The sequence below is a fragment of the Enterovibrio norvegicus genome, assembly GCF_002876705.1.
GTDB classification, from domain to species: domain Bacteria; phylum Pseudomonadota; class Gammaproteobacteria; order Enterobacterales; family Vibrionaceae; genus Enterovibrio; species Enterovibrio norvegicus_B.
Genome location: NZ_MDAG01000020.1, coordinates 1 through 57671, shown reverse-complemented (window position 1 = coordinate 57671; position 57671 = coordinate 1). Strand labels below are relative to the sequence as shown.

Here is a 57671-nt window from a genome sequence, read left to right as displayed (position 1 = left end):
AAGACGAAGGCAAGCAGATTGCTACCTTTGAACGTGATTTGCTTGGTATTACTAAAGCATCTCTAGCAACTGAGTCATTTATCTCAGCGGCATCGTTCCAAGAGACGACTCGCGTTCTAACCGAAGCTGCGGTTTCTGGTAAGCGTGATGAGCTACGTGGTCTGAAAGAGAACGTTATCGTGGGTCGTTTGATCCCAGCGGGTACCGGTTTCGCATACCACAAAACACGTCAAGTTAAGCGTGTTGTAGCTGAAGAGCCTGTTGCACCTCAGATCGATGCTGAACAAGCATCACACGATCTGGCTGCATTGCTTAATGCTGGTCTAAGCGACGATTAATTAACGATACTTCGTTGATTTAAATGAAAGGCATCCTTCGGGGTGCCTTTTTTGTTTGTCTCGATGACGACTAAAACCATGAATCTGGTTTTCTTTTTATAGGGGCTATTAGGAGAAGAGTGAACAAGGTGGCAGAGAGTGCTTTCGTTGGCGGTGCTTTGAAAAGTAGTGCGAAATTAGCTGGCGTTGTTTGTTCGCAGCCGTTAGCCTCATCTTGAGAAGTGAGAAGTGAGAAGTGAGAAGTGAGAAGTGAGAAGCGAGAAAAACCCCGGTCGATACGTGGATCAACCGGAATCTAGAAGAATGTGCAATTTAATTATGCGCCTGGTGGTATCGCCAGACTGTCTGCGATGAGCTGAATGAGCATGTCTTCTTGCTCGAATCGCATTTCCATAATTTCACCCACGACAGAGATGTCGCTGTCGAAACCCGCAAAGTTGTCTTCATCGAGTACGAAGCTGCTGTACTTGTCGTTGAAGTTCAACAGTGGCTCTGTGGTTTCTACAATGCGCGCATACAGGGTGTCGATCTCCGCATTGGATGAAAAGCCTGTTGATTTCCAGCGTTCCATCACCATGTCATAGATCTTGAAATGCCCTGCAGAGATGTAATCCACCAAGGCACCACAGAATTGATTCAATTTCTCTTCTGTCGGTAAACATGTCTTACTGCCGCCTGACAATCCAGCCATCTTGGAATATTCAACAAGTAGCTCTTGTCTAAGGGTCAACCAGTAGTCGATTACGTCACTGTAACCGCCCCACTGTTGCTGTGCTTTTTCGAGTTTATTTAGCATGACCACGTTCCTCATGATCAGCGCTGCTGCGCGCCTATCGGATTAGAGCCATATCTTTCAGGCCATCAATTTACTAACATTTGGTTATTGAAAATTAGAGTGCCAGTAATCGTCACGCTTATCAAGGATCGAAGTATTGTTATGTCTAATCAGAATGATGTTGTGTATTTATGTTGTGTAACAGGAGGGAAGTTGTGGCAGCCTGATCACAGCTTGCCATTGATCTCAAAAAGAAAAATTGAAGAATTAGGACTTACAAGCTACGAGATCGGACGCTATAAAAGCCACGATGTACATGTTGTTTTTGGTGCTGATGTCTTTGATTCAAAAGACTATGAGACGTTACGCGCATTATTGAATATGCCAGAGGGATTGTTTGCCTTAGCGGGCAAAGCGGTTCAGCTTGAATACATGCAACAATCCCAACGCTTCTGTGCATTATGTGGCAATGAGAGCCACTTCGATGCGAGTCACCCTGCGATGGTATGCCGTTCGTGTCATACCGTGCATTATCCGAGGGTGTCGCCTTGCATCATAGTCGCAGTGACACGAGGCCAAGAAATCTTACTCGCACATCATCCTAGGCACAAAGATGGCATGTACACAGTACTTGCAGGTTTTGTTGAGGCGGGGGAAACCCTAGAGCAGTGCGTGGCACGTGAAGTGGAAGAGGAAACGGGAATAAAAGTTAAAAATATCCGTTACTTTGATAGCCAGCCTTGGGCTTTTCCTTCCAATTTAATGATGGGCTTTCTCGCCGAATATGAGAGTGGTGAGATTAACCCTGATTACGAAGAGTTGACGGATGCGCAGTGGTTCTTACCCGATGCGCTTCCGCTGGTGGCGCCAAAAGGCACCATTGCGAGACGATTGATTGAAGCGGTATGTCCTAGCGCTTAAATATGAAGGGAAGGCTGCTGGCAGCCTTCCCTTCATTGGTTGCGGCGAACAGCTATTGTGTGTGCGCTAAAATTGCTGCGTTGACCGCTGACGCCGCCTCCATTTGAACCATATGGCCGGCTGCACGCAAGACGTGAATGTTTGCCTTGGTCAGAGACGCAGCATGTTGACTCGGGATAACAAGATCTTGCTCTCCCCAGAGCGTTAAAATAGGGAGAGAGAGTTGATCAAGCTGTTCTGAGATGACAGAGCGTTGTTGCGTCTCCTTGAATAGGTTAGCCGATAGCGTGTCGAGCAGATGATGGATGCCATCTAACCGCTTGTACTTGAGGACATCATCAACCAGATTTCGTGTGACTAAGGCAGGGTCTGCAAATAAAAGCTGCAAAATCGGCTTCAGTTCTCGTCTATTTTGGGCGCTGACGAACCCATGAATGTAATGAGTGTTGATGTCTGTGCCCAATCCGGCACTTGCGATAAGGCTTAATGAATGGGCGATATCTGGGTGAGTGAGTGCCAAGTGACCACAGATAAGTCCTCCCATCGAATGCCCCACTAAGTGCGCTTTATGAATATCGTTGGCAGTCATCACATCCACAACTGATTGGCTGAGTAGCTCGATCGTCAGAGCCTCCGTCGAGGCTGTTGATTGGCCATGACCAGGCAGATCAAGCACGAGTACGGGGCCTTTTTCATTTAGCGTGTCTATGTTGAATAGCCAATTATCTAAATCGCCCCCAAAACCATGGATGAGAACAAAGGGCTTACCTTCGCCTTGTCGATAGCTGTATCGAATCTTGCCGGCATTCGTGTCCAAATATTGATAGGCAGTTTGCTTCTCGTCATCGTTGCCTTCATCCGTAGCGGGTTCTTGATAGCTGGCAATAAAGGAAGCGATGTCTTGGTCAGAAACATCATCGGGCGCGAGCACACCGAGTAAGGCTTGAACGCCATAAACGTCACCTTCTTGGCCGATACATCGGCGAAGAAGCCCAGCGTCTGGGGCTTCAACCTCGCTGGCAATCTTGTCGGTCTCGACATCCATGATAATTTGGCCCACCTCAATGGTATCGCCTTCTTTGACGTGCCATTCAGTGAGGGTTCCCTCTTTCATGGACAGTCCCCATTTGGGCATGACGACCGGAATTATTCTCTCATTCATGCATGTGCTCCTGCGACCGAATTAACCGCGTCGACAATGGCATCAACAGAGGGAATAAATGCGTCTTCAAGCGTTGGCGAAAAAGGAACAGGGGTATGCGGTGCGGTGACCATGCGAATAGGTGCGCGTAAGTGTTCAAATGCGGCATCTGCCACTTGGGCGGAAATATCGGCTGCGATTGAACAGCGAGGGTGTGCCTCATCGATGCAGATTAAGCGGCCTGTATTCTCGACGCTCTCTAGGACAGTATCTAAATCGAGTGGAGACAGCGTGCGAAGATCGATCACTTCACATTGAATGCCTTGTTTCGCGAGTTGGTTTGCCGCATCAAGTGCACGATGAACCATTTGACCATAGCTGACCAAGGTTACGTCTTTCCCTTCTCGAACAACGCTCGCCTCACCGAATGGAATGGCATAGGAAGATTCAGGCACTTCCGCCTCAGTGCCATAGAGGTTTTTATGTTCAAGGAAAATAACCGGGTCATTGTCTCGAATCGCTTGTATGAGTAACCCTTTGGTGTCGTAGGCATTGGATGGGCAAACCACTTTCAAGCCGGGAATATGAGTAAAAAGAGGGGTCAGCATTTGGCTGTGTTGTGCCGCTGCTCGAAAACCTGCGCCACACATGGCGCGGATCACGACGGGCGTTTCTGCTTTCCCGCCAAACATATACCGGAACTTGGCGGCTTGATTAAATATCTGATCAAAACAAACGCCCATGAAATCGATAAACATGAGCTCCGCAATGGGTCTAAGCCCGCAAGCGGCGGCACCGACGGCGGCACCCACATAGGCACTCTCTGACAGTGGGGTATCAATCAATTGATTGGGATGTTTCGCATACAGCCCCTTTGTGACGCCAAGTACACCGCCCCAAGCATCATCTTCCCCTGCAGCACCCGTGCCACCGACGATGTCTTCTCCCATCATAAAGACGGTTGGATTGCGACTCATTTCCTGATCGATGGCTTCATTGATGGCATCTTTCATTGATAGTTTTCTGGCCATAACGTGTTCCTCCTTGAATTAATATGTGATGTAAACATCAGCCAGCAAGGCTGACTTATCAGGTGTTGGGGCGGCGATGGCGGCCTGAACCGCATCGTCGATGAGGGCTTTAACATCGAGATCAATCTGGTCAAACTCATGTGTGGAAATAAGGCCGCTTTCTTCAACGCGCTGACGAAGTAGCTTTAAGCAATCTCGTTGATCTCGAATGTTCTCGATCTCGCCTTCTGCGCGGTAAGTTTGCGCATCGCCCTCAAAATGGCCGAAAAAGCGCACCATTTTGCATTCCAACAAAGAAGGGCCTCCGCCATTCCGCGCCCGTTTGATCACTTCACCGGCCGCTTCGTACACCGCAAAGAAATCGGTGCCGTCGACCGTGATGCCGGGCAACCCAAAGCCAGTAGCGCGATCCACGTAGGAATCGCAAGACACCGCCCACTCCGCTGCCGTGGACTCGGCATATCCATTGTTCTCGACCACAAAAATGACGGGGAGCTCCCACACAGCAGCAAGGTTTAAACTTTCTAAAAATGTGCCTTGGTTTGATGCGCCATCACCTGTAAAGCTGATTCCTACGCCAGAGTGCCCGAGCTGTTTCGCGGCTAAGGCTGCGCCGCACACCAAGGGGGAGCCCGCGCCCAAAATGCCGTTAGCGCCCATCATGCCTTTTGATAAATCAGCGATATGCATCGAACCACCTTTACCGCAGCAAGCGCCCGTTTGCTTGCCATAGATTTCCGCCATCATGGCGTGAACATCCACCCCTTTTGCGATGCAATGGCCGTGACCTCGATGGGTTGATGCAATACGGTCATTGTCATTGAGGTGCATCATGATGCCGACTGCCGTCGCTTCTTCACCGGCGTAAAGGTGCACGAAACCGGGAATGTCACCGCGCGCAAAATCAATGTGCAAACGTTCTTCAAAATCCCGAATGGTTTTCATCATTCGATAGGCATCGAGCAGTTGCTCGCGAGAAAGTGGAAAGGGATTGTCACTCATGGTGTTCTCCTTGTGAGGATGGCGCAGGCATCCGCCTGCGTGATTGAATAAACAGGCGATGTTGTGCCGCGAATGCCATGCAACGCTCGACATTGATCGTGTTGAAGGCATTGAGGCGCAACGTAATGCAGACGTTGTCAGAGGCGGAAAATGGCAATTCACGCTCACCATCTAGTGCAAGTGAGCCGCTTGTCGTTGCGGGTGTTATTCGCGTGTTGGGTTGAATGACAGAAGAAGATTGAATGGGTAATTCTGCCAACAAGCCAGGCGCCAAGGGGGCTGAAAGATATTGAGAGGTGGATGACGAACCATGGCCATCAAAAAGAACGTGTAATCCAACTGGGTCATCGCGACTTATCGGGTTCAACAACCCTGCAATAGAAGACAACCCGATACCGTCAGTGCGACCAAATGTGACGAACAGTTCACGCAAACTTTCGGCTTTCCACACAGCCAACGCCCCCGTGAATTGTTCGCGCACAATCGACACGTCGACAAGTGCGATATCGCGTTGATCATTGACGCGAACGTCTAAGCATTTATTGCTTCGAAAGGCCTCAGAGGACGGCACTTTTCCACGGATGGCCATTCCGGTTGCCAGCCCCGTGATAGTGGGTTCTAGTAGGGGAGGGAACGCATTGTTTGTGCCGCTGGAAACACCTGCGATTGGAATGTTTCCACATTCTCTCACCACCAAGCGATGTGTGCCGTCTCCCCCTAGCACGATGATGGCTGCCACGTTTTGGTCTTTCATCAATTGCGTGGCATGCACCGTGTCTTGTGCGGTGCCAGTGACCGGCATATCAAGCCAAGAGAAAGCGGGGAAACGTGCTTCGTCAGCCTGCTTGGCTTGTCTCAATCCACGCTGAATGTGAATACCGAGGCCCGCCCGCTCAGGCATCATGACCACGTTATTGATGCCTGTATGAGCAAGGCCCGCCAGAATGCGCAGCACCATATTGGCGCGATCGGTGATGTGTAAATTGGCGGCATGCGCAATGATTCGGCGGATATCGCGCGCTGAAACTGGGTTCGCAATAATGCCAACAGTGATGGCGCTCATCACAACGTCCTTTTAAAACATGATCCTTGAATGTCATAAACCAAGAAGCATGCCATTGTGCCTAAACCTTATTTAGTTGATGTATTTCATGTTGTTAGTGCTGTTTTTGGCTGGTGGGTGCTGTGGTTGAAGTGTGGCAACTGCAACAGGTGTGGCATGGCGAGTGGAAAAGCGTCGCGAAAGAGTTATCGCTGTCTCGGCGTCGCGAGTGGGATAAATGGATCGTGTTTATCGTTGTGGAAGAGGCGCCTAAACCTTGAGGGCGGTTCATACTTCAAGAAGTGAAAGGAGTCGTCCCATGGCAGTTGTAAATCGGGTCAGTGATCATATTCAGGAAGTTCAGCGTGTCGCGGAAGGCATCGCCAGTGAGAGAGATGCCGAGATTGCACAGTCATGGCAGCGGTGTGTGTCAGACTATCAGTTAGACCCTTTGGTGTTGCAAGAAGCGTATATTGTTCCTCACTCTGAATTAAAAGAGCATCAAGAACGGCTGGATAAGTTGTTAAACACGGCACGTTATGGGCTGAATACACTGTATCGGCAAATTGCCCAACATGGCTATGTCATCTTGTTGACGGATGCTGATGGCGTCACGGTTGATTTTCAAGGTGATCGCGCCACCACCTGGGAGCTTCGAAAATCAGGTTTGTTTCTTGGTGCAGAATGGTCAGAAGCGCGGGCGGGGACGTGTGGTGTCGGATCGTGTATCTACACGGGAGAAGCGATCACGGTACATCAAACCGATCATTTCGATGCCACGCACGCACCACTGTCTTGTACTGCGGCACCTATCTATGATGTTGATGGTTCACTTGCCGCTGTTCTCGACATTTCTGCTTTGCAAAGCCCTGAACCTAAATCAGGCCAAGCCCTTGCACTTAGTTTGGTGCAATCTTGTACTCGACGCATTGAAATGGCCGCACTCATGAATACGTTTCGCCGAGATTGGATCGTAAGACTGAGCCAATCTCCCGCCTTTCTTGATGTTGATCCCGAGTGTGCGATAGCGGTAAACAGCAGTGGAGAAATCATCGGAATGACACACAGTGCGCAACGCCTTTTGGCGCATATTCATCACACCGATTGGCGAAATCCGAGTGTCTTACTGGGGTCGCTATTGTCAGAATACTTTCATCTCCATATTAATGAATTACCGACGTTGAGCAGAGCGCTGCCCACGGAAGAGCGTTTGATCAGCACACGATCGGGGGAGCTTTGGTTTGCACATGCGCTTGCGCCGCAGCAACTTCCATTGGGGAGGAGAAAGAGACGCGTAAGCAGCGAAGCATTTGCCTGCTTGTACCAAGGGGATAGGGCGATGGAAAGATTGGCTCAACAAGCATCGCAACTTTCTCTGTCATCGTTGCCACTGCTACTTACGGGGGAAACGGGCAGTGGTAAGGAGTACCTCGCGAGGGCGATTCACCAAAGTAGCCCTCAAAAGAATGGGACGTTTGTCGCCATCAATTGCGCGGCGATTCCCGAATCACTGATTGAAAGTGAGCTGTTTGGGTATGCAGATGGCGCGTTTACCGGTGCAAGAGGAAAAGGGAAAAAAGGGCTGATCGAACAAGCGGACGGAGGCACACTGTTTCTGGATGAAATTGGCGATATGCCGTTGAGTTTGCAAGCTCGCTTGCTGAGAGTGCTAGCGGAAAGTGAAGTGCTTCCAGTGGGGGCAACGAAAGCCATTCCTGTTTCACTGAGGGTGTTGGCTGCAACCCATCAAGACCTTTCGCTGGGTGTACAAAACGGTCGTTTTCGGGAAGACCTTTTCTATCGCATCAGTGGTGCACGGCTTGCCATTCCACCTCTAAGAGCGCGTAAAGACATTGTCTGGCTCGCCACTAAGCTTGTTGAAAAATCCGCGTCGAAACCCATGGTGCTGAGTGCGTCGGTTCAACACTTATTTAATACCTATTCGTGGCCAGGGAATATTCGAGAACTCGACAACACAATACGTTTTGCGCTGGCATTCTGTTTGGGGAGTGAAATACTGCCGGAACATTTACCGGAAGATATTCAAGGTTGGCTCACAAGGGGGAGCGTAGCGGAAAATCGCTGCGACTCTGCCTGTGTTGCTGACGATATATTGTCGACATTGGAAACGTGTCATTGGAACATTTCTGAAACGGCGCGAGTGTTAGGGGTTGATCGCTCTACCGTTCATCGTCGGATCAAGAAAGCCGGGTTGTCTCGACACTATCGGCCTTCTTAAATGGAGCATGCAGCTATCCTCAGCAGACGATATGGTGAGGTTTTACCTCTATTAAGTACGTTGATGTCCTGTTTTGAAAAAGGTCAAAAAAAACCCGCCGTAGGGGGCGGGAGTAAGATGCGATTTTTTGGGTGTTGCCTGTCCGACAACTGTTATTAGAAGCAATTTTTTAACATGCTCGTAAACATCCATCAAACTCCCCGCAGCCTTAGAAGCTGTATTTATGATCGCGTCCACAAAGGGTGGCTTTTGTTGATAATATAGGGTGATACAATAGCGTTACTTAATTTGCAGGATGTAAACAATGACAGAACTAAAGAACGATCGCTATTTACGCGCTCTGTTAAAAGAGCCGGTTGATTACACGCCGGTATGGATGATGCGTCAGGCTGGCCGTTACTTGCCTGAATATAAGGCGACGCGAGCAGAAGCTGGCGACTTTATGTCATTGTGCAAAAACGCAGATCTGGCTTGTGAAGTCACTCTGCAACCTCTGCGTCGTTTCCCTCTTGATGCTGCGATTCTATTTTCAGACATCCTGACAATTCCTGATGCAATGGGGCTCGGCTTGTACTTTGAAACCGGTGAAGGTCCAAAGTTTGAGCGTCCTATTACTTGTAAAGCGGATGTGGAAAAGATCGGCCAGCCGGACCCTGAAGGTGAATTGCAGTACGTGATGAATGCAGTGCGTGCTTGCCGAAAAGGGTTGAACGGTGATGTGCCTTTGATTGGTTTCTCGGGTAGCCCTTGGACACTGGCTACCTATATGGTGGAAGGTGGCAGCTCGAAAGCCTTCACCAAGATCAAGAAAATGATGTACGCCGATCCTCAAACGCTGCACCTACTTCTTGATAAGCTTGCAGATAGCGTGATTGAGTATTTGAATGCGCAAATCAAAGCTGGCGCACAATCTGTGATGGTATTTGATACATGGGGCGGTGTATTGACGCCACGTGATTACAATGACTTCTCACTGCAATACATGCACAAAATCGTTGATGGCTTGATCCGTGAAAATGACGGTCGCCGCGTACCTGTGACCTTGTTCACCAAGAACGGTGGCATGTGGCTAGAGAAAATTGCAGCGACGGGCTGTGATGGTGTTGGCCTAGATTGGACCATTGACATTGGTGAAGCAAAACGCCGCATTGGTGACAAAGTGGCGCTTCAAGGCAACATGGATCCTTCCATGCTGTATGCATCACCTGAACGTATTCGCCAAGAAGTGGGTACCATTCTTGAAGGGTTTGGTAACAGCAATACTGGCCACGTATTCAATTTGGGCCACGGCATTCATTTGGATGTGCCACCTGAAAATGCGGGTGTGTTCGTTGATGCCGTGCATGAGCTTTCAAAGCCATACCACAAGTAAGTACATCCCTACGTAGTTTGAAAATGGTCAGCGTTTGCTGGCCATTTTTGTTTATAGGCCTCCACGCGAACACGCCGAGTGAGGTTCACTCGGAAAAACCCTCGAAAAGCTGTACATCTTTTTTATTTCAATATTATCAATGCAATAGATGGTGATGGCCATTGATGACTATTTTTCAGATCAAAAAAGCTGAAATTTCATCTAAAAGCTGATCAAGAGAGAGATGGCTGTTTCTGGGGTTGTTTAGAACAGAATTTAGCGGTGCAGGGTTCACTGGGAAAATTGCTAAGAAAGCTGTACGCAGTGTTTTAGATTTTTAATAACAATTACTTACGCACATTCACTGTTGATTTTTAATTTTTAGTACAGCAAAAAGCAGAACGGAGCTATAAAAGCTGACCAACCCTGTTTCGTAAGTAAGGAAGTACATCTTCCTCAAACCAAGGGTTCTTTCTCAACCAAATGTTGTTTCTCGGTGATGGGTGCGGCAACGCAATAAAATCTGGTGACCATTGTGCATTGGCTTTAACGGTCTCCGTGAGTGTTCGCGGCTTATCTTTTAAATAGTAGCGTTGAGCATAGTCGCCAATGAGCAAGGTTAACTCGATGTTTGGAAGATGCTGTTTAACTGACGCATGCCATATTGGTGCACATTCCGGGCGTGGCGGTAGATCGCCAGAGTTTCCTTTTCCGGGATAGCAGAACCCCATCGGCATGATCGCAATGATATTGGGATCGTAGAACCGTGTTTTATCAATCTGAAGCCACTCTCTAAGGCGGTCGCCGCTTGGGTCATTCCACGGAATGCCCGTTTCATGAACGCGTGTTCCTGGTGCTTGGCCAATGATCAGTATTTGCGCGGAAGATGCTGCTTGCACAACGGGACGGGGGCCCAGAGGCAAATGCTCTGCACAGATTTGGCACCGATTTATGTCCTCAAGAAGTGAAGGCAGGGTTTTGGGCATGCTCAGTAACCCGATTCAAAATTGACGACATATTGAAGGGGTTCCCCATTTACCCATCGCAGGTAATTCTCTTTAAAGAGCATCACGACTTGCTCGGGAACGCTGATAGCAGAAATGTGTGGTGTAACTGAAATGGCGGGGTGTGACCAAAATGGGTGGTCGTTGCCAAGAGGTTCGGTAGCAAATACATCCAAAAAAGCATGCCTGATGTTCTGTTTTTCAATGGCGCTTAACAGGCCTTGCTCTTCTAACACTGGCCCTCTACCGACATTAAACAGCAAAGCGTGATGGCAATGAGACAGTGAATCTGCATTTAGCAGGTGCTTGGTCTGAGGTGTTGAAGGCAGCGTCGACACAATTACATCTGCCGAAGACAGCGAATGGTGTAAATCGGTATTTGAGACGACATCGTCAAATGGGGTTATCGGTGTGCCGCTTCGGCTCACACCGGTCACTGTCATGCCAAAGTGTTTTGCGGTCATCGCCACGTGCGCACCAATGGACCCCGTTCCTAATATCACCATGTGCATACCTTGAAGGCTTCGGTAAGAGATGGGTGACCAACGACGTTCAGTTTGTTGTGCTTGGTATTCGTGTAAATGGCGAGTGAATGAAAGCAGTTGTCCAAAGACATATTCCGACATCAGCGGACCAAAGATACCGCGCACATTCGTGAGTTGGTAGTCCCGCTTAGGATTGGCAAGCAAGGCATCACAGCCGGCAAATGTAGACTGTAGCCAAACAAGTTGGTGGGCGTGCTCTAGCTGGTTTGCAAACACTGGTGGGTCGGCCAGAACCAGATTCGCCTCTTCTAAACGCGAGGTGAGAGTGAGGTCGGGCAGTCGCGCTTGAGAGAGCAAATCTGCATATTGGTCATGGTTTTCTGAGCAAATATAAAGTCGGTTCAACATCACTTCCTTTTTATTTTGAATCATCCTTGAAACGCCTATGAAGCATGTTTCTTGAGGTAGTTCGTGGTTATCAAGTAAACTTGCCTCACATTCCTTTCTGGCCAGCACATGCTGTGTCATAAGATAGACGGCAGACCATGTTACAAAATCCGATCCAGCTGCGACTCGAAAAACTTGAACCTTGGCAGCATATCACTTTTATGGCGGCGCTGGTGGAGCGCATGTACCCCAATTATGCAGCATTTTGCCAGCAGACGGACTTTGCTGAACCGCAGGCTTTTCGAAACCTGTTGGATGCAGTATGGGAAATTATGACGGTGAAAACGGCCAAAATTAACTTTGAAAACCAGCTTGAGAAGCTGGAAGAGTTGATTCCTAACACCGAAGACTACGACATCTATCTGATTTACCCAGCTGTCGATGCGTGTGTATCAATGTCGACGCTGATCCATACCTTACTTGATCGCGATCTGATGATGGAATCGGTGCTGAAAATCAGTCAGCAGTCGGTTGCCAGCGTGGCGCAATTGGAAGAAGCGCAGACAGGCGTTGAAGTGACCAATGACAACCAAAAAGAGAATGAAGCGGTGTGTGCTGAGTGGGATGTGCAGTGGGAAATCTTCCGCGCACTCAAAGACGCTGAGTCACGTGACATTGAATTGATCCGCGGTATTCGTAATGAGCTTCGCGAAGACGGTGTAAGTAACCTCGGTCTATCACTGTAAGTAACCGTGAACGTTGAGATGAAAAAAACGGGCTTTCGCCCGTTTTTTTATTTTGATGATTTTACATCTGCTTCACTGCCCGACGCTTCGGGTTTTTCTTTTGCATCGTCAGCATGTTTGTTTGCTGTGTCAGTCATGTTCGCATTAGAGGCTGCAGCTGCGTCAATCGCCGCTTTCTTTGCATCTTCTTCGTCATCATCTTTACTTTCGATCACGCCGTGGGTTTCTTTCCAGTCAGCCCAGCGCTCTTGAGCGAGCGTTTGCATGTTCATGGTTTTATCTGCTTCATCCACGATCTCTTTGCCCATCAGGTGCTCAAAGATGTCTTCCAGCGTGATGATGCCTTGAACATCTCCGTATTCGTCAACGATCAGCGCAAGCTGTGAACGTTGCGCCATCAAGCGATCAAATGCCTTTGGCACATGAGTTGAATCGTGAACAACAGGAATGGGACGCATTAAAGAACCCAACTTATCGTCACCACGGCCATGTTGGCGCGCTGAGAACAGTTCTAGACGGTGAACAAAGCCCATGATGTTGTCGCGTTGTTCTGTATAAACCAGAGGGCGAGAGAACGGCGTGTCATGGTGTTGGTCTAGAAATTCTTCAATGGTCATCTCTGCATCAACGCGGAATAGCACAGGGCGTGGCGTCATGAGTTTGGTGACTGACACATCGCGCAAGCTAAGCAGGTTGGTCAGCATGGTGGATTCGTCGTCTGCCAATTCACCGTTTTCTTTTGCTAGCAGCGCCATCGCAGAAATTTCGTCACGCAGCTTTGGTTGTTCTTTGCCACGAGACAAACGACGCGTCAGTTGTTCTGATGCCCAAACGATCGGGGTGAGGGCCCATACCATCCAACGAAGAACGGAGGCAGCACCTGGCGCCATTTGACGCCAGTAAGTCGCACCGATGGTTTTCGGTACAATTTCGGACAGTAGCAAAATAGCCAATGTTAGGAATGCAGAGAATACGCCTAGCCATGCATCACCAAATACTTTGGTTGCTTGCGCACCGGATGCTGCTGCACCGACAGTGTGAGCGATGGTGTTCAGCGTTAGGATAGAAGCCAGTGGGCGATCAATGTCATCTTTGAGTTCTTGCAAGCGTGCTGCGGCAGGGTGACCTTGTTGTCGCATTTGGGCCAAGTAACTGGGGGTGATACTCAAAAGAACCGCTTCGAGCACCGAGCAAATAAATGAAACACCGATAGACAGTGCAACAAACATGATGAGCAGAATCATTATATTCCAGCGTAATAGTAGTAATTGGGGGTAATAGTAGCGCCAAAGATCAGGTCTAAGCGCTGTAAATACAAGAGTTGGAGTTAAAATATACCCAATATTTTGTGAGGATGCGCTCAGTTTGTGGTTAAAGACTCTGCATACAGTCACTTGAAGCGCCACAAACCTTTGCCAGTCGGGCTTCTTTTGAATTAGAGTTGCCTTGTCTCAAGAAAACCTAAGAAGGGAAGACCTAATGAACAAAACCAACTTGATCGACCTGATTGCTGAAAAAGCGGACCTGTCTAAAGCTCAAGCAAAAGCTGCACTGGAAGCGACTCTTGCAGGCATCGAAGGTGCACTGAAAGATGGTGACCAGGTTCAACTGATCGGTTTCGGTACGTTTAAAGTTAACCACCGTGCTGCGCGCACTGGCCGTAACCCACAAACTGGTCAGGAAATTCAAATTGCTGCTGCAAACGTTCCTGCGTTTGTTGCGGGCAAAGCGCTTAAAGACGCAGTTAAGTAAGTTATACTCCGCCAAAACAAATTTCTTGTTTTGGCGGATATTTATGCACCTAACAGTAAAACCTCTCTTAATTCTCCTCATTGTTGCTTTGACGGGCTGTGGCTCGACAGAGAGTATTCAACCTCCTACGCTTTCCCAAACCGCCATTGTCCAAGGTGACGCCACCAGTATTTATTGGTTGGATGAACGACAAAGCTTTCCAGAAACCCTGACAGAAAAAGTCCTGCTGGGCGATTACGGCCAATACCGTTCAGAATATCGTTGGCGAAAAGGGGTTGTGCGTGAAATTCAGCGTGAAGGCGACGTGCTGATCGATGGCAAGCTAAAACATCAAGCCGTGCTTATTCGCTATGACTCTGAAGGCGAAGCGGTGTATCAGCAATATCGTGTTGATGGTGATTTGCTTCCTTTAAGAACGACAGAGCTTGTGCGGTACGCACGCCAAGCTGAACAAGCGCTTGCGAATACGCGAGAACAAGTAAAGAAAAAGCAGACGTTCTTCCAAGGGTATTGGAGCGAAGGTGTGTTGGAAGAGTGCAACACAGGTAAAGAAAAGGCATTGACGTTTAACGTCTCTTTTCCTGACTACCTCTTTGAGCGTTTAAACAAAGAAGACAACTTCCTTGCCGCAGTGGGTAAAGTCGGTCGAAAAGAAAATACTGTCGACACGATTATCGTATTAGACAAAGACAGTGCAGATTGCTTTGAGCGTCCGAGCTTTAATTGACGGACATGCACTGATTACTGCGAACATCGTTAAGAGATCGTTCGACAGAAACATTAAAAAACGCGCCAATCGGCGCGTTTTTGCTTTTCTTACTGAATAGCTCTGCTAACAAAGCAAGAAACTACTGTTTCTCGCGCGCTATTGCGCGGTAGCCGATGTCATCGCGGTGGAACATACCATTCCAGCTAATTTGCGACGCAAGCGCGTAAGCGCGCTGCTGAGCGTCTAATACGCTGTCACCCATGGCAGTGGCACACAACACACGACCACCTGCTGTCACGACGTTACCGTCTTTCTCCGCAGTGCCTGCATGGAAGACTTTCGCGCTGTCAGACGATTCAGTGGACAATCCTGAAATCACGTCGCCTTTGTTGTAAGACGCAGGGTATCCGCCAGCTGCCAGCACAACACCAATTGAAGCGCGTGGATCCCACTTAGATTCAACCGTATCAAGCTTGCCCGCAACAGCTGCTTGGCAAAGTGCAACCAAGTCAGATTGAAGACGCAGCATGATAGGTTGCGTTTCAGGGTCACCAAAGCGGCAGTTGTACTCGATCACTTTTGGTGTGCCGTCAGCCATAACCATCAAGCCTGCGTACAAGAACCCTGAGTAAGGGTTGCCTTCGGCTGCCATACCGCGAACGGTCGGGAAGATAACCTCGTTCATCACGCGGTCATGAATCTCAGGGGTAACAACCGGTGCAGGGCTATACGCACCCATACCGCCAGTGTTTGGCCCTGTATCGCCGTTACCGACACGTTTGTGGTCTTGGCTGGTGGCCATTGGCAATACATTTTCGCCATCAACCATCACGATGAAGCTGGCTTCTTCGCCATCAAGGAATTCTTCAACCACCACACGGTGACCCGCTTCGCCAAATGCGTTGCCTGCCAGCATGTCACGGATAGCGTATTCTGCTTCTTCCAAGGTCATGGCAACAATAACGCCCTTACCTGCGGCAAGACCGTCAGCTTTGACGACGATAGGTGCACCTTTTTCACGAACATAGGCCAATGCTGGCTCAATCTCAGTGAAGTTTTGGTAATCCGCAGACGGGATAGCATGACGTGCCAAGAAATCTTTTGTGAAGGCTTTTGAACCTTCAAGCTGCGCGGCAGCTTTTGTTGGGCCAAAAATGGCGAGGCTTTCGGCTTGGAAAGCATCAACCACGCCCAGCACCAAAGGCACTTCAGGGCCAACGATCGTCAATGCCACGTTTTTTGACTTAGCAAAATCAACGAGACCCGAAATGTCTTCAACGTCGATAGCGACATTTTCAAGTTTTGGCTCGAGTGCTGTGCCTGCGTTTCCAGGTGCAACAAAAACCGTTTCAACATTTGCAGATTGCGCAGCTTTCCATGCAAGAGCATGCTCACGACCACCGCCACCAATAACAAGGATGTTCATATTGTTGCGTTCCTTCTTTCTTTTAAGGCGATTGCGCGCTTAAAAGGGCAAAAACGAAAGTGTTGATAGATGCGCAGCAGCTTTATCGCACTGCGCATCGCGTGTCATTTATTCGTGACTGTCTCTTAGTGACGGAAGTGACGCATACCCGTGAAGACCATTGCCATGCCGTGCTCATCAGCGGCTGCAACCACTTCGTCATCACGCATAGAACCACCTGGTTGAATCACACAAGTGATTCCCGCCTCAGCGGCAGCATCGATACCATCACGGAATGGGAAGAAAGCATCTGAAGCCATTACGCTACCTGCCACTTCCAAATTCTCATCAGCGGCTTTAATGCCCGCAATTTTCGCAGAGTAAACGCGGCTCATTTGGCCTGCACCTACACCGATGGTCATGTTGCCTTTTGCGTAGACGATGGCGTTTGATTTCACGTACTTCGCCACTTTCCAGCAGAACAGCGCGTCGCGCAGTTCTTCTTCAGTCGGCTGACGCTTAGACACCACTTTCAAGTCATCCAGTGACACCATGCCTTGGTCGCGATCTTGCACCAACAAGCCGCCGTTAACGCGTTTTACGTCGAAGCCTGTGGTTTGTGTGCTCCATTGGCCGCACACCAACAGGCGAACGTTTTTCTTCGCGCTGACGACGTCAGAAGCCGCTGCTGAAACAGATGGAGCAATGATGACTTCCACGAACTGACGGTCAACAATCGCTTGTGCAGTTTCCGCATCCAGTTCACGGTTAAAGGCGATGATGCCACCAAATGCGGAAGTAGGGTCGGTTTTGTATGCGCGATCGTACGCTTCAAGCAAGTTGTCGCCGAGCGCAACACCACATGGGTTGGCATGCTTAACGATAACGCATGCTGGTTCAACGAACTCTTTCACACACTCAAGTGCTGCGTCGGTATCTGCGATGTTATTGTAAGACAGTGCTTTACCTTGCAGCTGAGTTGCAGTAGAAACGGATGCTTCTTCTGGGGTCGCTTCTGTGTAGAACGCAGCAGCTTGATGGCTGTTCTCGCCATAACGCATGTCTTGTTTCTTGATGAACTGCTGGTTGAAGGTACGTGGGAACACAGATTCTTCATCGCCTTCCTTGTTATCGCCGTACGATGGCACCATGGTACCGAAGTAGTTAGCGATCATACCGTCGTACGCTGCTGTGTGCTCGAAAGCAGAAATGGCTAAATCAAAGCGCGTTTTCAGTGTCAGAGAGCCGCCGTTGGTTTCTAGTTCTGTCAGCACACGACCATAATCAGATGCATTAACCACGATGGCGACATCTTTGTGGTTTTTAGCAGCAGAACGCACCATTGTTGGACCACCGATATCGATGTTCTCAACCGCATCTTCCAGTGTACAACCTTCTTTTGCGACGGTTTCTGCAAACGGATAAAGGTTTACAACCACCATGTCGATAGGTGCAATACCGTGTTCGTTCATGATGTTGTCATCGGTGTCACGACGACCCAAAATGCCACCGTGTACTTTCGGATGCAGGGTCTTAACGCGTCCGTCCATCATCTCTGGAAAACCGGTATAATCTGAAACTTCAGTCACCGCGAGACCTTGTTCTGCCAATAGGCGAGCAGTACCGCCGGTGGAGAGAATATCTACACCTTTTTCCGCGAGGGCCTTGGCAAATTCAACAATGCCAGTTTTGTCAGATACGCTAATCAATGCGCGACGAATAGGACGAGCGTTTTCCATTGCTACCATCTCTTTAACTGTGGGGATAGGATATTTGGCAAAATGGTCAATACGCGACCATTTTGCCAAAGACCCAGACACCGCGGTGTCTCATGTTGGAATGGCGCACATTCTAACCTAATTTAGTGACGCAATCGATTGCTTTTATGGTTTTGTCACAGAATACGGAAGAAATGATTCATGACGATGTTGCAGATTGGGCAGCTTGCTAAACGGGCGGGTGTGTCAGGGGATACGTTGCGTTTTTATGAGAAAGTGGGACTACTCCAACCCGCTTCGCGCAGTGACAGCGGCTACCGTCTTTATGATGAAGATGCCATATCGCGTATCCATTTTATATTAAAAGCAAAACGCATTGGCCTCACCCTCGAAGAGATTCAAGAATTGTTGGATATTCGTCTTGAAGCGAGCCAACACAGCTGTGCGGAAGTCAAAGGCATCACGCAGAAAAAATTGAACGAAATCGACCAAAAAATTGCAGAGCTTACGCAAATTCGCATGGCATTGAAAAAGCTCAACGATGCTTGTTGTGGTCACGTGGATGATGATGCGAGTCATTGCTCGATACTTGAAGCGTTAGCGGATGATTAACGGCTTTCTCTTGTAACACCTTGAGGTTGTTTGAGATGGCATTAAAAAAGCGAGCTCAATAAGCTCGCTTTTGTGTTGAATACGTTAAAGCAAAATTACGCTGACAGCGCCGCGAGTGCAGCGTCATAGTTTGGCTCATCACCCAGCTCGCCGACCAGCTCAACATGCGTAACTACACCACCTTCATTCAGCACCACGACAGCGCGCGCGGCTAAGTCACGTAGCGGTCCTTCAGCAATCAAAAGGCCGTAGTCCTTTAGAAATGCAGGGCTTCTAAACGTTGAAGCATGCTGAACGTTGTTCAAACCTTCTAGCTCGCAAAAACGGCTCACAGCAAACGGTAGATCGGCAGAGATGCACACCACTTTGGTATTGCTGGTGGAGGCCGCTTTTTCATTGAATGCACGCACGCTACTCGCACACGTTGGTGTATCAATGCTTGGGAAAATGTTGAGCACGACTTTGTTGCCACGCAGACTTTCTAGTGTGAGATCAGACAGATCGCCAGCAGTCAGTGAAAAACCGGGTGCGGGGGCGCCCGTCGCAGGGAGTGAACCAGAGAGTGGAAGAGGCTGTCCGTGAAATGTAACTTGTGACATTGTGGGTTCCTTGTTAATGAAAACACGAGTGATTGGTAAGTCTGGCACATGCAGCGAATACCAAGTGTATAAAATACGTGATACAGCCTAAGACTCTGATTTGGTTCTCTTCGTCACGAGACCTAAATAGTGTTTGGGAACGTAAAAAGAGTGTGGTAGCGTCAAGGAAACCGAAAGGATACGTACCCCGAATAGCGCGCAGTGAAAAAACACACCTTGCCATCAGTGGGTACATCACAAGAGAAGTAAGGACAAAGATGTTAAAGGTTAACGAATATTTTGATGGTGGCGTGAAGTCCATCAGCTTTGAAAACAAAGGTCCATTGAGCGTAGGCGTAATGGAAGCGGGTGAGTACACGTTTGGTACTGCAGCACCAGAGCGCATGAAAGTGGTTAAAGGCGAGCTTACCGTTAAGCTTCCGGGTCACATCGAATGGGAAACCTTCGGCGCGGGTGATGACTTTGAAGTCCCTGGTGAATCTTCTTTCCAAGTGAAAGTAGAGCAAACCACTGCATACTTGTGTGAGTACCTGTAAGCAGAAAATGCTTAGGCAGTGACGATGAAAAAAGCGCCCTTGCAGGCGCTTTTTTTGTGTTCGACAGGCGGTGTTTCTGTGTTTTTTGGACAGGTTGGTATTGTGCTGCCTGTAAACGTGGTCGCTTAAATGCCCCTCAAATAGATTTCTTCAAGCTTATCGGCGTGCCTCATCTTTGTCTCTCCACATATCAAAATGCAGGATTCAGCGTTGCTCATCACGTTCAATTAGAAGAGAAAAATCAAAGAGAGGGTGGTGCTTTTCGGAGGGGGAGAAACAACAAAGGCCAAACTTCAGAAGCTTGGCCTTTGTTTTAAAACTGTTTATATGGCCGAACTTAGTTCATGCCGTATTTTTTCAGTTTCTTACGCAGAGTACCACGGTTGATACCCATCATGGTTGCTGCGCGAGTTTGGTTACCGCGCGTGTACTGCATGATGGTGTCTAGCAGTGGCTGCTCAACTTCTGCCAGTACCAGCTCGTACAGGTCATTGACTTCCTGTCCATTCAACTGCGCTAGGTAGTTTTTCAGGGAGGCTTTTACTGAGTCACGCAGTGGCTTCTGGGTGATTTGATCTTGCGAAGTCACAGTAGTCACTGTCAATGCTTCTGAAGTCAGGTTTTGTTCGAACATACTCTGTCAGCTCTTCTCGTATTTTATGCAACGTTTACGAAATAATCTTGCAGCGCATCGATCTGCTGGTTGGCGTCTTCGATTGCGTTGAAAGTCCGGCGAAAATCGCCAATTACGTCATGTTCTTTCAGGTACCATCCCACGTGTTTACGTGCGATACGCAGTCCTTTGAGTTCACCATAAAACTGGTGCAGCTCTTGAACATGACCTAACAAAATTGCTTTTACTTCTTCCATTGGCGGAGCAGCAAGTTCTTCGCCAGTGTCGAGGTAGTGTTGGATTTCTCGGAAAATCCATGGACGCCCTTGTGCAGGGCGACCGATCATCAAGGCATCTGCACCTGTGTATTCCAGCACGTGTTTCGCTTTCTGAGGGGTATCAATATCTCCGTTGGCGATAACGGGAATAGAAATAGCCTCTTTAACGGCACGAATGCTGTCGTACTCAGCTTCCCCCTTATACATACAAGCGCGTGTACGACCGTGTAGGGCCAACGCTTGGATGCCGCAGTCTTCTGCCAGTTTGGCAATCTGGAGGCAATTTTTGTTCTCCGGATCCCATCCTGTCCGTGTTTTCAGGGTGACGGGAACATCAACCGCTGCAACAACTGCTTTCAGGATTTGCTCAATGATGTCAGGTCGGGTCAGCAATGCTGAACCAGCCAGTTTCTTATTGACCTTTTTTGCCGGGCAACCCATGTTGATATCGACGATCTGAGCGCCATTCTCAACACAGTAACGCGCGGCATCCGCCATCAATGTAGGTTCTGCACCAGCAATCTGAACAGAACGAATCCCTTTCTCATCGAGATGAACCATCCGGTTCATCGATTTGGCTGTGTGCCACATCGCTGGATTGGAAGACATCATTTCACTCACCGCCATACCTGCGCCGTGGCTAAGGCAGAGCTCGCGAAATGGCCTATCAGTTACGCCAGCCATAGGCGCCACGATAAGGGTGTTTTCCAGTTTGTATGGTCCGATCTGCAAGGGATTACCTTCTATGTCAGCAAGGGCGCGCATTTTACGCATTTTTTCCCAGTCTGAAAAGGCCAATATTTGAGCGTTTTATCTTGATTTTATAAAAAGCCATGTAATTCAATTTTTTAGTACAAAAATTGCTCAGTTATCACCGAGTTAGGCCTTTTGACCCGTAATACGGCACCATTCTTCTTTCACAATGATGTCGTCAATGGTCAATTCATCGCGATAACAGTCGGCTACTGACTCTGCTTGCGTATCTAAAACGCCTGACATGGCCAGTTTACCGTTCGGCATCATCAAGCTTTTGATCACTGGCGATAGCTCGCGTAACGGACCCGCAAGGATGTTTGCTACCACGAATTCTGCTTTTAGATTGTCTGGCTGATCTTGTGGAAGGTACAACTCAAGACGGTCAGCGACGCCATTGCGCTCTGCATTGTCTTTTGATGCTTGCAGTGCTTGTGGGTCGATATCGATACCGATCACTTTCTCTGCACCCAGAAGAAGGGCAGCCAATGACAAAATGCCTGAACCACAACCGAAGTCGATCACAGTTTTGCCTGTGAGTTCTTGGCCATCTAGCCACTCTAAGCAAAGTGCGGTGGTTGGGTGTGTACCCGTACCAAACGCAAGGCCCGGATCGAGCATGATGTTCACCGCATTAGGATCAGGGGCATCACACCAGCTTGGGCAAACCCAAAGACGCTGACCAAATTGCATTGGCTTGAAATTGTCCATCCAAGCACGTTCCCAATCTTTATCTTCTAGCTGCTCTACCTTATAGGCAAAGTCGTCAGCAAGAAGTGGGCTTGCTTTTAGGATCGCCAGTACTGCGTCCATATCCGTTTCTGCATCGTAAAGCGCCAGAATATCGGTTTCACCCCACAGGCGCGTTTCACCTGGGAGAGGTTCAAAAACAGGCGTGTCTTTCGCGTCGAGGAAAGTGACAGACAACGCGCCCGCTTCTTCCATCAGCATGTCACCGATAGTTTCTGCGTTCTCGATGGTTGCATTCAGTTTGATTTGAATCCAAGGCATGGTTTCTTCGCTTATCGTTTAGCTACATTTTTAGGGGGCGGAGTCTAGCATAAAAAGTAGTCACTCGGGATAGGCAAGATATTCGTCATGGATAAGAAAAGCATAAAAAAACGGGTAGCAAGGCTACCCGTTGTCTGTTTTTACCCTTATGCCTTTGCATGCATTAAGGTGTGTTGGGCGATAAGAGTCGCTATGCCGCGGCGACGAGTGGCTTCTTCGCTTGAATCAGGCTTACGGCCACAAACGCGATAAGGCTGATGAGCAGCGAAGGCACGATGGCATGTACGCCAGCCATATCTGGTTTAAACGTTGAGAGTGCCGCATAACTTCCAAGGCCCGTTACCATCGATGCCATAGCGCCCCCCGATGTCGCCCCTTTCCAATACAGTCCTAGAATCAGTGGCCATAAGAACACTGCCTGCATACCACCAAAGGCGAGCAGGTTGAGCCATATGATCATATCTGGGGGATTGGTGGCCGCGACGAAGACCAAGAGCGAGAAAATGCCAGTGACCCACAAAGACAGGGTTGGCAGTTTACGCTCTATTTCAGGCTGGCGCTCGGCGCTCGGATTGATGTAGTTGAGGTACAAGTCTTTCAGTAAGGTCGCCGATGCCTGAATCAATTGTGAATCGATAGTGGACATGATCGCTGCCATGGGACCCGCCAGGAACACCCCTGCAACCACAGGAGGAAGTACTGTCATCATCAAGGTGGGCATGATTTGGTCAGGATTTGCCACATCAGGCACGACTGCTCTACCTAGCGCACCAGCGAGGTGCATACCGAGCATTAAAAACGCCACCATCGCCGTGCTGATCACCATGCCTTTGTGCAGTGAGCCACTCGATTTGTACGACATGCAACGTACGGCCGCGTGAGGCAGCCCGATAACGCCAAAGCACACCAATACCCAGAAACTGAGCATAAAAGGCTGAGAGAGGAATTCATCGGGGCCGTATGGCGTAATCAGTGCAGGGTCAATGGCGTGAAGTTCTGTCATCATTTCGCCAATGCTTCCGCCTGCATGCACGATGCCGACCAAGAGCGCAATGGTGCCAATGATCATCATGATGCCTTGCACGGTATCGGTCATGACCACTGCGCGGAATCCACCAATGGTGGTGTACACACCGACGGTCAGAGCAAACAGCATCAATCCATGCATGTAGGAAAGCCCTGTGACGGTTTGCAGTAAACGTGCGCCGCCGACGAATTGAACCACCATGGTGCCGAAAAAAGCCAGTAGCAGCGCGAGGGAAGCAAAAATGACCACGGCACGGTTCTTATATCGCGCGTAGAGCATGTCATTGAGGGTCAGTGCGTTGTGACGACGAGATTCAATGGCGAATTTTTTACCGAGCACGCCCAAGGTAAGCCAAGCGGCAGGCAATTGGATCATCGCCAGCAACACCCAGCCTAACCCCATTTTGTACGCGGCTCCTGGGCCGCCAATGAACGAGCTGGCACTCGCGTAAGTGGCGGCTAAGGTCATCGCGAGTACAAAACCGCCCATGCTGCGGTTACCGAGCAGGTATTCGTTAAGAAAGCCTTGGCTCTTTTTACCTTCCCTGCGTGAATAAATCGCCAATGCGAACACGGCCACCAAATACAAGACCATCGGAATGAGTAACTGGCTATTCATTGGGCGTGTCCTGTTCGATATCGAGAGGCATATCTTTATAGAGGTACTTCACCATGAGGGCGCACAGTACGGTAAAGAGTAGAGGGCCTATAACACATGCCATGAGAAACCAAAGTGGCATGCCGAAATACAGCGTGGGAAGCGTTTGTTCAATGCCTTCAGGCGCCAGTCCATAAGCGGAGGCATACCACCAAACAAAATAAGCAATGGCGAGCGCAATGGCCCATTTCGCTTCTTTGTGCGCTTGGTGGTATCGGCTGCTAAGTGTCTTCATAAGACGTCTCCAAAACAGAAACGGTGGTCCCCAGTGTCTGTTTGCAACAATACAGTGTGAAGAAAAGGGGCACATTGTACTCCCAATCCCTTATCAGGTGCAGGGGTTAAGATGCGTGTCTGTCTTTATCAAAGAAGCGGCGGCCAGAAACGCCAGCGAGGTGAATGTGTTGGTGCTGAACAATGGCTAATGGGAATGTGTTAGTGGCGTGGTGAGGGCTGTGACGGTGTTTGTTTCTAAAAGAAGCACAAAAAGAAAAGGCTGCAATGCTGCAGCCTTTCGAGACATGAGGAATCTAAGTAATACGTGATTACTTATGAATACCCAATTTCTTTTCCAAGTAGTGGATGTTTGCGCCACCGTGTTGGAAGTTCTCGTCTTTCATGATTTCCAGCTGAAGTGGAATGTTGGTTTTGATGCCATCGATGATGGTTTCTTGCAACGCGTTACGCATGCGCGCAATAGCAACATCACGGTTTTCACCAAAACAAATCAGCTTACCGATCATTGAATCGTAGTGCGGTGGTACGGTGTAGCCAGAGTAAATGTGCGATTCCCAACGCACACCCATGCCACCTGGCGCATGGAAACGCTCAATCTTGCCAGGGCAAGGAAGGAAACGCTCTGGATCTTCCGCATTAATACGACACTCGATAGCATGGCCACGAATAACGATGTCGTCTTGCATGAATGACAAAGGCTGGCCTGCAGCAATGCGCAGTTGCTCTTTGATCAGGTCAACGCCGGTCACCATTTCAGTGACTGGGTGTTCAACCTGAATACGGGTGTTCATTTCAATGAAGTAGAACTCACCGTTTTCATACAAGAATTCAAACGTACCCGCACCGCGGTAACCGATTTCGACACATGCACGGCAGCAACGCTCACCAATGTACTTACGCATTTCTGCCGTAATGCCTGGTGCTGGTGCTTCCTCAACCACTTTTTGGTGACGACGCTGCATTGAACAGTCACGTTCACCTAGGTGGATTGCTCCGCCTTGGCCATCAGCCAAAATTTGCACTTCAACGTGACGTGGGTTTTCAAGGAATTTCTCCATGTAAACAACGTCATTATTAAAGGCTGCTTTCGCTTCTGCACGGGTCATCGCGATAGAATTTGTGAGCTCTTCTTCTGAGCGAACCACGCGCATACCACGACCACCACCGCCACCAGACGCTTTGATGATGACTGGGTAACCGATGCGTTTTGCGAAGGTTTTGTTCTTGGCTTCATCGTCGTCCAAAGGACCATCAGAACCAGGAACACAAGGTACGCCTGCTTTTTTCATTGCATTGATGGCTGACACTTTGTCGCCCATCAAACGAATGGTTTCAGCGCGCGGGCCTACAAAAATAAAGCCAGATTGCTCAACTTGCTCAGCAAAGTCTGCGTTTTCCGAAAGGAAACCGTAGCCAGGGTGAATCGCAATAGCACCAGTGACTTCCGCTGCACTAATAATGCGCGGGATGTTTAGGTAACTCTCAACACTGGATGCTGGACCAATACAAACTGACTCATCGGCCAACAATACGTGTTTCAGATCGCGGTCCGCTGTTGAGTGGATCGCGACGGTTTTGATACCTAGCTCTTTACACGCACGCAGAATGCGAAGTGCAATTTCACCGCGGTTAGCGATGACAATTTTATCTAACATAGCAGTCCTCGATTACTCGATGATGATCAGTGCTTCGTCGAATTCAACGGTTTGGCCGTCTTCAAACAAAATCGCTTTAACCACACCCGCTTTATCAGACTGGATTTGGTTCATCATTTTCATCGCTTCGATGATGCAAAGGGTATCGCCAACATTCACTTGCTGACCCACTTCAACGAATGAGCTTGCTTCTGGACTTGGTGAACGATAGAACGTACCTACCATTGGAGATAGAACTTTGTGACCAGATACTTCTGCTGGTGCAGCTTCAACAGGGGCTGCAGGTGCCGCCGCCGCTGGTGCAGGTGCTACAGGTGCAGGAACCGGCGCTGCTGCATATTGTACAGGTGCTGCAATGGGTGCCACTGCACGGCTGATGCGCACTGATTCTTCACCTTCTGAGATTTCCAGTTCAGCAATACCAGACTCTTCTACCAGCTCAATCAGTTTTTTGATTTTACGAATATCCATGGTGTCTTATCTCTTCAAAATTGTTGTTCAGTTGGCTTCTGACTGCAGGCGGCGAGCCGCTGCCTTCAGGGCAAATTCGTATCCGTCTGCGCCCAATCCGCAAATAACGCCCACGGCTTTATCCGATAGGTAGGAATGGTGACGGAAAGGTTCACGTGCATGCACGTTGGACAGGTGTACCTCAATAAAAGGAATGCCTACCGAGAGAATGGCATCTCTCAAGGCTACGCTGGTGTGCGTAAATGCAGCTGGATTGATGATGATGAAATCAGTGTTGCCCATGGCCTGATGAATGGTATCGATCAGGACATGCTCGGCGTTTGACTGCACATGATCAAGCTGGATATTGAGTTGCGTTGCTAGCGATGTCATGTCCTCGACAATGCTTTTCAACGTTTGCTGTCCGTAGTGTCCAGGCTCTCGAACGCCTAACATATTTAAGTTAGGGCCGTTTATGAGTAAAACTTTGCGATTTGTCGTCATGTTGATCGCTTTGTTCCTGTTCTTGTTGCTAAAAGACCGTATCTTTCGTTTTCGTGTGAATCGGGGAGTAAGCCCTGATATTTAGCTCTTCTGCTACACACTAAAACGCAATTATAGAGAAATCACCGCAAATGGCAGCAAAATACTGGTCTAATCAGACATAATTTGACATTCAACGTTATAGATTACGTGATTCTGACAGACGTTTCGGCGCAGTAGTTCACGAATTAATCACGCTTAAGCATCAAACTGCTAGATAGATCCCACATATTAAGGGCTGTTCTGGAGAAGTCATCTATCTGACTCGCAAAGGCGTTACATTTGGTGTCTTTTAATTAAGACACTAATGTGTTTGTTGTTTAAAACGGCAGGTATATCTATTTCGTTGCGCATGGAATGCCTGTACTGCGGGCTTTCTCATTAAATATCTCAACGTTGGCACAACATCACAGGGCTCCCTGTAATCTGTGTTTTTTGTGCTTCAGTTTTGAACCCATCACCCAGAACCGCAAGGTTCGAACAAAGCGCTCATCAAGCTTTTCCTAAATTGCCCGCTAATTCAGACAATGGTGCAGTGATGTCATCTGCACAGGGTTTGAATTTACGACGAGTCATCTTAGGAGGCTTTATGATACAAAAACGCTACGATGCCCTCAGCCGAGTGCTGCACTGGAGCATGGCGCTCATCATCATTTATGCGACCATTGCAGGCTATGTCATGCACTTGGTTATCGACTCACACCCCGCGATTTTTCATGTTCTCTCTGTCATCAATATGTCCTTGTCGACCATTGCTGCTGGATTGTTCGTGGTGCGTTGGGTGTGGCGTTCATTTCGCCCAAAGGTAAAGACAATGGCTTCTGGTACGGAGCTGGATAGAAACATTGCCAAGTTTGTTCACGGTATTCTTTACAGTTTGATGTTCTTTGTCTTTGTGACGGGCTTTTTGATGCTGAAAGAACCGTTCTGGTTTTTTTGGTTGTTTAAAATTCCCAATATCGTCAGTGAGCCCGCGATCAACGCCTACTTCTTTACGTTACACAGAGTGAGTTGTGCATTGTTGGCTTTTACTGTTGTTGTGCACATTGCTGCTGCGCTTTATCACCAGTACTGGATGCGGGATAACATCATAGAAAGGCTGTTGCCGCCTAAAGGCGTGGCGTTGACGTTTAAGCATAAAAAGGGCCGCATTTAGCGACCCATTTTGAGGCATGTCTTGCCGATGTTTGGTTTACACCACGGTAGATTTTTCTGCGATGAGTTTATCTACTACACCAGGGTCGGCAAGCGTTGATGTGTCACCAAGGCTACCGGTATCACCGGTAGCAATCTTACGCAGAATACGGCGCATGATTTTACCAGAACGGGTTTTCGGTAGCGCATCTGTCCAGTGAATGAAATCAGGTGTCGCGATAGGACCAATCTCCTTACGTACCCAATTTTTCACTTCTTTGGTTAGCTCAGCACTTGGGATTTCACCTGAATTTAGCGTGATGTAGGCATAAATAGCCTGACCTTTGATGTCGTGCGGAACGCCAACAATCGCAGCTTCAGCAATCTTATCGAAGGCTACCAGTGCGGATTCGATTTCTGCAGTACCCATGCGGTGACCGGATACGTTCAATACGTCATCAACACGGCCCGTGATCCAGTAGTAACCGTCTTCATCACGACGCGCGCCATCACCCGTAAAGTACATGCCTTTAAAGGTTGAGAAGTAGGTTTGCTCGAAACGCTCGTGGTCACCAAATACAGTTCGCATTTGACCCGGCCATGAATCTAGCATGACCAAGTTACCTTCCGTTGCGCCTTCAACAATGTTACCCATGTTGTCGACCAGCGCGGGTTGTACACCGAAAAATGGACGCGTTGCAGATCCAGGTTTCAACGCAGTTGCACCCGGCAACGGCGAAATCAAGATGCCGCCTGTTTCTGTCTGCCACCAGGTATCCACGATTGGGCACTTGCTGTCGCCAATCGTTTTGTAATACCACTCCCACGCTTCTGGGTTAATTGGCTCACCCACTGAACCCATGATACGCAATGAATCACGCTTGGTGCCTTCAACCGCTTCGTTACCTTTGGCCATCAATGCACGGATAGCAGTTGGTGCGGTGTAGAGGATGTTCACTTGATGCTTATCAACCACTTCGCTCATGCGTGCAGTTGATGGGTAATTAGGTACACCTTCGAACAAGATGGTTTTCGCACCATTTGCCAATGGTCCATAGACTAAGTAGCTGTGGCCAGTGATCCAACCCACATCCGCGGTACACCAGAAAACTTCGCCGTCTTGATAGTCGAACACGTATTTAAAGGTCATGGTGGCATAAACGAGGTAGCCGCCCGTCGTATGAAGAACACCTTTTGGTGTGCCTGTAGACCCTGAGGTGTAAAGAATGAATAGCGGATCTTCCGCGTTCATTTCTTCTGGTTCGCAGTTGTCTGAAACGACAGCCGTTGCTTCATGCCACCACACGTCGCGATCGGATTGCCACTCGACTGTGTTACCAGTGCGTTGGTAAACAACGACTTTCTCAACACCAGTGACGGCTGGGTTTTTCAGTGCAGCATCCACATTTTGTTTCAGTGGAACAGCGCGACCGCCGCGAACGCCTTCATCAGCGGTGATAACCACTTTTGCGTTTGAATCAACAATTCGGCCTGCGAGTGCTTCTGGCGAGAAACCACCAAAAACGATGGTGTGAACGGCGCCAATACGGGTACAAGCCAGCATGGCAACTGCCGCTTCCATGACCATTGGCATGTAAAGACAAACAACGTCGCCTTTACGAACACCTTGGCTTTTTAGGGCGTTGGAGAACTTACACACTTCTTTGTGAAGTTCTTTGTATGTCAGGGTTTTATCATCGGCGGGATCGTCGCCTTCCCAAATCAGCGCGACTTGATCGCCTTTGGTTTCGAGGTGACGGTCAATACAGTTGACAGAAACGTTCAGTGTGCCATCTTCGAACCACTTGATGTTGACATGGCCGGTATCAAAAGAGGTCTGCTTGACCTTGGTGAAAGGCTTGATCCAATCAACAATCTTGCCATGCTCACGCCAGAATCCTTCTGGGTTAACGACAGACTGCTGATACATCTCGCGATATTTGTCATCGTTAACGTGTGCGTTTGCTTCGATTTCCGGCATCACCGGGTGCAGGTGGATCTCACTCATTGTCTTTCTCCTTGTGTTCCTGCGTTATGCCTTTGGCATGTCCATTTATTGACCACGAAAAATAAGAATAGGATGCGATATTGTGGCCTAGTCCCACTAAGGTCGGTTAGTTGAGGTTTCTCGACAATTAGACTTTAGGATGAGGACTGTGTTTTCTATGAAAACTGTGATGTGGCACTTTGGGGTATGAGGCATCGCTCTCATTTCAATGCGGCAGTTTGCGTTCTATTCAAACGGATTTGGGCATTGGTACATCGCCATACTTCAGTCGCACATAGATGAGTGCGGCACTGATGGCATCCTCAAGTGCATCATGTCGACCAGACAGTGGTAGATCGAGATGGTGTCCTATCGCCTCCATACTCAGATCATAGTAGGCATTGGGCAAAATATGTTCGAGTCGTTTTCGATAAAGATGACTAACTTCTATTAATTGATTCGGCAGAGGAAAACCGAATAAACGGTGTGCATAGCGATCTAAAATCGATTTGTCATAACGGATGTGATACCCCACTAGGGGGCGGTTGCCAATAAAATCAATCAGCCGCGTCATGGCTTCTTGGTCGCTCAGTCCATTGTCCAAATCTTGATGGCGAATACGATGAATGGCGATCGATTGTGCCGTAAGGCTTTGCGGCGCGCGCAATGATATGGAAAAAGGTTGGCTGGTAATGATGGTGTTTCCGCGTATCACCGTCGCTGCAATAGTGATGAGTTCGGCTTTATGCGGATCGAGGCTGGTGGTTTCACAATCAAGTGAGACGACTTCGTCATTGGTGGGCTTATCGAATAGGTACGCGTAGGCAGTGTGCTTAAACCGATAGCGATACCAATGACGACGCAGCAGGTTCATGTTAATCCCTCACTTGATAATGCGCCGCTAAGCGTTCTTTGAACGCTTTAACTTCGCTCAAGCTATGACGCAGCAAGTCTCTATCCGTTCTTGGTAAGGCCGAGACGTCGAGCAAATTACGGGCGGCATCGTCATCTAGCTGTTGGCGTAAACGCGTTTTCACAAACAGTTTCAATGCCTCAGTCAGGTTATTCGCTGTGTCTTCATCAATGGCATTGCTTTGTACGAGCGCAGTTAAGCGTTCGAACGTGTTGGTTTGAGGTAAACCGTATTCCAACGCAAGCGTTCGCACACCATGTATCAAGGGGAATATGCCGCCTTTCTTGACGTCGAGCCCTTGTTTGTCTGCTTTTAGACCGCCAAACAACGTAAGTGGAACGCTAAACGCGAGACTGGGACGAATGAAGGTATTGAGCGTCAGCATGTTCCCTTTTAGTGTGTCGACCAAGGTCGAGGTGATGGCTGAAATTAAGGTGGTGTTTCCAGCAACGGCATGGCTATCTGCAAGAATGGCGAGATCCATTAGGCTACTTTCGTCGGATATCTTTGAAAGATAACGAACTCTTTTTTTCCATTCTGACTCTGTGTTTACCCATTTTGGGTTGTTGACCATGACATGGCCTGGGCATGCTGGGTATCCCAACCTTGCTAGCACATTGCTGAATGTTTGCATGTCTTCATGAACACTTGGCCAATCAACACCGTCCTGCACGATAAGCCCATTGTCTTGGTCGGTTTTCAGTATTTGCTCTCCGCGGCCTTCAGATCCCATGACGAAAAGACAACATTGCCCATGGCGATGTGCGGGGATGGTGAGCTGAAAGGCTTTCTCGATAATTTTCTCATTCACCGCAGAGATAAGCTCCATCACAAACTGCGTATGGATGCCGTTGTTGCTGAGGGTTTCGACGAGTTGCTGTTGATTGTTGGCGGCTTGAGCGAGCTCTTCAATGGACGATGCGCGATTGATTTGTAGCGACAGCACATGGGAATGCGTCGAGAACAAGCTCAACACTTGTGTCATGTCGAGCATGCCGACGGTGTGATCGTCATGGGTGACACGGACGCGCTTTACTCTGTCACGCGTCATCAAAATCATGGCATTGAAAAGGTAATCCCCCAACGTCACGCTGATCACGGGGGAGGTGGCAACCTCGCCAATTGGGTGTGCAGTTGGAAGTGCGCGCTCGACGATGGCATGCAAAAGGTTGGTGCGTGTAATGATGCCGATATCGTTAGGTTTACCCTCCAGTGATACCAATGCGCAATCTTGCTGCTGTTTCTTTAGAATCAACGTCGCCTCATGAATAGAGGTTTCGTGTGGCAAGGTGAGTATCGGCTGAATATTGGTTTCATCGATTTGCGTCAGAATGAATTCTGCGAGGTTCTTTTGTTTTTGCGCGTGCTCGAGCAATTTTTTTCTTTGGCTGAAACTCGCCGTAAAATACTCGGCAAACGATCGATTGTTTTTGTATGCCGATAAAAACACAGACTTAGGCAATACATAACAAAGCGTGTCTTCCAGCGCCTTGTATTTGTGCTTTGCGGTGCCATTCAATACGGCGTGTGCATCGAAGATGTCATCTTTGATGTATTGCGCGAACACCTCTTTCGTTTCACTGTTGAGCTCTTCGACGCGTCCTTTCAGCACGATGTAAAGGTGCGTTGTTTCTGCATCTTGTTCGATGACACTGTAGCCGCGACGAAAATAGGAAACGTCGAGAGAAGAAACAAGCCGCTTCACTTCCTTTGGGGTGAGCCGGTTGAACGGGGGCGAGGTGGTGTCGAACGGTTGTGGCATAGAGACTCCCAAGGTGCGAGACGATATTTTTCACGCAAAAACAGAGGTCTTACTTCGTACATTTAGTCTTAGTGTGTCTTAGTGTTGAGAGGCTCACCAGCCGACTTTAGTCTAGATATTAAGCCAGAAAGTCGCTGTTAACTTGGGCGGTTCGCTGTCAAAATAGCCATCACCTCGTTGGCACTAAGGATTTGCCGTCTTGACTCTTCTCCGACCTTCGCCGTATCGCTGGCTCTCTTTTTATTACAGTGCATTCTTCTTCTCTTTTGGCGTGTATTTGCCTTTTTGGTCACTGTGGTTGGCGTGGTTAGGGTTATCGGCGGATGACATTGGTATTGTGATAGGGTCTGGCGTCATGGCGCGTTTCGTGGTGAACCTGACGATCACGCCGCGCTTTCATTTGCCTCGACATTTACTCCCCGCCATTCGTTGGTTGTCGTTTCTTGGGGCGGTTGCTGGGTTTGTTCACCTTGCCGCATCCCCCAATTTGTTCGTGCTTTCGGCACTTTCTGTCTTCATCAATTGCGTCATTGGCCCATCTATCCCTGTTACTGATGCCATTGCAAACCACTACCACCGCCGTAAGTTGTTGGACTATGGGCGTGCTCGCGTGTGGGGCTCTATCGCATTTATTGTGGGCTCGACAGTGACGGGACGTTTAGTGGATGAGTTTGGCGCGGGTGTGATTGTGCCTGTCGCTGCAACGGCGATGCTGGTGGGATGGGGGCTCAGTTTGATGACGCCTCACCCTTCGCCCAAAGGGGAAGAAACAGATGCACCTGATCGCCCGCCCTTATTGAGTGTGCTAAAAGCGCCTCATGTCATCACTTTCATGGTGATAGTCTCCTTACTGCAAAGTAGCCATGCTGCTTACTATGCATTTAGCTCCATTCATTGGACCGAGTCAGGGCTGGCGGATTCAACCGTTGGCTATTTATGGAGCTTAGGGGTTGGCGTTGAAGTGTTGATGTTTGCCGTGTGTTCGCGTTTTTTTGGTGATTGGTCGGTGCAGACATTGTTCCGTGTGGCGGCGCTTTCCGTCATCATTCGTTGGACGCTGACCGCATGGTCGACAGACGTTAACGTGCTTATTTTGGCGCAATCTCTTCACGGATTCACGTTTGGTATTACCCACATCGCTGCCATGCGTTACATCCAGCAGCAGCCCGCAGAACGTATCATGGCATTGCAGGCGTTATACAATGCGCTGGCTCTAGGGGCTGTGATGGCACTGGTCACTATGCTCAGTGGCGAGCTGTATTCTTCCTTCTCGGGAAGCAGCTTTTTCGTGATGGCTGCATTTGGTTTACCTGTTCTGTTTTTATCGCTCCCAGCATCAAAACAAGAAGTGCCGTCTGAGGAGGCAACAGGCTGATCGTTCTTGCCATTCTCGGAGCACGTTTTTGATGATGGAAATGCTCAGGAGAAGAGGACAGGAAATGCACTTTGATGAATAGAGTTGGCTTGTCGCATTACTTAGGAGAGCTAGCTCACGGGGATAAAGCAGCGCGTTGTTGTCGCGATGTCGGCGTGGTAAACAACACCTTGAAATAACGACATCTCATGGAAGGGATTATGTCAGCTGGATGGATCGTGGTGCCCGTGGCGCTGGCTTACCTCGGGGTTTTGTTTTTAATCGCATGGTATGGCGACAATCGCCCGCGCTGGCTTCGAGGCTGGCGACCGTGGATTTATAGCCTTTCTATCGCGGTATACTGTACCTCTTGGACCTTTTTTGGCACGGTGGGGCAGGCATCCAGTCAGCCTTGGTCATTCCTTCCTATTTATCTCGCCCCCATACTGGTGTTCACCATAGGTTGGCGCTTTCTTGCGCGGATCATTTTGATTGCCAAGCGCGAGCACATCACCTCGATTGCTGACTTTATCGCGGCACGATACGGAAAATCACAAGGCTTAGCGGTGCTGGTCACCGTGATCGCCGTTGTCGGTATTTTGCCGTACATCGCCCTTCAGCTTCGTGGGATCACCATGGGGCTAGATGTTATCGCCCCCAATATTGGCAAAGATGCAGGCTTAGACCAAGGGCAGATCACGTGGCTAGTGTGTGTATCACTGGCCATGTTTACGGTACTTTTTGGTACAAGACACATTGATTCTACCGAGCACCACCGTGGCATGATGATGGCGGTGGCGTTTGAATCTATCGTCAAGCTGGTGGCGTTTTTGGTGGTGGGTTTGTTTGCCGTCAGCATGTTGCTTGAAACGGATATAGACTTACCTTCGTTGGCAGAAACCGGTGTTGTAGGTCCACCCAATTGGGGGGCATTGTTGGTTCATACGCTGCTCACCATGGCGGCCATTATCTGTTTGCCAAGGCAGTTTCACACCATGGTGGTGGAAAACGCACGCGCACAAGATTTACATACGGCGCGCTGGGTATTCCCTTTGTATTTGTTGCTGATGGGTGTGTTTGTCTTGCCGTTAGCCTATGCAGGGCAAGTCTTTTTGCCGCAGTTCTCGGCAGATACTCATGTTATCCAACTCCCCTTATCGACAGGCAATGATGGCATAGCGCTGTTGGCCTTTTTAGGCGGTGCATCCGCTGCGAGTGGCATGGTGATTGTCTCGACCATTGCGCTTGCGATCATGGTGTCTAACGACCTTGTCTTGCCACAATTACTGCGAAGAATGCGTATTTCAAACCGCAATTTCACGCAGTTCTCTGGTCTGTTGTTGAATGTTCGCCGTGCGTTGATTTTCTTCCTGCTGATTGCTGCGTGGGGCTTTTATCAGCTTATTCTTGAAGTGCCTTCACTCTCTGCCATTGGCTTTTTATCTTTTGCTGCTATTGCCCAGTTTGCGCCGCCATTGGTGGCGGGGATCTATTGGCGTCAGGCCAATAAGAAGGGTGTTTATGCTGGTTTAGTGTCGGGTTTCATCGTTTGGTTGATGACGCTCATGACGCAAACCGGCATGCTGGCTGGCACGGCAGAGACCAACCTCGTACTTTGGCTTTTGGAACCGCCAGCACTGCCATTTTTCCGTGATTTAAGCGCGGTTGATTGGGGGATGGTGCTGAGTTTGATGGTCAATACCGCGTGCTTTGTTGGGGTGTCGATGGCAACGCGCCCGTCCCTCAGCGAGCGCTTACAAGCTGCGAGTTTTGTGGGGACACCGCTGCCCGAAGGCGATGACAGCAGCTTGTACCAAAGCCGTGTCACCGTGGCGGAATTGGAAATGCTCGCGGCGCGATTTGTTGGCCGAACACGCATGCGGCAAACCTTCCGCACGTTTGGTGAGCAACGCGGTGAAACTTTGCTGCCACAACAACAAGCCAGTGCAGCATTGATCCGTCACACAGAGCGTGTATTAGCGGGTGTGTTTGGTGCATCGTCAGCGAAATTAGTGCTGACCTCCGCGCTGCAAGGCCGCAACATGCAACTTGAAGAAATCGCGACCATTGTTGATGAAGCGTCGGAGCTCTTCGATTTTAGCCGTGGCCTATTGCAAGGGGCGATCGAACACATCAGCCAAGGTATTTCGGTGGTGGATAAACAACTGCGGCTGGTGGCGTGGAACCAGCGTTATGTTGAACTTTTTAAATTCCCGCCGGATCTGATTCAAGTCGGCAGACCCATTGCTGATGTGGTGCGTTATAACGCGGAGCGAGGGCTTTGTGGCCCTGGTGAGATAGAAGCGCACGTAGCAAAACGTGTTTCGTATTTGCGCCAAGGCTCGCCTCATACTTCGTCCCGTGTTCATCCCGATGGACGGGTTATCGAAGTGCAGGGGAACCCCATGCCGGGCGGCGGATTCGTGATGAGTTTTACTGACATCACGGCGTTCCGAGATGCGGAAGAAGCATTGAAACAGTCCAATGAAACCCTCGAAGCACGCGTTATTGCCCGTACACAGGAATTGGAATCACTAAACCGACGTCTGATCAGTGCGACCAACAAAGCAGAGCATGCCTCGCAATCTAAAAGCCGCTTATTGGCTGCGGTAAGCCACGATTTAATGCAACCACTGAACGCCGCGCGCTTGTTTGCCTCTTCGCTCAATGAAATGGCACAAGATCAAGATGTGCAGAAGATGTCAGGGCACATTGAAAGTGCTCTCGGTGCCGCTGAGGATTTGATCGGCGATTTGCTGGATATCTCCCGTTTAGAGTCCGGGAAAATGAAGGCACAAATCACCGACTTCGATTTGGATGAGGTGTTTTCAACACTGGCGGCAGAGTTTGGCATGATTGCCAACGAGCAAGGGGTGCAATTCAAAGTACTGCCAACAGGGTTACGCATTCGTTCCGATCGCCGTCTTCTTCGTCGTGTGCTGCAAAACTTCCTGACCAATGCGTTTCGATATAACCCTGATGGGCGTGTACTGCTGGGTGTGCGTCGTCGAGGCGATGAGTGCAGCATTGAGGTGTGGGATAACGGGCCGGGGATCCCTGAAGACAGGCAACAAGATATCTTCGATGAATTTACGCGCATTGATCGAAAGGGCGCTGAATTGGGATTGGGGTTAGGTCTTGCGATTGCGCGCGGGATCAGCAGGATCTTAAATCAATCATTGGATCTTCGTTCTTGGCCGGGTAAAGGCACGGTTTTTTCCATTACCGCGCATGTGACAACAGTGATGCCTCAGGTGTGTGACACAGGGGTTGAGGCTGATGCAGCACCAAAAAATAGTATGCAACTGGCTGGGGTTCGTGTGCTGTGTGTGGATAATGAAAGGGACATCTTGGCAGGCATGGAAAGTTTGTTATCTCGCTGGGGTTGCGAAGTGAAAGTCGCAGAGGATCTGGATGAGGTCGTCGCGTGTTTCCAGCATGATTGGTTGCCTGACTTTATATTGAGTGACTACCACCTCGCGCCTTCATTGACTGGGTTAGATGTCCTTCAAGAATGTCGACGTTTGCTGGGGGATGCCTTTTATGGTGCCATCATTACCGCAGACAGAACGCAAGAAACGCAGCAATGCATTCGAGCCAAAGGTTTCGGGTATATTGCTAAACCTGTGAAGCCGCTGAAGTTACGCGCATTACTTCAACAAGGAGTGAGCTAAGATGGAAGTGTTTTCGATCCCTCGATTAGATACCGAAGTCGGCTTGATCCGCGCCGAAGGTCAATGGGATCCCGTTACTGCTGATATTCAACTCACCGAGTTAGCCCTCATGGGCACTGATGGTTGGATGGATGTGACGTTTTGGATGACCGAGCAAGAGCATGAAGCGCGGATTGCCGCAGTGATTGCCGCTGCCAAGTTGTACTTGGTGTGACCGGTGTTACTACTATGTATCTCTGCGCATAGCATGAGGTCGTCACATGCAGAAAAAAATGCGCGCTTAAACGCGCGCTGATAAGGATATGTCTTCTCTAAACACTGTTCATCGTGTCTTGCTTGACGTGAACAGCAGATCCGAGCGAAGAAAGTCAGAGCCAGTATGTTTACTGGCTTTTTTCATCGTCTGAAAAGTACGTTTTGTATTCCACGAACGTTGCTGGCGTTTCGCCGTAATAGAGCGTCCCTTCTGATTTCACGACCAATTGGAGTGCGCTTTCTTCACTGGTAGGCGCAGGTAAATCAACCATCCACTCTGTGCCGTTAGCGCCGTTACTTTCCATGTCGACAGGGGATGAAGGTTGTTCTTTATTTTGCATGATGCTGATCTTGGCACCATCAAGAATAAAATCTGATGTAAGTTTGATCACGACTTCACTGTCGGTGAGGCGTTCTGAACGTAATTGAATTTTAAAATCGCCATTGGCGAGTGTGCAAAGGCCACTGGTATATCGACAATTCGAGCGAGCGGCGAGCTTGTAGGTTTCGCCTTCTTTCGCGACAAGCGCTTTTTCACTGACGGCTAAATCAACCCCAAAATAAGCAATGATGGCTAAGATGGGTGCGACAATCATCGCAAGTACAATGTGTTTGTTTTTAAACATAATAATGAGATTTTTCCACATTCATCCTTGAGTAAGGCTCAACATACCGTACCCGAGTGATAAAAAAAGCCCCAAGGCGGGGCTTTTTCGTCGTTACGTGATGCTTCTATCTCTCTTTTGCCTCTTGCAACGTCATCGCCCTGCTGCAAGAGGGGGTGGAGAGTCTGTTCAGCGGATTCTCTATGGCGCGAACGTCTATAGAGAACCGCGACGAACATTGTCTTAGTGCTTAGTGCTTAGTGCTTAGTGCTTAGTGAGATTGAGCGTCACCTGCACCTGTTGGTACGCGAACACTTTCTACCAATTCTTTCACTTCTTCTGGTGTATCTGCGGTTACGCGAGATACCAAGATAGCGATAGCGAAGTTGAACATTGCGCCGATTGCACCAAACGCGTTTGGTTCGATCCCGAAGAACCAGTTGCTGCCCCAATCTTGTAGGTATTTCCAATCAGCAACAAACAAGATGCCTTTGTGTTGGAATACGTAGAACAGCGTGACACTGATACCTGCAATCATGCCCGCAATCGCGCCTTCTTTGTTGATGGTCTTCGAGAAGATACCCATCATCAAGGCAGGGAAGATTGAGGACCCTGCTAAGCCGAAGGCGAGTGCGACCGTACCGGCGGCAAAGCCAGGCGGATTGAGCCCGAGATACCCGGCCACCAAGATGGCGAATACCATGGCTATTCGACTTGCCCGTAGCTCCGATTTTTCGGTTATTGATGGGTTGATAACCCCTTTTATCAAGTCATGCGAAACCGCCGACGAGATAGCGAGTAGAAGGCCTGCTGCGGTAGACAGTGCTGCTGCCAAACCACCTGCGGCAACCAGTGCAATCACCCAGTTTGGAAGTTTCGAGATTTCAGGGTTCGCAAGAACCATGATGTCACGGTCAACTTTCAGCTCGTTGGTTTCTGCGCTTGAGGTGTACTGGATCTTGCCGTCGTTGTTTTTGTCATCAAAACCAAGAAGGCCCGTTTTCTCCCAGTTTTTAAACCAATCAGGACGCTCGTCATACGCAAGATGCTGACCTGGCGCCGGGTTAACCGTGTCCATCAGGTTGATACGTGCCATTGCTGCCACTGCTGGAGCCGTGGTGTACAAAATCGCGATGAAGAACAGTGCCCAACCTGCAGACGTTCGTGCATCACGCACTTTTGGTACGGTGAAGAAGCGGATGATAACGTGTGGCAGACCCGCCGTACCAATCATCAGAGACAGGGTGTAAACAAACATGTTTAACGTGTCTCCCCGAGAGGTTGTGGTGTACTCCGTAAACCCGAGTTCGGTCACCACCTGATCAAGCCGGTCGAGCAGATACTGATCCGTCCCTACCATTGTGCTGCCTAAACCAATCTGTGGCAGTGGGTTGCCTGTCAGTTGCAGAGAGATAAATACCGCAGGAATGGTGTACGCCAAAATAAGTACACAATACTGTGCAATCTGGGTGTACGTGATCCCTTTCATGCCACCCATAACGGCGTAGATGAATACGATACACATACCAATGCCAAGACCCGTTGCGTAGTCCACTTCAAGGAAGCGACCGAATGCAACACCAACACCTTTCATCTGACCGATAACGTAGGTAATAGAAGCGATGATCAGACAGGCAACAGCAACAATGCGTGCCGTGTTGGAGTAGAAGCGCTCACCGATAAACTCTGGCACGGTAAACTTGCCGAATTTACGAAGGTAAGGTGCGAGAAGAAGTGCAAGAAGTACGTAGCCGCCGGTCCAACCCATCAGGAAGACCGAGCCGCCGTAGCCCATGAAAGCGATCAAACCTGCCATGGAGATAAATGACGCCGCAGACATCCAGTCCGCTGCTGTCGCCATGCCGTTGGCGATAGGATGAACGCCACCGCCCGCAACATAGAATTCTTTTGTCGACCCTGCTCGCGCCCAAATTGCAATCGCGATATACAGGACAAATGTCGCCCCTACTACGAGGTAGGTAATTGTTTTCAAATCCATTTCTAAAACCCCTTACTCGTCGTCTACGCCGAATTCGCGGTCAAGCTTTCGCATTTGACGCGCGTAAACGAAAATAATGCCGAGGAAGACGTAAATTGAGCCTTGCTGAGCAAACCAGAACCCGAGTTTGTAACCACCAATCTGAATCGTATTCAAAGCATCGACGAATAAGATTCCACAACCGAATGAGACCACGAACCAAATGGAAATCAGGATCACCATCAGTCGTAGGTTTTTATTCCAGTAGGCTTGTGACTGTTCCTTGTTTTCGAACGCCATTGCCATCTCCTTAATTGACACGTTAACGGATTGTTACTTCCCGACAATAGCAGCCTAAAGACAAGGGAACACTGCAACTTTAGTCGAGCGAGAAAGCGTGATAACTGGCTGTCAAAACTGGGTTTGTGTGATTCAAGGCATGCATTTGATGGGGTTAACAAGATGTTAACTACGCCAAAGGTCTAATAGGCTTTAGGCTAAGTCGAAAAGGGAGATACCGTATGACTGCAAATTCTATGTTGCAATCAATGTAAGTGGTTTTTACGACGGTGAACTGTGTACGACGTGGACGTGGATGTTGCGTTTTCTACTTAGATTCAACCTATTAAAGTGAGTATGGTTCGGGGCAATAGATGGGCTGATTACGCGCGACACAATCATTAATCAAAAGCAATAAGTAAGCGACACTGACGCTGTTTGTGAATACTCACTCAGGCACGCCGGAGAATAGGTTAAGCGTTAGGGTTAGTTTGTTGAAGCAGAATAACGGCTTGGGTACGGTTTTTAACGCCGAGCTTTCTGAATATTGCCGTCATATGGGCTTTGATGGTGGCTTCTGATACATCAAGCTCATACGCGATTTGCTTGTTGAGCAAACCGTCAGACAACATGCTGAGTACTTTGTATTGCTGAGGAGTGAGTGAGGCGATTTTATCCATCAAGGACTCTTCGTCACCTGCATCGCTAAAGTCGATACCGCTAGGGAAGCAAGGTTCACCGTCCAGTACTTGATTGAGTGAACCGATCAGCTCTCGCATGTCACTGGATTTTGGGATAAACCCAAACGCGCCATGGCTATGTACTTGGCGTATCACACTGGATTCTTCGCTGGCAGAAATGACAACAATGGGGAGCTCTGGGTATTGGACGCGAAGATGAATCAATCCCGACATACCGTTGGCACCGGGCATTTTTAAGTCCAGTAACAGTAAGTCTATGTCTGGCTCTTTCTCGAGTAATGCGGTGAGGCTATCGAGCGAGTCTGCTTCCAACAGGTTCGCGCCGCTAATCGCCATATGAACGGACTGAAATAGCGCATTACGAAACAGCGGATGATCATCTGCGATGACTATTGTGTATTGTGCGTCCATAGGGAATATTTAATACCTCGTTAACAACCACGCTAACACTCGGGATCGGTTAGATCAATTTTGATGGACGCGAAGTAAGAGCTTGATCCCCCTAGATTTGTGGCAATGTAAGGGAGATCAAGTTTGGTTGCAAACCCGCGTTATTGTTTAATCAGCTGATTTTGAACAAGATGCGAGAGAAACGGAGAGGCTTTCATGAATCCGGTTAAGCGAGCTTCAGGCATCGGGGTGCCATTGGCATCCCAAAAGTCCAGCGTTGGCAATCCAAGCACATTTAGCGACATCAACAATTTGATGTCTTGAGGGCGGTTCGCGGTGACATCAGCCTGAAGCAGCACAAAGTTTTGTAGCTCAGTGGCCACTTTCGGATCGTGGAAGGTGTACTTTTCAAACTCTTTGCATGCCACACACCAATCGGCGTAGAAATCGACCATCACAGGTTTGCCTGCTTGTTTTGCTACGGCGAGCTCACGGTTCAGATCATTAATACTCTCGATGCGAATAAAGCTAACGGCTGGGACATCCGCTTTCACCGTCGAATTAAGCGCGTTATAGGTGTACGCCGCGCCAGTGCTTAGCCCGAGGATCGAAATGATGGCTAGCGTGCTAGCTAACTTACCTGGCTTGAGTGAACGGCTGATATGGTAAAGCCAACCTAGTGCGGCAATAAGCCAACCCATCCAAAGGCCCACGCTGGCTTGCTCTGGGAGTAGGCGTTCGAGCAAGAATAATGGCACTGCCAGTAAAACAAAGCCGAAGAAGATTTTGACGGTGTTCATCCAATTCCCGGCCTTTGGCAGTAATTTATTGCCGAACATCGCGGCCAGAATCAGAGGGATCCCCATGCCTAATGCCAATGCATACAGGGTGATTGCACCTGTAAGCAAATCACCGCTTTGAGCCACGTAAAGCAAAGCACCAGATAAAGGGGCAGTGGTGCAAGGTGAGCAAATTAAGCCTGAAATTGCCCCCATGCTAAATACGCCCAGATTGCTGCCACCGGTTTGTTGATTGCTCATTTGGCTTAACCGGGTCTGCAGGCTTGCAGGGAGTTGTAGGTTAAACACGCCAAACATCGACATGGCCAGCAAGACGAAAAGTGTGCTTAATCCAATCAGAACATAAGGGTGTTGGAAAGCAGCTTGAAATTGAAGCCCTGCCGATGCGACGACGAGCCCGAGCAAGGTATACGTTAATGCCATACCCTGCACATACAACATGGATAATCGGAACGTTTGACCGTGGGTTTTCTTCCCGCCGCCTAGCACAATACCGGTCAATATTGGGTACATCGGAAGCACACACGGCGTAAACGCCAGCCCTATGCCTAAGCCAAGGAAGAGCAATGGTTGCCACCAGTTGTCGGCAAGGCTACTGACATCAGTTTGTTGGCTAGGTGTCGCTTCTTTTGCAGGAACCTGTGTTGATGCTTCAGAAGAAACATTGGATGTGTCTGTGGGTGTTTTGATAACGCTATCTGCGGGTGGCGTGGCAGTGCTTCCCACCACGGCATAAAGCGGCACATTGACGGTTTCAGGGGGATAACAAAATCCCGCTTCAGCACACCCTTGATAGGTCACTGTTAGCATTGACGAGTCGGTCGCTGCGAGAACAGGAACAGAGACGGTTAACGGCTGTTTGTAAATGTTCACTTCACCGAAGAATTCATCTTCATAAGGCTGCCCTTGGCGCATGTCGGGTGTGCCAATTTGCGCATCACTGCTTGGTGTTACGCCTATCTTGTCTTGGTACAAGTAGTAGCCTGGCGTGACCTGCCAATCGAGATAAACCCTATCCCCTTGCTGGGTGAAATTAAACGGGAATGCCTGATCAACGGGCACAAATGCAGGGGCATTACTCGCAATAGGAGACGGTGAATTAAAAAGAGAGAACTCGGCGTGCGCAGGTAAAACACTGCACAACGAGAGCACAAAAAGGGCGAATATTCGGGAGCCTATTGTCGACATGACCTTCATCGGGATGGGTTATTCCTAGAGTTAATTTCACTATATCACTGAGACCGGAAAAGGCCGAATTCGTTTCCCGATTCGCAAAGATTCGTCGGTATCTTTGGGTTTTGCTTTTCTGGTCATCATTTTCAGGCAATAAAAAAGGGCTCCGAAGAGCCCTTTCATTGCATGTTGACTGTGTCGCGTTGGATTACAGTACGATGCCGCCCACCGCAAAACCAAGCGCTACCGACGTGGAAATAGTCACCACACCTGGGATGAAGAACGGGTGGTTGAAGACCAAGTTACCGATACGGGTTGAGCCTGTGTCATCCATTTCAACCGCTGCCAACAATGTTGGGTACGTTGGCAGAACGAACAGGGCGCTGACTGCTGCAAATGATGCAATGGCGGTCAGTGGTGCAACACCAATGGCCAGTGCCGCAGGCATTAGCGCCGTAGTGGTCGCACCTTGTGAGTAAAGCAGCATAGACGCGAAGAAAAGGATCATCGCCAGCATCCAAGGGTAGTCAGCCAGTAACGTGCCCGCGACTTCTTTGATGCCTTCAACGTGTGCGTTAACAAAGGTTGAACCCAGCCACGCGACACCCAATACACACACACATGCTGTCATGCCTGAACGGAACGTTGGCGCAGCAGCAATTTTCGATGCATCGATACCTGTGGTGAAAACAATCGCCGTTGCCGCAGCAAGCATGAAGGTCATGATCGCTTCGTTACGGCCCAATGTTGGGTTCTCAATCAAGCCAATGGAGCTTGAGATTGCCGCAGCATAGCCTACTACCAGCACGATTGCGGTAAGGAAGATAAAGGTCGCTTTCTTCGCGCTTGGTGCGATTTCGCGTTTTTGAGTACCTTGGATTTTGATCAAACCTTTCTCAAGACGCTCTTGGTAAACAGGATCGTCTTTCAGTTCGCAGCCCATGAAGTTGGCAACGAATGCACCAACCATACAGGCGGTGAACGTGGTTGGGATACAAATGCCCAGCAGGGTCAAGTAGCCCACGCCCATTGGTTCAAGGATGCCAGAGAAGAACACAACTGCCGCTGAAATTGGGGATGCTGTGATGGCAATTTGAGAGGCGATAACAGCGATAGAAAGTGGACGAGATGGGCGAATGCCTTGCTCTTTTGCCACTTCAGCAATCACGGGAAGGGTTGAGAACGCAGTGTGACCTGTACCCGCCATCATGGTCATCATGTAGGTGACGATAGGCGCGTAGAAGGTGATTTGTTTTGGGTTCTTTCGAAGGAAGTTTTCAGCCAGTTCAACCAGCCAATCCATGCCGCCAGCCACTTGCATTGCTGCAATCGCGGTGATCACAGACATGATAATTAAGATAACGTCGATAGGGATGTAGCTTTGACTTGTTGGCATGCCAAGCAGCAACGACAACACAATCACACCTGCACCACCGGCTAAGCCGATACCGATACCGCCGATACGTGCGCCTAAGAAAATGAAGGCGAGTACGACAAACAACTCCACTGCAATCATGGATGACTCCTGTTTTAATTTTTAAATATAAAGACCAAACGGAGTTACTCTTTCCCCGGACAACATGCATCCCACGATGATCGTGTCGATTGGCATCCTGCCATGCATTCCATTGCGTTGATTTTCTGTGTTAAAGGGGTTTTCTAGCGTGGTGAAGAGTCACTTCGTTTAGTCGCTACGACAAAAAATGGGTATCGATTACCGATACCCATTTTTGTTTACGTCTTAGTTATAGCGCTTTGCTTTATACTGCGGGTGCATCAAGTTTTCAACAGAGAAGATATCGTCTAACTGTTCTTCTGTCAGAAGACCGCGCTCAAGCACGACGTCTCGAACGTTTTTGCCTGTTTCAGCACAAATCTTACCGACGATGTCGCCTTCGTGGTGACCGATGAACGGGTTCAAGTAAGTGACGATGCCGATAGAGTTGTAAACGTAGCTTTCACACACTTCTTTGTTAACAGTGATGCCGTTTACGCACTTCTCGCCAAGGTTGATACATGCATTCGAAAGAATCTCGATAGATTCAAACAGCGCCTGACCGATAACAGGTTCCATGACGTTCAACTGAAGCTGACCTGCTTCTGCTGCGAATGTCACCGTGATGTCGTTACCGATCACTTTAAAGCACACTTGGTTAACCACTTCAGGGATAACTGGGTTTACTTTTGCTGGCATGATTGAAGAACCTGCCTGCATTTCTGGTAGGTTGATTTCGTTCAGGCCTGAACGAGGACCAGAAGACAGAAGACGAAGGTCGTTACAGATTTTAGATAGTTTAACGGCTAGACGCTTCAGTGCACTGTGAACCATCACGTATGCACCACAGTCAGACGTTGCTTCGATCAAGTCTTCTGCTGGTGTGCAGTTCAGACCCGTTACTTCAGCAAGACGTTGAACAGCCAGTTGTTGGTAGCCCGCGGCAGCGTTCAAACCAGTACCGATAGCCGTTGCACCCAAGTTCACTTCTAGCAGAAGCTCTGCTGTGTACTTCAGGTTTTTCACTTCTTCTTTTAGAAGGGTTGCGAATGCACGGAACTCTTGGCCGACAGTCATTGGCACTGCGTCTTGAAGCTGAGTACGACCCATTTTCAGTACGCCCGCGTTTTCTGTTGCTTTCGCATCGAATTCGCGTTGTAGGTACTGGATAGAATCAACCAGCGTCAGGATGCTGTTGTATACCGCAACACGGAAACCAGTAGGGTATGCACAGTTAGTAGACTGGCTCTTGTTGACGTGGTCGTTAGGGTTAACAACGTCGTATTCGCCTTTGTCTTTGCCCATCAGCTCAAGCGCAAGGTTTGCAATCACTTCGTTTGCGTTCATGTTTACAGAGGTGCCTGCGCCGCCTTGGTAAACATCAGAAGGGAATTGGTCCATGCATTTGCCAGTGTCCAGAATCAGGTCACAGGCTTTGATGATGTAGTCGCCCACATCCGCTGGAATCACGCCCAGCTCTTTGTTTGCCATTGCCGCCGCTTTCTTGGTGTAAACCATACCGCGAACGAACTCTGGTACATCAGAGATAGTGGTACGTGAGATGTTAAAGTTTTCGACAGCGCGCAAAGTATGAATGCCGTAATACGCATCAGCAGGTACGTGGCGTTCGCCAAGTAAATCTTCTTCGATACGTGTAGCAAGGTGAGGGATAGTCAGGTTGTTTTCGAGATCAATCGTCTGAGACATGATTTGGCCCTAATGAACTTATAATTGGTTATTCTGTAGCCGCAAATTTCGCTGTAGAGTCCGTTCATCAGAGATTTTGGCTGGATACACAAGCTTTTGTATCCGTTTAATATGGGGTGATTTTACTCAGCAATTACAGTAAAAACATGCGTGAGATCACCATTCGAAACGAAGTGAATTTAATTGCATTATTATGTGATCTCGATCGCTATGTATTGCCTTTTGGACAGCTGTCATCGGGGTGAAATGTATTGATACCGTTAAAAACTGTTAGCGTATTTAATAAATAAAGACAGAATCTAAAGCAGACGTGGGCAAGCTAACAATTGCCGTTGACCAATCGGCAAAAACGGCGACAGAATGCTAGGATGCACGTCTGCACTGAATGAGAGGTTTCACTGTGTTTCCTATTTTGCTTTTGATGTTTATTACTGTGCCTATCATCGAGATTGCACTTTTCATTCAAGTTGGTGGTGTGTTGGGACTGTGGCCAACCGTTGCATTGATTTTGCTAACTGCGTTTGTGGGTGCGTCTTTGGTTCGAAGCCAGGGCATTCAGACGTTACTTTCTGTTCAACAGCGTTTGCAACAAGGCGAATTACCTGCTCAGCAAATCGTTGAAGGTGTGATGCTTGCTGTAGCAGGTGTACTGTTGTTAACCCCCGGCTTTATGACCGATGCCATGGGTATGGCAGTGTTACTGCCTTGGCCGCGCGCATGGTTGGCTCAACAGATCATGAGCCGCGTGAAGGTGGCGAACTTTCAAAGTGGCTTTAATCATCAGCAGGGGCCTTTTGGCCAAGCGCCTTTTCAACAAGATCCGCGCAAGAACCAAGAGGGCGGCAGCACCTTCGAAGGGGAATATGAGCGCAAGAATGATGATCAAGATCGCCTGAACTGAGATATCACGAAGAGAGTCACGTTGTTGTGAATGGATGAGAAGCGAAAAGCCAACCCGAGGGTTGGCTTTTTTGTCTCTATTATATCGCCGTGCGAAATCGTTACTCTTGCAACTCTGGACGGTGATTGTATTGGTCGAGTGATTCCGGGTTATCGAGTGCACTTAATTGCGCGACAGCGCGACCATGCACCACATCGCGTACGGCGATTTCAGCCAGTTTGCCTGACTTGGTGCGCGGAATGTCCGTGATAGGGATGATCTTTGCAGGAACGTGTCTCGGTGTACAACTGGTGCGAATGGTCGTTCGAATCTTGCGTTCAAGGTTGTCGTTCAGATCAATGCCAGGCTTGAGCTTCACGAACAACACGACTCGCACATCGTTTTGCCACTCTTGTCCGATAACGACTGAATCGATGATTTCATCGAGTTGGTTAACATGGCGGTAGATTTCCGCCGTGCCGATACGCACACCGCCGGGGTTGAGGATGGCATCTGAACGCCCAAAGAAGACCATGCCGTTTTGCTGAGTGAGTTCGACGTAGTCTCCGTGGAACCAGATATCGTCAATCTTGCCCCAATATGCGTTATGGTAGCGCTTCCCATCTGGATCATTCCAAAAACCAACAGGTTGGTTGGGAAAGCTGTTACAACAGACCAACTCCCCTTTCTCCGCTTGAACCGGTTTGCCTTCATTGTTGAAGACTTCAACATCTAGCGCTAATCCACGAACCTGACTTTGGCCGCGATACACTGGCGAAATCGGGCTACCCAACACGAAGCAACCACAAATATCCGTACCGCCTGCGATTGAACTTAACTGAACGTCTTTTTTGATGTTGTCATACACAAAGTCGAATTGTTCTGGTGCAAGCACAGAGCCTGTCGAGCATAAGGTTTTTAGTGTCGACAGTTTGTGTTCGTCCATCGGCAGGTAAGCTTGTTTTTCCTGGGCTTCGAGGTATTTGGCGGAGGTGCCAAACAAGGTGACGCGTTGGTTGTCGGTCAAACGCCACAACACGCCCGCATCAGGGTAGAACGGAGAGCCATCGAACAAGATGAGCGTCGCGCCGCTTGCAAGGGCACTTGCCATCCAGTTCCACATCATCCAGCCACAGGTGGTGAAGTAGAAAACGCGATCTCCTGCTTTTACATCTGAGTGAAGTTGATGCTCTTTAAGGTGGTTGAGCAACATGCCGCCGACACTATGGATGATGCATTTCGGTTTGCCTGTGGTGCCGGAAGAATACAGCACATACAGTGGCGAATTGAAATCGACACGGGTAAAGGTAAGTTCGGGTGCTGGCTTTTTCAAGATGGCGTTAAAGCAAGTCTCATCGGCATTGAGCGTTGCGCCACCGACAAACGGGATCACCACGAGATGCGCAATGCTGTCTACGCCTTCGCGCACTTCTCGTGCTTTGACGAGGTTATCGTGTGTCTTGCCGTTGTAGTGGTAACCATCCGTGGTGAACAGAACCTTAGGTTTGGTCTGCCCAAAGCGATCGAGCACGCTGTCTACGCCAAAATCGGGAGAGGTTGATGTCCATGTTGCCCCAAGTGATGCGGTAGCTAGCATGGCGACAACGGTTTGGGCAATGTTCGGAAGGTAGCCCGCGACGACATCCCCTTGTTCAACACCGCATTCTTTTAGGTATGCAGCAACACCACTGGTTTGTTGAACAAGCTCAGCCCACGTTATCGATGTGGCGTGTTCATCTTCCCCTGAAAAGACAATTGCTTCGTTGTTAGGCATGTCTTTTGCCCATTGCAGTAAGTTTTCTGCAAAGTTGATTTTTGCATCGGGGAACCAACGGCTGTCTTTATTTGGGAAGTCGGGAGCGCGCTCAACAATTCGCTCACCCATATCGCCGACCACGCTGGCAAAGGACCATAGGGTTTGCCAAAACGCGTCGCTGTGATCGATGGACCATTGATAAAGCTGATCATAGTTGGTCAGCTTGAGTGAATACTGGCGATTGACCGTATCCATGAATTCGGTCAAGTTGGCGTTAGCGACTCTTGTGGTGCTTGGACGCCATAGAGGATGTTGTGACATGCTTTCTCCTACACATTGTCGGGGTGTGCACTGTCAAAAGCAGGTAGGGCCTGACAACGCTGTTCTATCTCTTTCAAGGTTGGGTAAGGTGTCAGGTCGAGTGCGAAACGGCGGGCATTAAACAGCTGAGGGACTAAACAAATATCTGCGAGGGTTGGAATGTCATCACAGCAGAACGCGGTTTGGCTGTGTTGTAATGTCTTTTCCAGTGCGCCTAGGCCTTCACGAAGCCAATGCAAATACCAATCTAGTTTCTCATCCTCACTGTGCCCTAAGGGGCCAGTGAGATGCTTTAACACGCGCAGGTTATTGAGAGGGTGGATGTCACAAGCAATATCGTAAGCCAGTGCTCGGCACTTGGCTCGCATGCTCCGGTCTGCGGGTAATAAAGAAGGAGACGGGTACGTTTCTTCAAGGTACTCGATAATCGCTAAGGATTGCGTCAATACTTGGCCATTATCTACCAAGCTTGGCACCAATCCTGTTGGATTAAGCGCTAAATAGGCGTCGCCTTTTTGGTCGCCATCCAACAAAGAAACGACCTGAGTTTGGTAACTCAGGCCTTTTAGATTCAGAGCAATGCGAACACGATATGACGCTGAAGATTTATTGTAGTCATAGAGCTTCACAATCAGTTCTTCCTTTATTACCCATACGAGACAACCTCTTGCTCAATCTTTCCAAAAATTGAGCGACCTTCCTTGTCGTGCATCTCGATGCTAACCCTATCACCATAGAGTAAAAACGGGGTTTGAGGTGCCCTAAGATCCAGAATTTCCAACATTCGTCTCTCTGCGATGCAACATGATCCTTTTGAACGATCAAGGTTCGACACGGTGCCTGAGCCAATGATCGTCCCCGATCCCAAGTGACGGCTTTTGGCGGCGTGAGCAACGAGCTCAGAGAAATCGAATGTCATGTCTACACCGGCATCGGGAGCGCCAAATTGCTCGCCGTTCAAATTCACCTCTAGAGGCAGGTGTACTTTGTTGTCTTGCCAGTGTTCAGTGAGCTCGTCGGGTGTCACGGCAACGGGGGAAAATGCAGAAGCCGGTTTGGACTGGAAGAAGCCGAATCCTTTAGCGAGCTCTGATGGGATAAGGTTTCTTAACGACACATCATTCACGAGCATCAGCAATTTTATATGCTGTGATGCGTCTTGCGGTGATACGGCCATAGGCACGTCATCGGTGATCACGGCAACCTCGGCTTCGAAATCACATCCCCATGCTTCATCGCATAAGGCGATGTCTTCTCGTGGGCCTAAAAATTTATCGGACATGCCTTGGTACATCAGTGGGTCTGTCCAAAAGCTCTCAGGCATGGTGGCCCCTCGCGCTTTACGCACAAGTTCAACGTGATTGACGTAAGCACTGCCATCAGCCCATTGGAAGGCGCGCGGGAGTGGTGATGCGCAGGCGACTGGATCAAAGGGAAAACGGCCAGATACATGGTCGGCATTGAGTGCGTCATAGCGTGCGCGCAACAATGGGGACAAGGTATCCCAATCATCGAGAGCATCTTGCAGTGTTTTGGCGATGTCTGATGCATCCACGGCTTGGCGAAGGTCGCGAGAGACGATGATGAGTTTTCCGTCTCGGCGATGTTTTAGGGAGGCCAGCTTCATTATTTACTCCTTCATTCCTTTGAAATTATGCGTTACGTGGCGGTGTGCGCCAGGACAAGACATAGTCTTCGAGTTCGGTTTGTTTGGCGGCATCTGCCATGTCTAATGGCATGCGGGTATCAATCATGACGGCGACTTCGTCCGTTTCCTTCTTGGCGTGTGTTTTTCCTGCGGCGAAGGCTTTGGGATGAGGGCCATGGGGAAAGCCGCAAGGGTGGTGTGTGACCATGCCGGGATGAATATTGTCTCGGCTAAAAAATTCGCCACGGTGGTAGAAGATGACTTCATCGTAATCATCATTGTTGTGATAGAACGGCACTTTGAGCGCGCCCGGATCGGATTCAATAGGGCGTGGCACAAACGTACAAATTACAAAACCATCAGCGACAAACGTGGTATGGGCTGACGGGGGCAGATGATAGCGATGACTCATGAGTGGGCGGATATCGCGCCAGTTCAATCGAAATACGGTGAGGTTACCTTTCCAACCCACGGCATCGAGTGGGTTAAAGGGATAGGTAATACGGTTCATGCTATCCCTTGATTTAAGGAGAACCTGCCATGTTTCGGTATCACTTCGCTGCGCAATAAAATGCTCGTCAATGGCGGCGTGTTCTAGCATGGCGGGGTCAAAAATGGCATGTTCGCCAACAATGCCGCGATCGCTATTAAGGTAAGAGCCGTGCGTGGCTTCGATCATCAGCATGGTAACGGGAGCTGCGGGTTCTATTCGCCAATTGGTCGAGCGAGGGATGATGATGTAGTCCCCGTCGGTAAACGAGAGATGCCCGTAATCGCAATATAAAGACCCCGAGCCTTCATGAATAAAGAGGCAGTCATCGCCATCCCCGTTTCGGGCTAAATATTTCATGGCGGTATCACAACGCCAAAGCCGCACTTTTACGTTGGGATTGCTCATCAACAAAGGTGCAGCCATTGGGTTATCACCCACCTCTTCTACCTTGTTGGTGTCAAACGCGTGGGGACGTAAATCACCTTCCCATTCACTCCATCCTGTTGGCGCATGCTGGTGGTACATGTGTGTTGCAGGACCAAAAAATCCTTCTTTTCCGCACTCTCGTTCAAACGTACCTTCAGGCAAGTCACAATGTGCTTGATGAGAGGTCACGCCTTCTTTGAGAGGAAATGAAAACCACTTTCGCATGCGTCCTCCTGATACTACTGCGATGAAAAGTTGCCATATAGTTTCATTTGAAACTATAATTATCATAGTGCGAATTTTGAACAAATAGCAAGCGCCGTAGAGCAATTATTTGGGGCGGCAGAGAATCAGTGACGTCAATGAACAGGGAGAAATGAACATGGGTGCATCGCAACCTTTTCTATTGGATGACTTTTTGCCCTACAAGTTGGTAAAGACGGCATCGCATGTCGCGGATGCGCTTTCGCATATCTATGAAAAGGAATTTGGGATAACACGACCTGAATGGCGAATTCTGGCATCACTGGGTGCGCGGGACGGCATTAAAGCTAAGGCGTTGGCGGTTGAAACAAGCCTAGATAAAGTAAAAGTTTCTCGCACGCTGGTGGGGTTGGAAAAGCGAGAGTTGGTTTGTAAGACGCGAGATGAGCAAGATCAGCGTGCGGCGTATCTTCATCTGACAGAAAAAGGCCGCGCGCTTTACGATAAAGTCGTGCCTAGAGCGAAGGCGTGGGAAAAAGAGCTACTCGCGGAATTATCGCCAGAGCATTATCAAACGTTTCTGGCGATGTTGGAGAGCTTGTCGGCCAAAACGCTAAAAGGGGAAGAGCGCGTTATCCGTGAACCTTGATGTCACCAAGGTAAGGTGCAGTCACTTGCTGCTTGCGAAAGTCGCATGGTCTGAAACGAGCGTATTTTTGCGAAGTGCCAATGCGGCAAAATAAGCGATCACACCAGTAATGGCATTGGCAATGGCGATGCCAATAAACATCCCTTCGGTTTGATCAAGCAGGCCGCCTATCCATGCCAGTGGTAAGAGCAATACGAATAGACGCATGAGGTTCATGATAAACGCCAGTCCTGGCTTTTTCAGTGCGTTCAACGCACTGACTAACATCATCATAATGCCTTGCAAACCGTAGCTTGCGGGAACAACCAAGAGGTAGTGCCAGAGTTTTTCTTGTACTGCGGGCTCTTGGCTAAATAAGGTAGCGATAGGGTGACTAAGCGGCACCATGGCAACAAATATGATTAACTGAAACAGAATGGAAAATCGCATTGCGCGGAACAGAGCTTCGAAGGCGCGCGATAGGTTCCCAGCACCAAAGTTTTGCGCCATTAACGGCGTGAGTGATGAGGTGAGTGCCATCATCACTATCAATAACAATGATTCGATGCGCTGTGCTGCACCATATGCAGCTACACTGGCTGTGCCTTGGCTTGCAAGCATTGCCATCAAAATGGCACCGAAGATCGGGTTGAGTGCATTCGACAAGGCGGCGGGTGTACCGATGGCCAGAATGTCTTTCCAATCTTGCCAAATCTTTGTCGGTGACGGCCAGGCCAGCAATTTTTCCCTCTTTATTAGTACATACAGCGAGCAGAGCAAGGCTCCCGCCCAACTGATGGCACTGGCAATGGCTGCCCCTTGTACGCCCAATTCAGGGAAAGGGCCGAGGCCAAAGATCAAAAGCGGATCGAGCACACCATTGATAATGCCTGCCACTATCATGATTTTGGCGGGCGTTTTTGTATCGCCAGTTGCACGAATTGCTGAGTTACCCGCCATCGGAATAACCAAAAGCGGAATGGTGAGATACCAGACCTGCATGTAGTCATGTATTAAAGGGAGGAGTGATTCTTTCGCACCGAGCAATCGAAATAACGGATCAATATTGGCTAAACCCAGCATACTGGCGGCGAAGACCAAAAGGATGGCCAACAGCAATCCATGTCCTGAAACACGCGCCGCTTCGGTAAGGGCGTTTCTCCCAAGCAGTCGAGCGACGCTCGTTGATACACCCACGCTAATCCCCATGGTGATGCAATTCACCGCAAAGGTAATGGGAAACGTAAAACTGACCGCTGCGAGAGCCTCGGTGCCGAGTAAGGATATAAAGAAGGTGTCAACAAGACTGAATGCCAAGATCGCAACAAGACCAAACACCATTGGGATGGTCATATTTTTCAGCGTTTGATCTATTGGGCCTGTGAGAAGTCCGTGTTTATCCTTCATACCGCTCTCGGATAGTTGCTTCTCTTTGGGAAGAAAAGCGGGAATGTCGATAAAGAGTTGGTTCACCTTCTTTCGTCAAAGGCTGGGCTACCCTAATCTATAGAATGTGATGCCGCAAAAGGTATTAGGCAAAAAAACGGAAAAAATTTGCAATATCCCCCTTGGGATTGAGATAACCCATCCCCACTTAAGAGGTACTTTGGAAACAACACTGACTGTGGTTTCCTCATATATTTCCCCTATGGATCACTACATTAATTCAGGAGACGACCAATGAACATTCGTCCACTACATGATCGAGTAATCGTTGAACGCCAAGAAGTTGAGTCAAAATCTGCTGGTGGCATTGTTTTAACTGGCTCTGCTGCTGAGAAATCTACCCGCGGCGTTATTCTTGCTGTAGGTAAAGGCCGTATTCTTGAGAACGGTACTGTACAAGCTCTGGACGTTAAAGTTGGTGACACTGTTATTTTCTCTGAAGGCTACGGCACAAAGACTGAGAAAATTGACGGTAAAGAAGTCCTGATCCTGTCTGAAAACGACATCATGGCTATCGTTGAGTAATTACTATTTCATCACTGAAGAACAGATTTAAAAAGGAAGAGAGAAATGGCAGCTAAAGACGTTAAATTCGGCAATGATGCACGCACTAAAATGCTAGAAGGCGTAAACGTTCTAGCAAACGCAGTAAAAGTAACCCTTGGCCCTAAAGGTCGTAACGTGGTTCTGGACAAATCGTTCGGCGCTCCTGTTATCACTAAAGATGGTGTATCTGTTGCGCGTGAAATTGAACTGGAAGACAAATTCCAGAACATGGGCGCACAAATGGTGAAAGAAGTCGCTTCTCAAGCTAATGATGCTGCGGGTGACGGAACAACCACCGCAACCGTGCTGGCTCAAGCCATCATCGCTGAAGGTCTGAAAGCTGTTGCTGCGGGCATGAACCCAATGGATCTTAAGCGCGGTATCGACAAAGCAGTGATTGCTGCTGTTGAAGAACTGAAAGCGTTGTCTGTTCCATGTGCAGATACTAAAGCTATCGCTCAAGTAGGTACTATCTCAGCTAACTCTGATGAGACTGTGGGTACTTTGATTGCAGAAGCGATGGAAAAAGTTGGCCGTGACGGTGTTATCACTGTTGAAGAAGGTCAATCACTACAAGATGAACTTGATGTAGTTGAAGGTATGCAGTTTGACCGCGGTTACCTGTCTCCTTACTTCATCAACAACCAAGAGTCGGGTTCTGTTGATCTAGATAGTCCGTTCATCCTTTTGGTTGATAAGAAAGTATCAAACATCCGCGAACTGCTACCTACTCTAGAAGCAGTAGCGAAATCTTCACGCCCTCTTCTTATCATTGCAGAAGACGTAGAAGGTGAAGCTCTAGCAACATTGGTTGTGAACAACATGCGCGGCATCGTGAAAGTGGCTGCTGTTAAAGCTCCTGGTTTCGGCGATCGTCGTAAAGCAATGCTTCAAGACATCGCAACACTGACTGCTGGTACTGTGATTTCTGAAGAAATCGGTATGGAACTAGAGAAAGTGACGCTAGAAGACCTAGGTCAAGCGAAGCGTATTACTATCACTAAAGAAACCACCACTATCATTGATGGTGCTGGTGATGAAGTGTCTATTCAGGGCCGTGTTTCTCAAATCCGTCAGCAAATCGAAGATGCAACGTCTGACTACGACAAAGAGAAACTGCAAGAGCGTGTTGCTAAATTGGCAGGCGGCGTTGCAGTTATCAAAGTTGGCGCAGCAACTGAAGTTGAGATGAAAGAGAAGAAAGACCGCGTTGAAGATGCACTGCATGCAACACGTGCAGCTGTTGAAGAAGGCGTGGTTGCTGGTGGTGGTGTTGCACTTATCCGCGCAGCAAGCAAAGTTGTTGACCTTCAAGGTGACAACGAAGAACAAAACGTAGGTATCCGTGTAGCACTTCGTGCAATGGAAGCACCTATTCGTCAAATCGCGCTTAATGCAGGCGACGAAGACTCTGTTGTTGCAAACAACGTTAAAGCTGGCGAAGGTAGCTTTGGTTACAACGCAGCGACTGGCGAATACGGCGACATGATTGATATGGGTATCTTGGATCCAACTAAGGTAACTCGTTCAGCACTGCAATTTGCAGCATCTGTAGCTGGCCTGATGATCACCACTGAAGCAATGGTGACCGAGCAGCCTAAGCAAGATGGCCCTGCAATGCCTGATATGGGCGGTATGGGTGGCATGGGCGGCATGATGTAATCATCCCGTTTAAGCTAAAAACATGAAAAGCCCGCGCAAGCGGGCTTTTTTCTATATAAAGAAAAGGTTATTGAACGCTTTTCGAACGAAATATTGAGGATCCGCATTTTTACTGGCGTAGAAAGGCCTCTGTCTCAAAAATATTTCCGTGCAGAACCCGCGAACTGTGCTTTACTCAATACTCTTCTGGTCACAAAGCCATCATATAAACGAAATTTGATTGAAGTACTGATCATCTTTTTAGACTCGGATCTATCAAGATCGTATGTATTGCTGTGTGTTTTTTAATCAAAAGCGTGGTTTTTGGGTGTTTTGTGAACGTTTGAGCGCGAAAGTGTGATTTTTTTCAAAAAACCACTTGCGCCAAATCTGGAAGTCCCTATACTGCGCCCCATCGACACGGAACACGGCGAGTTAAGCCGGTGACCAAGTCAACG

52 protein-coding genes (1 of these 52 running past the window's edge) are annotated in these 57671 nt (G+C 48.9%); 18 read left to right on the top strand and 34 right to left on the bottom strand.

What is annotated here, in order from left to right:
- Positions 1–338, top strand: partial view of a DNA-directed RNA polymerase subunit beta' gene (gene rpoC, locus BCT27_RS12635; protein ID WP_102318976.1) — the 3' portion only. It extends 3874 nt beyond the left edge of the window; the window shows 338 of its 4212 coding nt (coding positions 3875–4212); its start codon lies off the left edge, out of view; it ends in the stop codon at positions 336–338.
- A gap of 316 nt (positions 339–654) precedes the next feature.
- Here the strand turns inward: rpoC and BCT27_RS12630 are convergent, their stop codons facing one another.
- Positions 655–1134, bottom strand: coding sequence for an Rsd/AlgQ family anti-sigma factor (locus tag BCT27_RS12630; RefSeq protein ID WP_017016944.1), 480 nt, complete (start codon positions 1132–1134; stop codon positions 655–657).
- 141 nt (positions 1135–1275) lie between these two features.
- Between BCT27_RS12630 and nudC the strand changes: the two genes are divergently transcribed.
- Complete coding sequence (gene nudC, locus BCT27_RS12625) at positions 1276–2034, top strand: NAD(+) diphosphatase (RefSeq protein WP_102318977.1); 759 nt, start codon at positions 1276–1278, stop codon at positions 2032–2034.
- 52 nt (positions 2035–2086) lie between these two features.
- Here nudC and BCT27_RS12620 read toward each other — a convergent pair whose 3' ends face one another.
- Genes BCT27_RS12620 through BCT27_RS12605 form a run of 4 tightly spaced genes read right to left on the bottom strand, consistent with a single transcriptional unit; the run spans position 2087 to position 6271 of the window.
- Complete coding sequence (locus tag BCT27_RS12620; RefSeq protein WP_102395958.1) at positions 2087–3196, bottom strand: acetoin dehydrogenase dihydrolipoyllysine-residue acetyltransferase subunit; 1110 nt, start codon at positions 3194–3196, stop codon at positions 2087–2089.
- Entirely contained in the window at positions 3193–4206 is a 1014-nt protein-coding gene (locus BCT27_RS12615) for an alpha-ketoacid dehydrogenase subunit beta (RefSeq protein ID WP_102395957.1), read from the bottom strand. Before BCT27_RS12615 ends, BCT27_RS12620 begins: the two co-directional genes overlap by 4 nt.
- An 18-nt stretch (positions 4207–4224) precedes the next feature.
- Positions 4225–5208, bottom strand: a complete 984-nt coding sequence (locus BCT27_RS12610; protein ID WP_017014461.1) for a thiamine pyrophosphate-dependent dehydrogenase E1 component subunit alpha — start codon at positions 5206–5208, stop codon at positions 4225–4227.
- The gene (locus BCT27_RS12605; RefSeq protein ID WP_102395956.1) at positions 5201–6271 is read right to left on the bottom strand and encodes an ATP-NAD kinase family protein; all 1071 of its coding nucleotides are present in this window, start codon (positions 6269–6271) and stop codon (positions 5201–5203) included. The genes BCT27_RS12610 and BCT27_RS12605 overlap by 8 nt, the downstream gene beginning before the upstream one ends.
- A gap of 122 nt (positions 6272–6393) precedes the next feature.
- Here BCT27_RS12605 and BCT27_RS25480 point away from each other — a divergent pair, with 122 nt between their 5' ends.
- The 3 genes from BCT27_RS25480 (at position 6394) to hemE (ending at position 9861) form a co-directional block, all read left to right on the top strand.
- A complete protein-coding gene (locus BCT27_RS25480; protein WP_017016949.1) occupies positions 6394–6531 on the top strand; it encodes a hypothetical protein in 138 nt (45 codons plus the stop codon).
- 38 nt (positions 6532–6569) lie between these two features.
- The gene (locus tag BCT27_RS12600; protein ID WP_102390110.1) at positions 6570–8489 is read left to right on the top strand and encodes a sigma-54-dependent Fis family transcriptional regulator; all 1920 of its coding nucleotides are present in this window, start codon (positions 6570–6572) and stop codon (positions 8487–8489) included.
- Between the two features lie 304 nt (positions 8490–8793).
- On the top strand, positions 8794–9861 hold the full coding sequence (gene hemE / locus BCT27_RS12595) for a uroporphyrinogen decarboxylase (RefSeq protein ID WP_102395955.1): 1068 nt from the start codon (positions 8794–8796) through the stop codon (positions 9859–9861).
- 386 nt (positions 9862–10247) lie between these two features.
- Here hemE and BCT27_RS12590 read toward each other — a convergent pair whose 3' ends face one another.
- The gene (locus tag BCT27_RS12590; protein ID WP_102395954.1) at positions 10248–10826 is read right to left on the bottom strand and encodes a uracil-DNA glycosylase family protein; all 579 of its coding nucleotides are present in this window, start codon (positions 10824–10826) and stop codon (positions 10248–10250) included.
- Between the two features lie 2 nt (positions 10827–10828).
- Positions 10829–11737 (bottom strand): D-2-hydroxyacid dehydrogenase, encoded by a 909-nt coding sequence (locus tag BCT27_RS12585; RefSeq protein ID WP_102395959.1) that lies wholly within the window; start codon positions 11735–11737, stop codon positions 10829–10831.
- A 137-nt stretch (positions 11738–11874) separates the two neighbouring features.
- Between BCT27_RS12585 and BCT27_RS12580 the strand changes: the two genes are divergently transcribed.
- On the top strand, positions 11875–12462 hold the full coding sequence (locus BCT27_RS12580; RefSeq protein ID WP_017016954.1) for a YjaG family protein: 588 nt from the start codon (positions 11875–11877) through the stop codon (positions 12460–12462).
- Between the two features lie 47 nt (positions 12463–12509).
- On the opposite strand, the gene BCT27_RS12575 is transcribed toward BCT27_RS12580, so the two are convergent.
- The gene (locus BCT27_RS12575; protein WP_102395953.1) at positions 12510–13706 is read right to left on the bottom strand and encodes a hemolysin family protein; all 1197 of its coding nucleotides are present in this window, start codon (positions 13704–13706) and stop codon (positions 12510–12512) included.
- Between the two features lie 235 nt (positions 13707–13941).
- Between BCT27_RS12575 and hupA the strand changes: the two genes are divergently transcribed.
- Positions 13942–14214, top strand: a complete 273-nt coding sequence (gene hupA, locus BCT27_RS12570) for a nucleoid-associated protein HU-alpha (protein WP_002542017.1) — start codon at positions 13942–13944, stop codon at positions 14212–14214.
- Positions 14215–14257: 43 nt separating this feature from the next.
- Positions 14258–14941, top strand: a complete 684-nt coding sequence (locus BCT27_RS12565; protein ID WP_102395952.1) for a DUF1481 domain-containing protein — start codon at positions 14258–14260, stop codon at positions 14939–14941.
- A gap of 121 nt (positions 14942–15062) precedes the next feature.
- Here BCT27_RS12565 and purD read toward each other — a convergent pair whose 3' ends face one another.
- Together purD and purH are read right to left on the bottom strand one after the other, a co-directional pair.
- Positions 15063–16349 carry a phosphoribosylamine--glycine ligase gene (purD, locus tag BCT27_RS12560; protein ID WP_102395951.1) on the bottom strand — a complete coding sequence of 429 codons (1287 nt, stop codon included), beginning with the start codon at positions 16347–16349 and terminating at the stop codon, positions 15063–15065.
- A 125-nt stretch (positions 16350–16474) separates the two neighbouring features.
- A complete protein-coding gene (gene purH / locus BCT27_RS12555; RefSeq protein WP_102395950.1) occupies positions 16475–18067 on the bottom strand; it encodes a bifunctional phosphoribosylaminoimidazolecarboxamide formyltransferase/IMP cyclohydrolase in 1593 nt (530 codons plus the stop codon).
- Between the two features lie 180 nt (positions 18068–18247).
- Between purH and zntR the strand changes: the two genes are divergently transcribed.
- Entirely contained in the window at positions 18248–18658 is a 411-nt protein-coding gene (gene zntR, locus BCT27_RS12550) for a Zn(2+)-responsive transcriptional regulator (protein WP_074928066.1), read from the top strand.
- A 95-nt stretch (positions 18659–18753) separates the two neighbouring features.
- On the opposite strand, the gene tpx is transcribed toward zntR, so the two are convergent.
- Positions 18754–19257 carry a thiol peroxidase gene (gene tpx / locus BCT27_RS12545; RefSeq protein ID WP_102318988.1) on the bottom strand — a complete coding sequence of 168 codons (504 nt, stop codon included), beginning with the start codon at positions 19255–19257 and terminating at the stop codon, positions 18754–18756.
- A 257-nt stretch (positions 19258–19514) separates the two neighbouring features.
- Here tpx and ppnP point away from each other — a divergent pair, with 257 nt between their 5' ends.
- Positions 19515–19793 (top strand): pyrimidine/purine nucleoside phosphorylase, encoded by a 279-nt coding sequence (gene ppnP / locus BCT27_RS12540; protein WP_017007890.1) that lies wholly within the window; start codon positions 19515–19517, stop codon positions 19791–19793.
- A gap of 337 nt (positions 19794–20130) precedes the next feature.
- On the opposite strand, the gene fis is transcribed toward ppnP, so the two are convergent.
- From fis to aroQ, 8 genes are all read right to left on the bottom strand, one after another.
- Positions 20131–20427, bottom strand: a complete 297-nt coding sequence (fis, locus tag BCT27_RS12535) for a DNA-binding transcriptional regulator Fis (RefSeq protein ID WP_002542007.1) — start codon at positions 20425–20427, stop codon at positions 20131–20133.
- A 23-nt stretch (positions 20428–20450) separates the two neighbouring features.
- The gene (gene dusB, locus BCT27_RS12530; protein ID WP_026024948.1) at positions 20451–21416 is read right to left on the bottom strand and encodes a tRNA dihydrouridine synthase DusB; all 966 of its coding nucleotides are present in this window, start codon (positions 21414–21416) and stop codon (positions 20451–20453) included.
- Positions 21417–21563: 147 nt separating this feature from the next.
- On the bottom strand, positions 21564–22448 hold the full coding sequence (gene prmA, locus BCT27_RS12525) for a 50S ribosomal protein L11 methyltransferase (RefSeq protein WP_102318990.1): 885 nt from the start codon (positions 22446–22448) through the stop codon (positions 21564–21566).
- Positions 22449–22638: 190 nt separating this feature from the next.
- Positions 22639–24093, bottom strand: a complete 1455-nt coding sequence (gene panF, locus BCT27_RS12520; protein WP_102395949.1) for a sodium/pantothenate symporter — start codon at positions 24091–24093, stop codon at positions 22639–22641.
- Positions 24086–24367: a YhdT family protein gene (locus tag BCT27_RS12515; RefSeq protein WP_017007884.1), complete on the bottom strand. Its 282-nt coding sequence runs from the start codon at positions 24365–24367 to the stop codon at positions 24086–24088. The genes panF and BCT27_RS12515 overlap by 8 nt, the downstream gene beginning before the upstream one ends.
- A 310-nt stretch (positions 24368–24677) precedes the next feature.
- Complete coding sequence (gene accC, locus BCT27_RS12510; RefSeq protein ID WP_102395948.1) at positions 24678–26024, bottom strand: acetyl-CoA carboxylase biotin carboxylase subunit; 1347 nt, start codon at positions 26022–26024, stop codon at positions 24678–24680.
- 12 nt (positions 26025–26036) lie between these two features.
- Positions 26037–26495, bottom strand: coding sequence for an acetyl-CoA carboxylase biotin carboxyl carrier protein (gene accB, locus BCT27_RS12505; protein WP_102318992.1), 459 nt, complete (start codon positions 26493–26495; stop codon positions 26037–26039).
- A 27-nt stretch (positions 26496–26522) separates the two neighbouring features.
- The gene (gene aroQ, locus BCT27_RS12500; protein WP_102395947.1) at positions 26523–26978 is read right to left on the bottom strand and encodes a type II 3-dehydroquinate dehydratase; all 456 of its coding nucleotides are present in this window, start codon (positions 26976–26978) and stop codon (positions 26523–26525) included.
- 628 nt (positions 26979–27606) lie between these two features.
- Between aroQ and BCT27_RS12495 the strand changes: the two genes are divergently transcribed.
- Complete coding sequence (locus tag BCT27_RS12495) at positions 27607–28173, top strand: cytochrome b (protein WP_017016961.1); 567 nt, start codon at positions 27607–27609, stop codon at positions 28171–28173.
- 36 nt (positions 28174–28209) lie between these two features.
- On the opposite strand, the gene acs is transcribed toward BCT27_RS12495, so the two are convergent.
- The 3 genes from acs to BCT27_RS12480 form a co-directional block, all read right to left on the bottom strand.
- Positions 28210–30159, bottom strand: a complete 1950-nt coding sequence (gene acs / locus BCT27_RS12490) for an acetate--CoA ligase (protein ID WP_017007879.1) — start codon at positions 30157–30159, stop codon at positions 28210–28212.
- A gap of 229 nt (positions 30160–30388) precedes the next feature.
- A complete protein-coding gene (locus BCT27_RS12485; protein ID WP_017007878.1) occupies positions 30389–31012 on the bottom strand; it encodes a 3'-5' exonuclease in 624 nt (207 codons plus the stop codon).
- Position 31013: 1 nt separating this feature from the next.
- On the bottom strand, positions 31014–32813 hold the full coding sequence (locus BCT27_RS12480; protein ID WP_102395946.1) for a DUF294 nucleotidyltransferase-like domain-containing protein: 1800 nt from the start codon (positions 32811–32813) through the stop codon (positions 31014–31016).
- A gap of 199 nt (positions 32814–33012) precedes the next feature.
- Between BCT27_RS12480 and BCT27_RS12475 the strand changes: the two genes are divergently transcribed.
- From BCT27_RS12475 to BCT27_RS12465, 3 genes are all read left to right on the top strand, one after another.
- Positions 33013–34188, top strand: a complete 1176-nt coding sequence (locus tag BCT27_RS12475) for a 3-phenylpropionate MFS transporter (protein WP_102395945.1) — start codon at positions 33013–33015, stop codon at positions 34186–34188.
- A 200-nt stretch (positions 34189–34388) separates the two neighbouring features.
- Positions 34389–37841: a hybrid sensor histidine kinase/response regulator gene (locus tag BCT27_RS12470; protein ID WP_102395944.1), complete on the top strand. Its 3453-nt coding sequence runs from the start codon at positions 34389–34391 to the stop codon at positions 37839–37841.
- Between the two features lies 1 nt (position 37842).
- Positions 37843–38055 carry a hypothetical protein gene (locus tag BCT27_RS12465; protein WP_017007873.1) on the top strand — a complete coding sequence of 71 codons (213 nt, stop codon included), beginning with the start codon at positions 37843–37845 and terminating at the stop codon, positions 38053–38055.
- Between the two features lie 169 nt (positions 38056–38224).
- Here BCT27_RS12465 and BCT27_RS12460 read toward each other — a convergent pair whose 3' ends face one another.
- The 7 genes from BCT27_RS12460 to aspA form a co-directional block, all read right to left on the bottom strand.
- Complete coding sequence (locus BCT27_RS12460) at positions 38225–38722, bottom strand: hypothetical protein (RefSeq protein ID WP_026024386.1); 498 nt, start codon at positions 38720–38722, stop codon at positions 38225–38227.
- Positions 38723–38972: 250 nt separating this feature from the next.
- Positions 38973–40700 (bottom strand): sodium:solute symporter family protein, encoded by a 1728-nt coding sequence (locus BCT27_RS12455; RefSeq protein ID WP_102395942.1) that lies wholly within the window; start codon positions 40698–40700, stop codon positions 38973–38975.
- A gap of 12 nt (positions 40701–40712) precedes the next feature.
- Complete coding sequence (locus BCT27_RS12450) at positions 40713–40979, bottom strand: DUF4212 domain-containing protein (protein ID WP_017007870.1); 267 nt, start codon at positions 40977–40979, stop codon at positions 40713–40715.
- 452 nt (positions 40980–41431) lie between these two features.
- Positions 41432–42070 (bottom strand): LuxR C-terminal-related transcriptional regulator, encoded by a 639-nt coding sequence (locus BCT27_RS12445; protein ID WP_102395941.1) that lies wholly within the window; start codon positions 42068–42070, stop codon positions 41432–41434.
- Between the two features lie 140 nt (positions 42071–42210).
- Entirely contained in the window at positions 42211–44046 is a 1836-nt protein-coding gene (locus tag BCT27_RS12440; RefSeq protein ID WP_102395940.1) for a protein-disulfide reductase DsbD, read from the bottom strand.
- A 184-nt stretch (positions 44047–44230) separates the two neighbouring features.
- A complete protein-coding gene (locus BCT27_RS12435; RefSeq protein WP_102318999.1) occupies positions 44231–45538 on the bottom strand; it encodes an anaerobic C4-dicarboxylate transporter in 1308 nt (435 codons plus the stop codon).
- Between the two features lie 225 nt (positions 45539–45763).
- Positions 45764–47224: an aspartate ammonia-lyase gene (aspA, locus tag BCT27_RS12430; RefSeq protein ID WP_017007866.1), complete on the bottom strand. Its 1461-nt coding sequence runs from the start codon at positions 47222–47224 to the stop codon at positions 45764–45766.
- Positions 47225–47624: 400 nt separating this feature from the next.
- Between aspA and BCT27_RS12425 the strand changes: the two genes are divergently transcribed.
- Positions 47625–48125 (top strand): FxsA family protein, encoded by a 501-nt coding sequence (locus tag BCT27_RS12425; protein ID WP_026024385.1) that lies wholly within the window; start codon positions 47625–47627, stop codon positions 48123–48125.
- Positions 48126–48225: 100 nt separating this feature from the next.
- Here BCT27_RS12425 and BCT27_RS12420 read toward each other — a convergent pair whose 3' ends face one another.
- From BCT27_RS12420 to BCT27_RS12405, 4 genes are read right to left on the bottom strand one after another with little or no spacing between them, the layout of a single operon-like run.
- Entirely contained in the window at positions 48226–50181 is a 1956-nt protein-coding gene (locus BCT27_RS12420) for an acetoacetate--CoA ligase (RefSeq protein WP_102395939.1), read from the bottom strand.
- Between the two features lie 8 nt (positions 50182–50189).
- Complete coding sequence (gene maiA, locus BCT27_RS12415) at positions 50190–50810, bottom strand: maleylacetoacetate isomerase (protein WP_102319002.1); 621 nt, start codon at positions 50808–50810, stop codon at positions 50190–50192.
- Positions 50811–50827: 17 nt separating this feature from the next.
- Positions 50828–51808 (bottom strand): fumarylacetoacetate hydrolase family protein, encoded by a 981-nt coding sequence (locus tag BCT27_RS12410; protein WP_102395938.1) that lies wholly within the window; start codon positions 51806–51808, stop codon positions 50828–50830.
- 25 nt (positions 51809–51833) lie between these two features.
- The gene (locus BCT27_RS12405; RefSeq protein ID WP_102395937.1) at positions 51834–52973 is read right to left on the bottom strand and encodes a homogentisate 1,2-dioxygenase; all 1140 of its coding nucleotides are present in this window, start codon (positions 52971–52973) and stop codon (positions 51834–51836) included.
- A gap of 157 nt (positions 52974–53130) precedes the next feature.
- Between BCT27_RS12405 and BCT27_RS12400 the strand changes: the two genes are divergently transcribed.
- Positions 53131–53601: a MarR family winged helix-turn-helix transcriptional regulator gene (locus BCT27_RS12400; RefSeq protein ID WP_102395936.1), complete on the top strand. Its 471-nt coding sequence runs from the start codon at positions 53131–53133 to the stop codon at positions 53599–53601.
- A gap of 21 nt (positions 53602–53622) precedes the next feature.
- On the opposite strand, the gene BCT27_RS12395 is transcribed toward BCT27_RS12400, so the two are convergent.
- Positions 53623–54987, bottom strand: a complete 1365-nt coding sequence (locus BCT27_RS12395) for an MATE family efflux transporter (protein WP_102395935.1) — start codon at positions 54985–54987, stop codon at positions 53623–53625.
- A 273-nt stretch (positions 54988–55260) separates the two neighbouring features.
- Here BCT27_RS12395 and BCT27_RS12390 point away from each other — a divergent pair, with 273 nt between their 5' ends.
- Together BCT27_RS12390 and groL are read left to right on the top strand one after the other, a co-directional pair.
- Positions 55261–55551: a co-chaperone GroES gene (locus BCT27_RS12390; RefSeq protein ID WP_017007858.1), complete on the top strand. Its 291-nt coding sequence runs from the start codon at positions 55261–55263 to the stop codon at positions 55549–55551.
- A gap of 45 nt (positions 55552–55596) precedes the next feature.
- On the top strand, positions 55597–57234 hold the full coding sequence (groL, locus tag BCT27_RS12385) for a chaperonin GroEL (protein ID WP_028024515.1): 1638 nt from the start codon (positions 55597–55599) through the stop codon (positions 57232–57234).
- Positions 57235–57671: the final 437 nt, after the last annotated feature.

Excerpts from the sequence above, each read along its gene's own strand:
- nudC (WP_102318977.1), top strand. The coding sequence starts at position 1,276 with ATGTCTAATCAGAATGATGTTGTGTATTTATGTTGTGTAACAGGAGGG.
- aroQ (WP_102395947.1), bottom strand. The coding sequence starts at position 26,978 with ATGACGACAAATCGCAAAGTTTTACTCATAAACGGCCCTAACTTAAAT.
- BCT27_RS12400 (WP_102395936.1), top strand. The coding sequence starts at position 53,131 with ATGGGTGCATCGCAACCTTTTCTATTGGATGACTTTTTGCCCTACAAG.
- BCT27_RS12410 (WP_102395938.1), bottom strand. The coding sequence starts at position 51,808 with ATGAAGCTGGCCTCCCTAAAACATCGCCGAGACGGAAAACTCATCATC.
- BCT27_RS12450 (WP_017007870.1), bottom strand. The coding sequence starts at position 40,979 with ATGGCGTTCGAAAACAAGGAACAGTCACAAGCCTACTGGAATAAAAAC.
- BCT27_RS12445 (WP_102395941.1), bottom strand. The coding sequence starts at position 42,070 with ATGGACGCACAATACACAATAGTCATCGCAGATGATCATCCGCTGTTT.
- BCT27_RS12515 (WP_017007884.1), bottom strand. The coding sequence starts at position 24,367 with ATGAAGACACTTAGCAGCCGATACCACCAAGCGCACAAAGAAGCGAAA.
- BCT27_RS12565 (WP_102395952.1), top strand. The coding sequence starts at position 14,258 with ATGCACCTAACAGTAAAACCTCTCTTAATTCTCCTCATTGTTGCTTTG.
- BCT27_RS12615 (WP_102395957.1), bottom strand. The coding sequence starts at position 4,206 with ATGGCCAGAAAACTATCAATGAAAGATGCCATCAATGAAGCCATCGAT.
- BCT27_RS12470 (WP_102395944.1), top strand. The coding sequence starts at position 34,389 with ATGTCAGCTGGATGGATCGTGGTGCCCGTGGCGCTGGCTTACCTCGGG.
- prmA (WP_102318990.1), bottom strand. The coding sequence starts at position 22,448 with ATGCCTTGGATTCAAATCAAACTGAATGCAACCATCGAGAACGCAGAA.
- BCT27_RS12620 (WP_102395958.1), bottom strand. The coding sequence starts at position 3,196 with ATGAATGAGAGAATAATTCCGGTCGTCATGCCCAAATGGGGACTGTCC.
- BCT27_RS12580 (WP_017016954.1), top strand. The coding sequence starts at position 11,875 with ATGTTACAAAATCCGATCCAGCTGCGACTCGAAAAACTTGAACCTTGG.
- accB (WP_102318992.1), bottom strand. The coding sequence starts at position 26,495 with ATGGATATTCGTAAAATCAAAAAACTGATTGAGCTGGTAGAAGAGTCT.
- BCT27_RS12455 (WP_102395942.1), bottom strand. The coding sequence starts at position 40,700 with ATGGATTTGAAAACAATTACCTACCTCGTAGTAGGGGCGACATTTGTC.
- BCT27_RS12440 (WP_102395940.1), bottom strand. The coding sequence starts at position 44,046 with ATGAAGGTCATGTCGACAATAGGCTCCCGAATATTCGCCCTTTTTGTG.
- BCT27_RS12630 (WP_017016944.1), bottom strand. The coding sequence starts at position 1,134 with ATGCTAAATAAACTCGAAAAAGCACAGCAACAGTGGGGCGGTTACAGT.
- hupA (WP_002542017.1), top strand. The coding sequence starts at position 13,942 with ATGAACAAAACCAACTTGATCGACCTGATTGCTGAAAAAGCGGACCTG.
- purD (WP_102395951.1), bottom strand. The coding sequence starts at position 16,349 with ATGAACATCCTTGTTATTGGTGGCGGTGGTCGTGAGCATGCTCTTGCA.
- accC (WP_102395948.1), bottom strand. The coding sequence starts at position 26,024 with ATGTTAGATAAAATTGTCATCGCTAACCGCGGTGAAATTGCACTTCGC.
- BCT27_RS12590 (WP_102395954.1), bottom strand. The coding sequence starts at position 10,826 with ATGCCCAAAACCCTGCCTTCACTTCTTGAGGACATAAATCGGTGCCAA.
- aspA (WP_017007866.1), bottom strand. The coding sequence starts at position 47,224 with ATGTCTCAGACGATTGATCTCGAAAACAACCTGACTATCCCTCACCTT.
- BCT27_RS12575 (WP_102395953.1), bottom strand. The coding sequence starts at position 13,706 with ATGATTCTGCTCATCATGTTTGTTGCACTGTCTATCGGTGTTTCATTT.
- BCT27_RS12600 (WP_102390110.1), top strand. The coding sequence starts at position 6,570 with ATGGCAGTTGTAAATCGGGTCAGTGATCATATTCAGGAAGTTCAGCGT.
- BCT27_RS12495 (WP_017016961.1), top strand. The coding sequence starts at position 27,607 with ATGATACAAAAACGCTACGATGCCCTCAGCCGAGTGCTGCACTGGAGC.
- panF (WP_102395949.1), bottom strand. The coding sequence starts at position 24,093 with ATGAATAGCCAGTTACTCATTCCGATGGTCTTGTATTTGGTGGCCGTG.
- BCT27_RS12460 (WP_026024386.1), bottom strand. The coding sequence starts at position 38,722 with ATGTTTAAAAACAAACACATTGTACTTGCGATGATTGTCGCACCCATC.
- BCT27_RS12395 (WP_102395935.1), bottom strand. The coding sequence starts at position 54,987 with ATGAAGGATAAACACGGACTTCTCACAGGCCCAATAGATCAAACGCTG.
- BCT27_RS12405 (WP_102395937.1), bottom strand. The coding sequence starts at position 52,973 with ATGCGAAAGTGGTTTTCATTTCCTCTCAAAGAAGGCGTGACCTCTCAT.
- BCT27_RS12585 (WP_102395959.1), bottom strand. The coding sequence starts at position 11,737 with ATGTTGAACCGACTTTATATTTGCTCAGAAAACCATGACCAATATGCA.
- BCT27_RS12435 (WP_102318999.1), bottom strand. The coding sequence starts at position 45,538 with ATGATTGCAGTGGAGTTGTTTGTCGTACTCGCCTTCATTTTCTTAGGC.
- groL (WP_028024515.1), top strand. The coding sequence starts at position 55,597 with ATGGCAGCTAAAGACGTTAAATTCGGCAATGATGCACGCACTAAAATG.
- zntR (WP_074928066.1), top strand. The coding sequence starts at position 18,248 with ATGACGATGTTGCAGATTGGGCAGCTTGCTAAACGGGCGGGTGTGTCA.
- BCT27_RS12610 (WP_017014461.1), bottom strand. The coding sequence starts at position 5,208 with ATGAGTGACAATCCCTTTCCACTTTCTCGCGAGCAACTGCTCGATGCC.
- tpx (WP_102318988.1), bottom strand. The coding sequence starts at position 19,257 with ATGTCACAAGTTACATTTCACGGACAGCCTCTTCCACTCTCTGGTTCA.
- acs (WP_017007879.1), bottom strand. The coding sequence starts at position 30,159 with ATGAGTGAGATCCACCTGCACCCGGTGATGCCGGAAATCGAAGCAAAC.
- fis (WP_002542007.1), bottom strand. The coding sequence starts at position 20,427 with ATGTTCGAACAAAACCTGACTTCAGAAGCATTGACAGTGACTACTGTG.
- BCT27_RS12465 (WP_017007873.1), top strand. The coding sequence starts at position 37,843 with ATGGAAGTGTTTTCGATCCCTCGATTAGATACCGAAGTCGGCTTGATC.
- purH (WP_102395950.1), bottom strand. The coding sequence starts at position 18,067 with ATGGAAAACGCTCGTCCTATTCGTCGCGCATTGATTAGCGTATCTGAC.
- BCT27_RS12485 (WP_017007878.1), bottom strand. The coding sequence starts at position 31,012 with ATGAACCTGCTGCGTCGTCATTGGTATCGCTATCGGTTTAAGCACACT.
- BCT27_RS12605 (WP_102395956.1), bottom strand. The coding sequence starts at position 6,271 with ATGAGCGCCATCACTGTTGGCATTATTGCGAACCCAGTTTCAGCGCGC.
- BCT27_RS12480 (WP_102395946.1), bottom strand. The coding sequence starts at position 32,813 with ATGCCACAACCGTTCGACACCACCTCGCCCCCGTTCAACCGGCTCACC.
- BCT27_RS12420 (WP_102395939.1), bottom strand. The coding sequence starts at position 50,181 with ATGTCACAACATCCTCTATGGCGTCCAAGCACCACAAGAGTCGCTAAC.
- hemE (WP_102395955.1), top strand. The coding sequence starts at position 8,794 with ATGACAGAACTAAAGAACGATCGCTATTTACGCGCTCTGTTAAAAGAG.
- ppnP (WP_017007890.1), top strand. The coding sequence starts at position 19,515 with ATGTTAAAGGTTAACGAATATTTTGATGGTGGCGTGAAGTCCATCAGC.
- BCT27_RS12390 (WP_017007858.1), top strand. The coding sequence starts at position 55,261 with ATGAACATTCGTCCACTACATGATCGAGTAATCGTTGAACGCCAAGAA.